This window comes from Pseudomonas sp. NFPP25, from assembly GCF_900116505.1.
GTDB classification, from domain to species: domain Bacteria; phylum Pseudomonadota; class Gammaproteobacteria; order Pseudomonadales; family Pseudomonadaceae; genus Aquipseudomonas; species Aquipseudomonas protegens.
This window is the reverse complement of sequence record NZ_FPBG01000005.1, coordinates 595477-652294: the sequence shown is the minus strand read 5'-3', so window position 1 is coordinate 652294 and position 56818 is coordinate 595477. Positions and strand designations below refer to the sequence as shown.

At 65.3% G+C, this 56818-nt stretch carries 56 protein-coding genes (2 of these 56 running past the window's edge); 41 read left to right on the top strand and 15 right to left on the bottom strand.

All coding sequences use genetic code 11. The features are described 5' to 3' along the window. The 3 genes in view from BM382_RS22865 to BM382_RS22855 are tightly spaced (at most 11 nt apart) and all read left to right on the top strand, a layout consistent with a single transcriptional unit that may run on beyond the window. Positions 1-576: the 3' portion of a type II secretion system F family protein gene (locus BM382_RS22865; protein ID WP_011059062.1), read on the top strand. Its footprint begins 309 nt before the window's first position; 576 of the gene's 885 nt are visible here — the last part of the coding sequence; its start codon lies beyond the left edge, outside the window; it ends in the stop codon at positions 574-576. A gap of 11 nt (positions 577-587) precedes the next feature. After that, entirely contained in the window at positions 588-1322 is a 735-nt protein-coding gene (locus BM382_RS22860; protein ID WP_072443993.1) for a tetratricopeptide repeat protein, read from the top strand. Then, positions 1322-1591 carry a DUF3613 domain-containing protein gene (locus BM382_RS22855; RefSeq protein ID WP_041774050.1) on the top strand — a complete coding sequence of 90 codons (270 nt, stop codon included), beginning with the start codon at positions 1322-1324 and terminating at the stop codon, positions 1589-1591. The genes BM382_RS22860 and BM382_RS22855 overlap by 1 nt, the downstream gene beginning before the upstream one ends. A gap of 43 nt (positions 1592-1634) precedes the next feature. Here BM382_RS22855 and BM382_RS22850 read toward each other — a convergent pair whose 3' ends face one another. Both BM382_RS22850 and BM382_RS22845 read right to left on the bottom strand, forming a co-directional pair. Continuing rightward, positions 1635-2426, bottom strand: coding sequence for a response regulator transcription factor (locus BM382_RS22850; protein WP_011059059.1), 792 nt, complete (start codon positions 2424-2426; stop codon positions 1635-1637). Positions 2427-2552: 126 nt separating this feature from the next. Continuing rightward, complete coding sequence (locus tag BM382_RS22845; protein WP_072443991.1) at positions 2553-3020, bottom strand: A24 family peptidase; 468 nt, start codon at positions 3018-3020, stop codon at positions 2553-2555. A 74-nt stretch (positions 3021-3094) separates the two neighbouring features. On the opposite strand from BM382_RS22845, the gene BM382_RS22840 reads away from it, so the two are divergent. Both BM382_RS22840 and BM382_RS22835 read left to right on the top strand, forming a co-directional pair. Beyond that, positions 3095-3532, top strand: coding sequence for a TadE/TadG family type IV pilus assembly protein (locus BM382_RS22840; protein ID WP_011059057.1), 438 nt, complete (start codon positions 3095-3097; stop codon positions 3530-3532). Beyond that, a complete protein-coding gene (locus tag BM382_RS22835; protein ID WP_072443989.1) occupies positions 3529-6297 on the top strand; it encodes a PAS domain-containing sensor histidine kinase in 2769 nt (922 codons plus the stop codon). Before BM382_RS22840 ends, BM382_RS22835 begins: the two co-directional genes overlap by 4 nt. Here BM382_RS22835 and BM382_RS22830 read toward each other — a convergent pair. From BM382_RS22830 to BM382_RS22810, 5 genes are all read right to left on the bottom strand, one after another. Further along, positions 6282-8276, bottom strand: coding sequence for a pilus assembly protein TadG-related protein (locus BM382_RS22830; RefSeq protein WP_072443987.1), 1995 nt, complete (start codon positions 8274-8276; stop codon positions 6282-6284). The genes BM382_RS22835 and BM382_RS22830 overlap by 16 nt on opposite strands. A gap of 159 nt (positions 8277-8435) precedes the next feature. Then, positions 8436-8993, bottom strand: a complete 558-nt coding sequence (locus tag BM382_RS22825) for a DUF4136 domain-containing protein (protein WP_011059054.1) — start codon at positions 8991-8993, stop codon at positions 8436-8438. A 38-nt stretch (positions 8994-9031) separates the two neighbouring features. After that, positions 9032-9640, bottom strand: a complete 609-nt coding sequence (locus BM382_RS22820; RefSeq protein WP_019095460.1) for a DUF4136 domain-containing protein — start codon at positions 9638-9640, stop codon at positions 9032-9034. 11 nt (positions 9641-9651) lie between these two features. Continuing rightward, a complete protein-coding gene (locus BM382_RS22815; RefSeq protein ID WP_011059052.1) occupies positions 9652-10401 on the bottom strand; it encodes a methyltransferase in 750 nt (249 codons plus the stop codon). Then, positions 10398-10703, bottom strand: coding sequence for a MazG-like family protein (locus tag BM382_RS22810; RefSeq protein ID WP_011059051.1), 306 nt, complete (start codon positions 10701-10703; stop codon positions 10398-10400). The genes BM382_RS22815 and BM382_RS22810 overlap by 4 nt, the downstream gene beginning before the upstream one ends. Positions 10704-10893: 190 nt before the next feature. On the opposite strand from BM382_RS22810, the gene BM382_RS22805 reads away from it, so the two are divergent. Continuing rightward, on the top strand, positions 10894-11187 hold the full coding sequence (locus tag BM382_RS22805; protein ID WP_011059050.1) for a hypothetical protein: 294 nt from the start codon (positions 10894-10896) through the stop codon (positions 11185-11187). Between the two features lie 67 nt (positions 11188-11254). Next, a complete protein-coding gene (locus BM382_RS22800; protein ID WP_072443985.1) occupies positions 11255-12601 on the top strand; it encodes an MATE family efflux transporter in 1347 nt (448 codons plus the stop codon). A gap of 86 nt (positions 12602-12687) precedes the next feature. Here the strand turns inward: BM382_RS22800 and speA are convergent, their stop codons facing one another. The 4 genes from speA to BM382_RS22780 all read right to left on the bottom strand — a co-directional run bounded on the left by speA (position 12688) and on the right by BM382_RS22780 (position 16987). After that, positions 12688-14601 carry an arginine decarboxylase gene (gene speA / locus BM382_RS22795; protein ID WP_011059048.1) on the bottom strand — a complete coding sequence of 638 codons (1914 nt, stop codon included), beginning with the start codon at positions 14599-14601 and terminating at the stop codon, positions 12688-12690. 222 nt (positions 14602-14823) lie between these two features. Next, positions 14824-15195, bottom strand: coding sequence for a translation initiation factor Sui1 (locus BM382_RS22790; protein ID WP_011059047.1), 372 nt, complete (start codon positions 15193-15195; stop codon positions 14824-14826). 184 nt (positions 15196-15379) lie between these two features. Next, on the bottom strand, positions 15380-15916 hold the full coding sequence (locus tag BM382_RS22785; protein ID WP_011059046.1) for an NUDIX hydrolase: 537 nt from the start codon (positions 15914-15916) through the stop codon (positions 15380-15382). A gap of 3 nt (positions 15917-15919) precedes the next feature. Beyond that, the gene (locus BM382_RS22780) at positions 15920-16987 is read right to left on the bottom strand and encodes a DUF2333 family protein (protein ID WP_011059045.1); all 1068 of its coding nucleotides are present in this window, start codon (positions 16985-16987) and stop codon (positions 15920-15922) included. A gap of 288 nt (positions 16988-17275) precedes the next feature. Here BM382_RS22780 and gcbA point away from each other — a divergent pair, with 288 nt between their 5' ends. The 18 genes from gcbA (at position 17276) to BM382_RS22690 (ending at position 37337) form a co-directional block, all read left to right on the top strand. Next, a complete protein-coding gene (gene gcbA / locus BM382_RS22775) occupies positions 17276-18943 on the top strand; it encodes a diguanylate cyclase GcbA (protein WP_015634000.1) in 1668 nt (555 codons plus the stop codon). Positions 18944-18996: 53 nt separating this feature from the next. Then, positions 18997-20958, top strand: coding sequence for a methyl-accepting chemotaxis protein (locus tag BM382_RS22770; RefSeq protein ID WP_011059043.1), 1962 nt, complete (start codon positions 18997-18999; stop codon positions 20956-20958). A 230-nt stretch (positions 20959-21188) separates the two neighbouring features. Then, a complete protein-coding gene (gene aroQ, locus BM382_RS22765) occupies positions 21189-21641 on the top strand; it encodes a type II 3-dehydroquinate dehydratase (RefSeq protein ID WP_011059042.1) in 453 nt (150 codons plus the stop codon). Between the two features lie 48 nt (positions 21642-21689). After that, positions 21690-22151: an acetyl-CoA carboxylase biotin carboxyl carrier protein gene (accB, locus tag BM382_RS22760; protein WP_015633997.1), complete on the top strand. Its 462-nt coding sequence runs from the start codon at positions 21690-21692 to the stop codon at positions 22149-22151. 17 nt (positions 22152-22168) lie between these two features. After that, the gene (gene accC, locus BM382_RS22755) at positions 22169-23530 is read left to right on the top strand and encodes an acetyl-CoA carboxylase biotin carboxylase subunit (RefSeq protein WP_015633996.1); all 1362 of its coding nucleotides are present in this window, start codon (positions 22169-22171) and stop codon (positions 23528-23530) included. 226 nt (positions 23531-23756) lie between these two features. Continuing rightward, complete coding sequence (gene prmA, locus BM382_RS22750; protein ID WP_011059039.1) at positions 23757-24635, top strand: 50S ribosomal protein L11 methyltransferase; 879 nt, start codon at positions 23757-23759, stop codon at positions 24633-24635. Positions 24636-24665: 30 nt separating this feature from the next. After that, entirely contained in the window at positions 24666-25970 is a 1305-nt protein-coding gene (locus BM382_RS22745) for a DUF3426 domain-containing protein (RefSeq protein WP_053148860.1), read from the top strand. A gap of 195 nt (positions 25971-26165) precedes the next feature. Then, entirely contained in the window at positions 26166-27179 is a 1014-nt protein-coding gene (gene dusB / locus BM382_RS22740; protein ID WP_011059037.1) for a tRNA dihydrouridine synthase DusB, read from the top strand. Next, complete coding sequence (fis, locus tag BM382_RS22735) at positions 27176-27496, top strand: DNA-binding transcriptional regulator Fis (protein WP_003186237.1); 321 nt, start codon at positions 27176-27178, stop codon at positions 27494-27496. The genes dusB and fis overlap by 4 nt, the downstream gene beginning before the upstream one ends. An 82-nt stretch (positions 27497-27578) precedes the next feature. Further along, the gene (gene purH / locus BM382_RS22730) at positions 27579-29186 is read left to right on the top strand and encodes a bifunctional phosphoribosylaminoimidazolecarboxamide formyltransferase/IMP cyclohydrolase (protein WP_011059036.1); all 1608 of its coding nucleotides are present in this window, start codon (positions 27579-27581) and stop codon (positions 29184-29186) included. A gap of 188 nt (positions 29187-29374) precedes the next feature. Further along, positions 29375-30664, top strand: coding sequence for a phosphoribosylamine--glycine ligase (gene purD, locus BM382_RS22725; RefSeq protein ID WP_011059035.1), 1290 nt, complete (start codon positions 29375-29377; stop codon positions 30662-30664). 98 nt (positions 30665-30762) lie between these two features. Continuing rightward, on the top strand, positions 30763-33549 hold the full coding sequence (locus BM382_RS22720; protein WP_072443983.1) for a hybrid sensor histidine kinase/response regulator: 2787 nt from the start codon (positions 30763-30765) through the stop codon (positions 33547-33549). 64 nt (positions 33550-33613) lie between these two features. Further along, positions 33614-34210 (top strand): MarC family protein, encoded by a 597-nt coding sequence (locus BM382_RS22715; RefSeq protein WP_011059033.1) that lies wholly within the window; start codon positions 33614-33616, stop codon positions 34208-34210. Positions 34211-34248: 38 nt separating this feature from the next. Further along, the gene (locus BM382_RS22710; RefSeq protein WP_072443981.1) at positions 34249-35157 is read left to right on the top strand and encodes a hypothetical protein; all 909 of its coding nucleotides are present in this window, start codon (positions 34249-34251) and stop codon (positions 35155-35157) included. A 3-nt stretch (positions 35158-35160) separates the two neighbouring features. Beyond that, positions 35161-35838, top strand: a complete 678-nt coding sequence (locus tag BM382_RS22705) for a hypothetical protein (RefSeq protein ID WP_011059031.1) — start codon at positions 35161-35163, stop codon at positions 35836-35838. Positions 35839-35871: 33 nt separating this feature from the next. Beyond that, the gene (locus tag BM382_RS22700; RefSeq protein WP_072443979.1) at positions 35872-36324 is read left to right on the top strand and encodes a hypothetical protein; all 453 of its coding nucleotides are present in this window, start codon (positions 35872-35874) and stop codon (positions 36322-36324) included. Between the two features lie 27 nt (positions 36325-36351). After that, on the top strand, positions 36352-36897 hold the full coding sequence (locus tag BM382_RS22695) for a CPCC family cysteine-rich protein (RefSeq protein WP_011059029.1): 546 nt from the start codon (positions 36352-36354) through the stop codon (positions 36895-36897). Next, complete coding sequence (locus tag BM382_RS22690) at positions 36894-37337, top strand: SMI1/KNR4 family protein (protein ID WP_072443977.1); 444 nt, start codon at positions 36894-36896, stop codon at positions 37335-37337. Before BM382_RS22695 ends, BM382_RS22690 begins: the two co-directional genes overlap by 4 nt. On the opposite strand, the gene cobJ is transcribed toward BM382_RS22690, so the two are convergent. Genes cobJ through cobG form a run of 4 tightly spaced genes read right to left on the bottom strand, consistent with a single transcriptional unit; the run spans position 37334 to position 41718 of the window. Continuing rightward, positions 37334-39055 (bottom strand): precorrin-3B C(17)-methyltransferase, encoded by a 1722-nt coding sequence (cobJ, locus tag BM382_RS22685; RefSeq protein ID WP_072443975.1) that lies wholly within the window; start codon positions 39053-39055, stop codon positions 37334-37336. The two genes, BM382_RS22690 and cobJ, sit on opposite strands and share 4 nt — an antisense overlap. Next, complete coding sequence (locus BM382_RS22680; protein ID WP_053156151.1) at positions 39055-39786, bottom strand: precorrin-2 C(20)-methyltransferase; 732 nt, start codon at positions 39784-39786, stop codon at positions 39055-39057. Before BM382_RS22680 ends, cobJ begins: the two co-directional genes overlap by 1 nt. Next, complete coding sequence (locus BM382_RS22675) at positions 39786-40412, bottom strand: precorrin-8X methylmutase (RefSeq protein WP_011059025.1); 627 nt, start codon at positions 40410-40412, stop codon at positions 39786-39788. Before BM382_RS22675 ends, BM382_RS22680 begins: the two co-directional genes overlap by 1 nt. Beyond that, on the bottom strand, positions 40405-41718 hold the full coding sequence (gene cobG / locus BM382_RS22670; RefSeq protein ID WP_072443973.1) for a precorrin-3B synthase: 1314 nt from the start codon (positions 41716-41718) through the stop codon (positions 40405-40407). Before cobG ends, BM382_RS22675 begins: the two co-directional genes overlap by 8 nt. Positions 41719-41856: 138 nt before the next feature. Between cobG and BM382_RS22665 the strand changes: the two genes are divergently transcribed. The 16 genes from BM382_RS22665 to urtA all read left to right on the top strand — a co-directional run. Further along, on the top strand, positions 41857-43071 hold the full coding sequence (locus BM382_RS22665) for a bifunctional cobalt-precorrin-7 (C(5))-methyltransferase/cobalt-precorrin-6B (C(15))-methyltransferase (protein ID WP_011059024.1): 1215 nt from the start codon (positions 41857-41859) through the stop codon (positions 43069-43071). Positions 43072-43164: 93 nt separating this feature from the next. Beyond that, positions 43165-44262: a cobalt-precorrin-5B (C(1))-methyltransferase gene (locus BM382_RS22660; protein ID WP_072443971.1), complete on the top strand. Its 1098-nt coding sequence runs from the start codon at positions 43165-43167 to the stop codon at positions 44260-44262. Further along, positions 44259-44987 (top strand): cobalt-precorrin-6A reductase, encoded by a 729-nt coding sequence (locus BM382_RS22655; protein ID WP_072443969.1) that lies wholly within the window; start codon positions 44259-44261, stop codon positions 44985-44987. Before BM382_RS22660 ends, BM382_RS22655 begins: the two co-directional genes overlap by 4 nt. Positions 44988-45170: 183 nt before the next feature. Continuing rightward, positions 45171-45473, top strand: coding sequence for a type II toxin-antitoxin system RelE/ParE family toxin (locus BM382_RS22650; RefSeq protein WP_072443967.1), 303 nt, complete (start codon positions 45171-45173; stop codon positions 45471-45473). Between the two features lie 3 nt (positions 45474-45476). Then, a complete protein-coding gene (locus BM382_RS22645) occupies positions 45477-45767 on the top strand; it encodes an addiction module antidote protein (protein WP_011059020.1) in 291 nt (96 codons plus the stop codon). A gap of 100 nt (positions 45768-45867) precedes the next feature. Further along, a complete protein-coding gene (locus tag BM382_RS22640) occupies positions 45868-46266 on the top strand; it encodes a DUF2946 domain-containing protein (protein ID WP_011059019.1) in 399 nt (132 codons plus the stop codon). Between the two features lie 49 nt (positions 46267-46315). Beyond that, positions 46316-46810 (top strand): copper chaperone PCu(A)C, encoded by a 495-nt coding sequence (locus tag BM382_RS22635; RefSeq protein ID WP_072443965.1) that lies wholly within the window; start codon positions 46316-46318, stop codon positions 46808-46810. Positions 46811-46865: 55 nt separating this feature from the next. After that, positions 46866-47276 carry a DUF2946 domain-containing protein gene (locus tag BM382_RS22630; protein ID WP_065364904.1) on the top strand — a complete coding sequence of 137 codons (411 nt, stop codon included), beginning with the start codon at positions 46866-46868 and terminating at the stop codon, positions 47274-47276. Between the two features lie 88 nt (positions 47277-47364). Beyond that, positions 47365-49497, top strand: coding sequence for a TonB-dependent copper receptor (locus BM382_RS22625; protein ID WP_011059016.1), 2133 nt, complete (start codon positions 47365-47367; stop codon positions 49495-49497). A gap of 99 nt (positions 49498-49596) precedes the next feature. Beyond that, positions 49597-50979, top strand: a complete 1383-nt coding sequence (locus tag BM382_RS22620) for a PepSY-associated TM helix domain-containing protein (protein ID WP_072443963.1) — start codon at positions 49597-49599, stop codon at positions 50977-50979. Between the two features lie 155 nt (positions 50980-51134). Beyond that, entirely contained in the window at positions 51135-53261 is a 2127-nt protein-coding gene (locus BM382_RS22615; protein WP_072443961.1) for a TonB-dependent receptor, read from the top strand. A gap of 41 nt (positions 53262-53302) precedes the next feature. After that, positions 53303-54091 (top strand): ABC transporter ATP-binding protein, encoded by a 789-nt coding sequence (locus BM382_RS22610; RefSeq protein ID WP_072443959.1) that lies wholly within the window; start codon positions 53303-53305, stop codon positions 54089-54091. Then, a complete protein-coding gene (locus BM382_RS22605; protein WP_072443957.1) occupies positions 54088-55047 on the top strand; it encodes an ABC transporter substrate-binding protein in 960 nt (319 codons plus the stop codon). Before BM382_RS22610 ends, BM382_RS22605 begins: the two co-directional genes overlap by 4 nt. Then, positions 55044-56054 (top strand): FecCD family ABC transporter permease, encoded by a 1011-nt coding sequence (locus tag BM382_RS22600; protein WP_011059011.1) that lies wholly within the window; start codon positions 55044-55046, stop codon positions 56052-56054. The genes BM382_RS22605 and BM382_RS22600 overlap by 4 nt, the downstream gene beginning before the upstream one ends. A 149-nt stretch (positions 56055-56203) precedes the next feature. Continuing rightward, a complete protein-coding gene (locus tag BM382_RS22595) occupies positions 56204-56503 on the top strand; it encodes a 7(1) septoil knot domain-containing protein (RefSeq protein WP_083541081.1) in 300 nt (99 codons plus the stop codon). A 225-nt stretch (positions 56504-56728) separates the two neighbouring features. Beyond that, a protein-coding gene (gene urtA, locus BM382_RS22590; RefSeq protein WP_072443953.1) for an urea ABC transporter substrate-binding protein crosses the window boundary here: on the top strand, positions 56729-56818 show its start. 1176 nt of this gene lie beyond the right edge of the window; only the first 90 of its 1266 coding nucleotides appear in the window; it begins with the start codon at positions 56729-56731; the stop codon falls past the right edge of the window.

Sequence of the window (56818 nt, the reverse complement as noted above, 5' to 3'; positions counted from 1 at the left end):
ATCCAGGAAGTGGCCTTTGCCCAGGCCCAGAGCAAGTGGCTGGTACCCATGCTGGCACTCGGTGCCGGCTACCTGCTGCCCAAGCGCGCGCTGGCCTACGCCGCCAAGCGCCGGCAGAAGCACATCGCCCTGGAGATCTCGACCTTCATTCCCCTGCTGCGCATCCTGTTCGAGTCGGGCATGGCAGTGGAACAGGCGTTACGCGTACTGAGCAGCGAAGCGCAAAAGCTGCTGCCGGAACTGACCCAGGAACTGCGCCTGATCCTGGCCCGTGTCGACTCGGGGCTGGAGCTGGGCCATGAACTCAACCAGACCGCCACCCTGCTGGCGGTGGACGAGTTCACCGACACCTGCGTGATTCTCCAGCAACTGATCCTGCAGGGCGGCGGGGCAATGAAATCGCTGCAGGCGCTCAAACAACTGCTGGACGACCGGCGCCTGACCCGCCTGCAGGAATACATCTCGAAAATGTCCGCAAAAATGTCGGTGGTGATGATGCTGTTTCTCTTCCCCGCCCTGTTGATCGTGCTGGCCGGGCCAGGCTTCACCGCCATCGCCCGGGCCTTCGCTTCCTAAGAGGGAACCTGATGAAAGCCATAATTGTCGTTGCCAGCCTGTTGCTGCTCGGAGGATGCGCCAGCAACGGCCAGACGCCCTGGGCGGCCCTGACCAACTCCAGCAGTTGCGCCAAGCTCAGCTCCGAGCAGGAACTGGCAGTGAACCTCGCCGACGAAATGGCCACCGATGGCAAGCTGCACGCCAGCCTGGCCAACCTGCAGAACCTGCCGGACAACCTCGCCGAGGTGCGCGTACGCAAGGCGCGAGTCTATCGGTTGCTGGGCCGCAGTGAGGCCGAACCCTTGTACCGCAGCCTGCTGGGCTCGTGCCTGGCGGCCGAAGGCGAGCACGGCCTGGGGCAGTTGGCGGCGGCCAGGGGCGACAACGGCCAGGCCCAGGCGCACCTGCAACGGGCCGCGCGCCTGGCGCCGACCAATGAAAAAATCCGCAATGACCTGGGGGTGGTCTACCTCAACCAGTTGCGCATCGAGGATGCGCGCTTCGAGTTCCTCACCGCCATCGAGCTCAAGCAGTCCGAGCCTCTGGCGGCCATCAACCTGGTGACCCTGTTGCTCTACCAGGACAACTGGCAGCAGGCCGCGCAAGTGGTCAGCCAGGCGAGCCTGAACCCGCAGCAGTTCGCCCAGGCCCAGGCCCGCGCCGAAGAGCTCAAGGCCCCGACCGCCCCGCGCGCCAAGGTGACCCAGGTCGCCAGTGGCGCTACCACCTTGCAGCCAGACGCCGCACCCGCCAAGGAGCGCTGATGATGAAACTGCCGATGTTCTATTGCACTGCCCTGCTGGCGCTGCCCCTGGCCGCCCAGGCTATCGAGGCCGGCCCTGCTTCGCCCCAGCAACAGGAAACCGAAGCCTGGCTACTGTTGCAGAACCGCAACCTGGCGCCCTCGCCCCAGCCTCAGACGGCCACGCCCACCGAACGCGAGCTGGCGCTGCAGCGCTGGCTGAAGAAATACAAATACGAGATCCCGGACCTGTACGACCCGGACGCCGGCGGCAAGGTGGAAACCAAGTAGGAGAAAGCCCGCAACCGGCGGCGAACGGCTCGCCGCCGCAGGCTCAGTGGGCAGTCACCCGCTGGCGCAGCCCGGAATTGCTCGGTGACAGGGCCAGGGCCAGCTGTGTGCGGTTATGCATGTGGGTCAGGCGCAGTACCTGGGAGACATACAGCTTGACGGTGTTTTCGGTGATCCCCAGCTCGCAGGCAATCTGGTAGTTGGTCTGGCCCTTGCCCACCAGTCGGGCCACATCCAGTTGCCGTGGCGACAGCTGGTTGAAGATGGCCGGGATCTCGATGGCATCCCCTTCGCCGGCGCCTTCGCCCCGGGGCTCTTCGCTGCGGCTGGTAGCCGGGCTGCGCCGGACCTTGTCCAGGTCCTGGTACAGGTCATCGATGGATTCGGAAAGAAACTGCAGCTTCTGGTTGAGGTGCCCCAGGTGCAGGTTCTTCTGCCGTTCCTGCAAGGCGACCTCCTGACGCTGCAGGCCTTCGAGGAGTTCGTCCAGGTCGATGGGCTTCTGGTAGTAGTCGGCGATGCCGGCGCGCAGGGCCTTGATCACGTCCTGCTTGTCGGACTGCCCGGTGAGCATGATGGCTTCGAACACCCGCTGCTTGCCGGCCATCCGTTGCAGTTCCTGGACCAGCTGAATGCCGTCCATATCGGGCATGTGCAGATCGCAGAGCACCAGGGAAATTTCCGGGTCCCTGTTGAAGCACTCCAGCGCCTGGCGGCTGGATTGGCAAGGGACACAACGGTAACCGCTGCTTTCGAGGAACTCGCAAAGCTCTTCGACAATCAGGGGCTGATCGTCGACCACGAGCACCTTCATCTGTGAGGTGAGCTTGTTCACGTGCTACTCCGTGCGGGCCAATCGCCGATTGGCCACTCCTGTGCTGCCACGCATGATCCGGGCAGCCACGACTTAAAACCTAGACCTACTTTCCGACTATGTACATAGCATTAATGGGTCCGGCGACTAGTGGATCACGCTCACAGTTAAGACCATTCCAGCCAGGACAAAGGGGGCAAAAGGGTATTTTTTTGACCCCCTCCCAGCGCGCCCTGCCACGGGGGTATCAAGTGCTTGTTTCTGCTGGGGCCAGAGCCTGAGCACAAGCAGCCAGAGCAGGCTGCACAGACCGGCGGCGATGAACGTCCCCAGCAGATACAGGGGGCCGGAGGCCAGCCCCAGGGCCGCCATCAACTTGACGTCGCCGGCGCCCATTCGTCCGCTGGCGTAGCCGGGCAAGGTGAACAGCAACGCCAGCAACAACGCCCAACCGCCCTGGCTCGCGCCGGCCCCCAGCCAGGTCGTGCCGCTCCACAGCAGGTAGACCGTCGCCAAGAGCGCGGCGCCAAGAGTCAAGCCATTGGCAATATGCCGCTGACGCAAATCCTGCAGCGCACAGATTGCCAACCAGACCCACAAAACCCAGAAATGCATCAGCCAGAACGGTCCCTTTTGCCGGAATGGTCCTATGCTCAATGGACATAGTGGTTGTCAGGGTAGACGCACTCATGAAACCGGGCCTCCCTAGAAAGCAGAAAGGCGCTGTGGCGATCGAATTCGCCGCGGTGTTCGTGATCTTTTTCGCGGTGTTCTACGGTCTTGTCAGCTACAGCCTGCCGCTGCTGATGATGCAGTCGTTCCACCAGGCCACTGCCGAAGCGGTGCGGCGCGCGGTGATGGTCGACCCCAATACCCCGAACTACGCCACCACGGTGCAGAACCTCGCCAACAGCGTGGTGCAGACCCAGACCCAGTGGATTCCCCCGCCCTTCAACTTCGCCGCCACCGACTACAGCGCGGTGTACAGCGCCGGGGTGCTGACGGTCTCGGTGAACTACCCCACCAGCAAGCTGAACCAGGTGCTGCCGCGGCTGGTGCTGCCGGGAATCGGCCCGGTACCCAGCCTGCCCACCACCCTGACCGCTAGCTCGAGTCTGCAATTTTGACCTCTGGCGACAAGCTGCTCGGACGTCTACTGGGCCGCCAGGCGCTTCCCGCCGCACAGCCGCACAGCCCGCTGCCGCCCCAGGCGGTGGGCCTGCAACTGGTGCTCGATCAACACGGGCGCATCCTCAGCAGCCACGGCCCGCTGCGCCACAGCCTGATCCAGCTGCCCCCCTCCCGGGAGCCACCGCACCTGCTGGACTACGTATTGCCCGGCAGCGTCCTGGCCCTTGAGGGCGGCCCTGCCGACTGGAGCGGCCAGGTGCTGGACCTGGACCTGCGCGGCGCCGGCGGCCAGCCCCTGCACCTGCGCGGCTGGGTCCAGCGCTGTGGGCAGGAATGGCACCTGCAACTGCTGGATATCGGCGACCTGGTCCAGCAGCGGCAACAGGCCCTGGGGCGCGAGCAGTGCCGGGTGTTTGCCGCCCAGGCCAGCGAACAGTTGCGCCTGTGCAACCTGACCCGCCTGCCGGACGTGCTCCACGACCAACTCACCGACCTGGCCCGCTATTGGCACATTCCCTGTCTCGGCCTGGCCCTGCTCGACGAGCAGGAGCAGGGCTGGGTGATCCACAGCTGCTACAGCGCCCATGACGCCCCGCGCCTGTGGCAGGAAGGCCAGGCCCTGGGGGCCGGCCTGGACAGCCTGAGCGGCAACACCCCGCAGCACCTGAACCAGATCCAGGGCCTCAACGAACACCCGCGACTGCAAGGCATCTTCGGCCATCGCGAAGGCTTCCTGGTGCCGTACCGGGATGATCACGGCGTCGCCGCCTGGCTCTTGTGCGGCTGCTACGCGGTCCAGCAGCATGCCCCGTACCTGCTGGATCGCGACTGGCTGATGCTCGCCGCAGCCCTCGCCGGGCCCTTGCTCAGTCGCCTGCGAGAGCATCGCCATCACCTGCACCTGGAACGCCTGGAGGCCCTCCAAGGGCTGCTGGGCGCCGGCTGGTGGGAGCTATGCCCGGACACCGCCGAAATACTGCTGGCCAGCCGCCTGGCCGCCAGCCTGCACCTGCCTGAGGATGGCGCTCGCCTGAACGTGCAAGCCTGGCTGGAACTGATTCATCCCGCCGACCGCGGTGAGCTCAGCAGCCGCCTGCAGGAACTGAAACTGGGCAAGCCGCTGCTGCTCAATGTGCGCCTGCACGAGCCCGACCCCAGCGCCCCCCAGCGCTGGTATCGCTTGCAGGGCCAGGCCCTGGGCCGAGGCGAAAGCCAACGCCTGGTGGGTTTCATGCTGGACATCAGCGACATCAAGAACCAACAGCAGCAGGCCGCCGCCGCCCATGCCCGGCTGGACAACCTGATCGCCAGTTCACCGGCGGTGATCTACGTCCAGCGTTACCAGGAAGGCGCCTTGCAGCCGAGCTTTTTCAGCGCCAGCCTGCAACCCCTGCTGGGCTGGAGCCTGGCGGACTGCACGGCGCAGCCCCTGGCGGAGTGGGTGCACCCCGACGACCGCGACCTGTATTTCCAGCGCTGCCGCCAGTTGCTGCGCGAAGGCAGTGTGCATACCCGCTATCGGCTGCGCGATCGCCACGGGGCATACCACTGGGTGCTGGACGAAGCCAAGCTGCTGCGCGACGACCTGGGGTTGCCAGTGGAAGCCGTCGGCCTGTGGCTGGACGTCACCGAGGCAACCCTGGCCGCCGAGCAGGTGCGCCAGAGCGAAGAGCGCTATCGGATCCTGGTGGAAGATTCGCCGGCGATGATCTGCCGCTATCGCCCGGACCTGACCCTGACCTTTGGCAACCGGCCGCTGGCGGCCTACCTGGAATGCGCCCCCGAGGAACTGCCGGGCAGCAACCTGGGGCAGTGGCTGTCCGCCGAACAGCGTGAAGGCTTCGAGCGCCGGCTCAAGCTGTTGAGCCCGGAATATCCCGTGAGCACCGCCGAGATCAACCTGCAATTGCCCGGGCGCGAACATGCCTGGTGGGTGTGGTCGGATCGCGGAGTGTTCGATGAACAGGGGCAACTGCTGGAAATCCAGGCCGTGGGCCGCGACAACACCGAAGTCCGGCGCGCCCAGCAGCAGCTCACGCAAAGCGCGAAAATGGCCACCCTGGGGGAAATGGCCACCGGGCTTGCCCACGAGATCAACCAGCCGCTCAACGTGATGCGCATGGCCATCGTCAACGTGCTCAAGCGCCTGGGCAATGGCGACGTGCAGATCGACTACCTCACCGACAAGCTCAAGCGCATCGACGCCCAGGTCCAGCGTGCGGCCCGGGTGGTGGACCACATGCGGGTGTTCGGCCGACGCTCGGAAGTGGAACAGCAGCCGTTCAACCCGGCCCACGCCATCGAAGGCACCCTCTCGCTGCTGGCCGAAGGCATGCGTGGCAAGGGTCTGGAGTTGCGGATCAGCGAGCTGGGGTTCGAGGTCCAGGTGCTGGGGTTTGTCGACCAGTTGGAGCAGGTATTGATCAACCTGCTGGTCAATGCCCGGGACGCCCTGCTGGGCAAACAGGAAAAGCAGCACGACTTCAAACCCTGGATCGCCGTGTACGGCCAGCGCGACGAGCAGTGGGTACGCCTGTGGGTCGAGGACAATGGTGGCGGCATCGACCCGCGCCTGCTGGAGCGGATCTTCGAGCCGTTCTTCACCACCAAGCCGGTGGGCATCGGCACCGGGCTCGGGCTGTCGGTGAGCTATGGCATCGTGCAGAACATGGGGGGCCGCCTGAGCGTCAGCAACAGCCAGGACGGCGCGCGCTTCTGCATCGAACTGCCGATCGCCGAGGCGGATCAGATCACCAGGTAGGCCTTGCCGGTCTGCCCGCAGGTGAGGTTGGCCCCCACTTCCACGTCCATCAGGTTGATCCCCAGCCCCGACAGCAGGTTATTCAGCAGAGGGTCCAGCAGCGGGCTCAGGAGCCCGGTGATCAACGGCGTGAGCAGGTTGCTGACCCCGCTGATGGCCGAAGCCAGCCCCGTGACAATGGCTCCCAGCGGGTTGTTGTTGACCGGCTTGTAGACGATCAGGTTGATGCCGGCCAGGGTGCCCGCCAGGCTGTTGACGATGTTCGTGGTCGGGGCCGCCGTCTGGTAAGTCGGGGTCTGGTTGACGTTGGGCGGTATCGGAAACGGCGACGCCGAGCTGGAGAACACCAGGTCCTGGGTATTCTGCGCCACGCTGGTGTTGACCATCACCGCGATGCCGCCGCCCGCGTAGTGCACCACCGGGTCGCAGCGCCCCGGCAGGACCAGGAACTGGTAGCAGGTGCGTATGCCCAGGTCCACCAGCGGCAACGGCTTCACCACGGGCTCGGCGGCAGACGAAAAGGCATTGGCCGGGTCGATCTGGCCGACCTTCAAGTCGGCGATGGAACTGATGGCATGGGCGGTCAGGCTCTTGGTCCCGCTGTTGTTCACCGGGCAGCTGTAGTCGGTGACATAGGCAATCGCGCCCCCCGCGTCCAGGCTCAGGTCGATCTCCGATGAGGAGGCGATGGCCGGGTATAGCTGTTCGCACCCCGCCCCCAGCAGGCATAACGCCGAACCCAGGGTCGCCACCAGGTTCAGGCTCAGCAGGCTGTTCAACACCGGGGTCAGCGGCGCCACCAGGTTGCCCACCGCGGTGCTCAACCCGGAAACCAGCGGCAGGGACAGATTGACCCGCACCATGGTCCGTACCTGCGCAGTGCGCACATAGATCCGGTTGGCGCCCATGGGATCGGCCTTGGCCAGCGCCGGATTGCCGATGGCCGACAACTGCGGCGGCTCGATGACCTTGGCCTGCACCGTGATATTGGCCAGCCCCAGCACGTTGATCGGCAAGGTCGCCGCCACCGCGCTGTTGCTGTTGGACAACTGGATCACCGCCTGCAACAGCTGGAACAGTTGCAGGTTGGCATCCAGGGCGGTGCTGGGCAGGCCGGTCTGCAACTGCAGGATATCTCCCAGCTTCAAGGGCGCGGCATTGATCGCGGCAACCTGCAGGTTGCCCAGGGCGGTCAGGATGTCGGCGGTGGCGCCATTGGCCTGGACCACGGTGATCGCCGCCTGGATCAGTTGCGTCACGCTGGTGGTGGTGTTGAGCAACTGGGTGTAATTGCCAGCGGCCACCCCCAGATTGATCGCCAGTTGGTTGAGGTAGCTCAGCAGGTTGATGTTGGTGTTGAGCAAGCCGTTCCAGCCCACCGCGCTGAGGCTCAGGCTGCCCCCCATCATCCCGCCCACCAGTGGGTTGAGAATGCTCGATTGCGCGGTACTGACGGTGCCCAGGGTGCTGCGAATGCTCAACTGCGCCACGGTAGGCGTCGGCGCCGCGGCAACGGCCGTGGCGCTGAGCTGGGTGGTGAGGTTGATCGGCCCCGGTGTGAACAGGGCCGCCACCCCCGATGCCACGCTGATGGGCACGGTATGGGTGGCGATCACCCGTATCGCCACCGCTTGTGCAGGGTTGGCAGTGAAGGTCCGCAGGCCGTTGGCCCCGGTGGTCAGGGAACCGCAGGAAGTGCTCAGGCTACTGCCGGTGGCTACGGTGAAGCCGTTGCGGGTGGCGTTCTGGCCGGCGTAGGCAGCGGCCGTCAGGCCGGCCTGGCAGGTGCCGCCACGGCTGACGGCCTCCAGCGCGGCGTTGTCCGCCACGCGCTGCAACTTGCGCTGTTCCATGTAGAGCCGGCCGCTGTCCACTACCAGCAGCATCAGCAACAACGCCAGGCCGAAGGTCACCGCCGCCATAAGGCCAATGGCCCCGCGCTGACGGGCCGGGCCGTAAAACCGCTTCAGGGGAGACATCGGGGCACTCCTTTACCGGCTCGCAGCCGAGCGCTATCTCCATCGATGAAAGCAGTGTAGTCAAAGGCCGTGGCAGACGCTGGCCGGGGCGCAGGGGCGCCGGACTGGCGGCAGCAGGCAGGGCCGCACACCCTGTGCCGCCCTGCCCGGTCGAAGGTTTCAGTGGGGCGGGTAGTTCTGCAGGATGCGCATCACCGTAGTGCGAACCGCGGCGCTGCGATCTGCCGGGTTGGGCGAGCTGCTGAGCATCTGCTCGTCGCTGCCGCGCCACACCAGCTTGCCGTCCTTGCCGTCCAGCAGGTCGATCTGGATGGTTGCCACCTTATAGGTGATGTTGCGGGTTTCGTTGTACATCGGCCCGCCCCAGTAGCCATTCCACGGGCCGCCCCAACCGCCGCCATAGTTGGTGGTGACCTGCTGCTGGCGGTCCTCGACGATCAGGTACGCCTGCACATTCAGGTCGGCCCGGGCACCGCCCTGGGCCGGACGCAGGCCGCGCTGGTCCAGTTGCTCGGCCACCGCCTGGCGGATGCGCTGTTCGGTCAAGTCGCTCTTGATCCGTGGATCATCCGGGCGGTATTGCAGGGCGGGTTCTTTCCAGTTCCAACTGCGGTAGGCACCAAAGTCCCGGCTGGCGTCGAAGTCATGATTGACCTGGTTGGCGGCGCAGGCACTGAGCAAGGCGGCACACACCAGTAGAGCGATTCGATGGAACATGCTGTTTCTCCGCTTGAAGACAAAAACCGGTGGCGATCCTAACTGGGAGGATAGGCCGCCATTGCCTTTTGCACCGCCTCACGCAAGGCATCGGCCCGCTCGCCGAGGCTGCCGCGGCTGCTGGTCTCGGCGCTGGCGCTCCAGACCGGCTGGCCGCTGGCGCCGTCATACAGGTTGACCCGCACCACCACCACTTCCACCTCGTAGGTGCGCACCACCGGCACGCTGCCGTACATGCCGTAGCCCGGGCCATAACGGTTATAGCCGCCGTAACCGCCATACCCGTAGTCGTCCTGGACCTGGCGCAGGCGCTTTTCCAGGTGCAGGTCGGCGCTGACCCACAGGTCCGCCGGCCGGTTGTCATGCACAGGGCGCAAACCCTGCTGATCCAGGGCATTGCTGACCGCCTCGGCAATCTGCGCCGAGTCGGCCCAGGCCGAACCGCTGGGCAGGCGGCCATTGAGCCAGGCCCAGTTGCGGTAGCGGCCATAGTCCCGTTGCGGCGCCGGGTAGGCGCTGCGGTCAAAGGTGTTGGCCGCTTGCGGCGGGGCCGGCGGCAGCGGGTTGGAGCTGGCGACATAGGGGTTGCTGCCCTGACAGGCGGCAAGCCCCGAACACAGGAGGATCAGACCCAGGCGGTGTTTCATTGCACACTCCGTTAGACCGGCCGGCACAGCCAATGCAGATAACGCCCAAGCCCGGCGAAACTTGGGTGTCGACGGTGAGCCAGCTCCATTTCCAGCAGATCCGTCAGCTCGGCACGGGCCTGGAACTCCACCGGCATGTAATCGTGGAAAACCCGCACTCCGCTCTGGCTTTCGACTCGCCACAGGCCCTCAAGTTGCGCCGCCAGCTCGCGAGGATCAAGGGGCTGTTGCGGGGTCAGGCTCTGTTTCTCGCCGGCCATGTCGTTCTTGCGCATCTTGCGGAAGTGGCCCTTGAGCAGGTTGCGGTAGACCAGTGCGTCGCGGTTGTAGAAGGCCAGGGACAGCCAGCCATCAGCGGCGGTCAACTGATGCAGCACCGGCAGGATCGCGTGGGGTTCGGCCAGCCATTCCAGCACCGCGTGGCACAGCACCAGGTCGTAGGGTTCGGTCAGTTGCCCCAGCAGTTCCTGCCAGGGCGCCTGGATGAAGGTTGCCTGCTGCCCGGCGTCGGCAAAGCGCTGGCGGGCGCCTTCAAGCATCGGCGCGGCAGGCTCGGCCAGGGTGACCTGGTGCCCGCGCTCGGCCAGCCACAAGGACATGTGCCCCAACCCGGCGCCGATATCCAGCACCCGCAGTGGCCGCTCGGGCAGCGCTTCCTTGAGATCGGCCTGGAGCACCGCCAGGCGGATCGCGCCTTTGGCGCCGCCATAGATCTTCTCGGCGAAACGGGTCGCCAACTGGTCGAAATGCCGGTCGCTCATGAGCAGAACCGCCGTTCGCTGTCCGCCAGCTTGCTGCGTACCACCTGGTCCATGTCCAACCCCAGCTCGCTGCACAGCAACAGCAGGTAGAGGACGATATCCCCCACTTCCTGGCCGGCATGGGCCAGCTTGTCTGCTGGCAGTTGCCGCGACTGGTCCTCGCTCAGCCACTGGAAGATTTCCACCAGCTCGGCCATTTCGACGCTGGCGGCCATGGCCAGGTTCTTCGGGCTGTGAAATTGCCGCCAATCGTTGCGGTCACGAATGGCGTGCAGGCGTTGGGTCAGTTGCTCTAGGTTCATCGGGGTCTCCTGAAGGCGTATAGCTTCCGGGGGATGGGCGTGGGACGCAAGAGCGCTTTCGCTGGCCAGCCGGCTCCTCCAGAATGCGCAACCCCCGGCAGCTTCTATGCTTAACAGGGAACTCGCCACGGGTGTTCATGGCCCAAGCTTGAGCTCGGGCACTCGGCCCATCTTTCATCAGGACGCGCACATGCAGGTAGAAAGTTTCTTCGAATGGCTCGGCCAGGCCATCGGCTCGGTGATCCGCTTTATCGTCGACCTGCTCAGCGGGTTGTTCAATACCCTGACCCACGCCGGGGGCAACTTTGTCGACGGCCTGTCCCGCGCTCTGGGCATGGACACCTCGATCGTCAGCATCATTGCCCTGATCATCGGCCTGATGTTCCTGTACTCGGCGATCCGCGCCTTCATGCGAGCCTCGATCATCCTCGGCATCATCTGGCTGGTGCTCGGCCTCTGGCTGCTGAGCTGGATCATCCACTGATCCCCCCGCACTAACCCCCGGCGCCCGCGGGCGCCGGGTACAATGCCCGCTCTCGCAAGGAGCCTGCATGCCCCCCCTGATTTCCGATTGGCGTCACCGCCCCACCCATCGCCGCGTCTGGGCCCTGGCCGCGCCGATGATCCTGTCGAACATTTCCGTGCCCCTGGTAGCGCTGGTGGACAGCATGGTGATCGGCCACCTGCCCCACGCCCACCAGCTGGGCGCCGTGGCGGTTGGTGCCAGCCTCTATACCTTCCTGGCCTGGGCCATGGGCTTCCTGCGCATGGGCGCCACCGGCTTCGCCGCCCAGGCCGCCGGGCGCGGCGACGGGGCGGCGCTGCGGCAGATCCTGCTCCAGGGCTTGATACTGGCCATGGGGCTGGCGCTGCTGCTGGGCGCCATAGGCGTGCCCCTGAGCGGCGCGGCGCTGCACCTGATGCAGCCCTCGGCGGAGCTGGACCAGATGACCCGGAGCTTTTTCCACACCCGCCTGCTGGGCCTGCCCGCGGCCCTGGCCAGCTTCGCCCTGGTGGGCTGGTTTCTCGGTACCCAGAACGCCCGGGCACCGCTGGCCATCCTGCTCAGCACCAACGTGCTGAACATCGCCCTCAACCTGTGGTTCGTCCTCGGCCTGGACTGGGGCGTGGTGGGCTCGGCCCGGGCTTCGGTGATCGCCGAATGGAGCGGCGCGCTGGTCGGCCTGGCCATGACCCGGCCGGCCCTGCGGGCCTATCCGGGGCAAATCGCCTGGGCGGCATTGCGCCGCTGGCAGAGCTGGCGCCCGCTGCTGGCGGTCAATCGTGACATCTTCATCCGCAGCCTGGCCCTGCAATCGGTGTTCTTCCTGATCACCGTGCAAGGCGCCCGCCTGGGCGATGCCACAGTGGCGGCCAATGCCCTGCTGCTCAACGGCCTGCTGCTTACCGCCCATGCCCTGGATGGCCTGGCCCACGCAGTGGAGGCCCTGTGCGGCCACGCCATCGGCGCCCATGACCGCCCGGCCCTGCGCCGCTCGCTGGTGGTAGCCGGAGGCTGGTCGCTGCTGGCCAGCCTGGGGTTCGCCGTGCTGTTCCTGCTGGGCGGTCACCTGTTCATCGAAATGCAGACCGATATTCCCGACGTGCGCCAGACCGCCTTTACCTACCTGCCCTACCTCGCCGTACTGCCGTTGATTGCGGTCTGGAGCTACCTGCTGGACGGCCTGTTCATCGGCGCCACCCGGGCCCGGGAAATGCGCAACGGCATGCTCCTGACCGTGCTCCTGCTGCTGCCCTTTGCCTGGGCGCTGCAAGGCCTGGGCAACCACGGCCTGTGGCTGACGTTCCTGCTGTTCATGTTCCTGCGCAGCCTGACCCTGGGCGCCTTCGCCTGGCACCTGCAGCGCCGCGACCGCTGGTTCGCCGAGGCTCGCTGAACCTCGTGCCCGCAGGCCGCACAGCCTGAATTGCGGGCAAAAAAAACCCACCGCAAGCGGTGGGTTTCCAGGGTTCGCCGGGGCTGTCAGGAAGACAGGTAGGACGAACGGGTCAGGCCCAGGCGCAATGCGTCAAGGAACTGGGTACGCTCGGCGGCGCTGATCTTGGCGCTGGCCACCTTGTCGCGGTAGTGGGTCATCAACTCCTCCGGCGACAGGTGCACGTAGCGCAGCATGTCTTCGATGGTGTCGTGGGTCTCGATCCCGGCGTGGTACACGCTGCCATTGGCCCGCTGGTAGATGTTCACCGAGTCGGTGTCGCCGAACAGGTTGTGCATGTCACCAAGGATTTCCTGGTAGGCGCCCACCAGGAAGATCCCCAGCAGGTAGTCCTCGCCCTCGTTGAGGCCGTGTACCGGCAGGCTGGTCTCGATGCTCTGCTCGTCGACGTACTGCTTGATCTTGCCGTCGGAGTCGCAGGTCAGGTCCTGCAGCACCGCGCGGCGCAGCGGCTCTTCGTCGAGGCGGTGCAGCGGCAGGATCGGCAGGACCTGGCCGATGGCCCAGGTGTCCGGCAGGCTCTGGAATACCGAGAAGTTGCAGATGTACTTGTCGGCCAGCTTGTCGTTGAGTTCGTCCAGCACCTGGCGGTGGGAACGCTGGCGCGCCTTGAGCGAGTTGTGCAGGCGCCGGCATACGGCGAAGTAGCACTGCTCGGCCAGGGCTTTCTCGGCCAGGGTCAGCTTGCCGTCGGCGTACTGGGCCGCCACGTCGCTCATGTAGTGAGTGGCGCGCCAGTAGGTTTCGGTGACCATTTCAATGTCAGTCGGGCCCAGCAGGTCCACCAGCCATTGCACGGTTTCCGGCAGCTCCTGCTTGTTGTCGATCTGCGGCACGTCGTCGTTGTGCTTCTCGACGTCGGTGACCTGCACCACCAGCATGGCGTGGTGGGCGGTCAGGGAGCGGCCGCTCTCGGAGAAGATGTGCGGGTGCGGCAGGCTCTGCGCATCGCAGAATTCCTTGAGCATGCCCACCACCACGCCGGCGTAGTCGTCCATGTCGTAGTTGATCGAACTGGCGTTGCGCGAGTGGGTGCCGTCGTAGTCCACACCCAGGCCGCCGCCGACGTCGATGTGGTCCACCGGCAGGCCGAGGTTGCGCAGCTCGCCGTAGTAGCGGATCGCTTCCTTGAAGCCGTGCTGGTAGTCCGCCAGGTTGGCGATCTGCGAGCCCATGTGGAAGTGCAGCAGGCGGATGCCCTGGTCCAGGCCGGCGGCGCGGAAACGCTCCACCACCGACAGCAGTTGCGCCGCCGACAGGCCGAACTTGGACTTTTCACCACCGGTGTCGGCCCACTTGCTCGAAGCCAGGGACGACAGGCGCACCCGCAGGCCCACCTGTGGCTTGACCTTGAGGGACGCCGCTTCCTCGATCACCAGGCCCACTTCGGACTCTTTCTCGATGACGATGAACACGTTGTGGCCCAGCTTCTGGCCCATCAGCGCCAGGCGGATGAACTCGCGGTCCTTGTAGCCGTTGCAGACAATGGTGCCGCCCTTGGGCGCCAGGGCCAGGACCGCCAGCAGCTCCGGCTTGGAGCCGGCTTCCAGGCCGATGGAAACATTCTGGGTGGCGATGATGTTCTCGATCACCGCTTCTTGCTGGTTGACCTTGATCGGGTACAGCGCGGTGTACTTGCTCTGGTATTCCAGGCGCCCGATGTTGGCATCGAAGGCACCGGTCAGCTGGCGCACGCGGTCCTGGAGGATGTCCGGGAAGCGCACCAGCAACGGCAGGGACAAGCCGCTCTTGCGCAGCTCCTCGACCTGCTCGAACAGATCGATGGGCAAGCTGCTCGGGCCGTTCGGACGAACTTCGACGCGACCGGCGTCATTGATCGCGAAATACCCGGCCCCCCAATGGCGAATCCCGTAGACACTGCGGCTGTCCGCAACTGTCCATTGGCTGCCATCGTCTTTACGTGTGCGTCGTACGGACATCGAAGTCCCCTATAAAGAAGTCATAGAGCGCCGCCCCACTCCAGGGCTGGCGCAGTCTAAAGAATGAAAATGACGATTAGCCTGCAAGCGCAATAGACCGCGCCCGCCGTGCCGAGTTTAGAAACCGTTCATGAACAGGCTCTGTGAAAACCATGGAGACGACGCCGGTGTCCTGAGCGAATCAAGACAGGGTCCAGTCACAGGTGGTTTTCACAGAGGCTGCTAGCCGCCGGACTTCTTCGCCTTGAAACCGTGCTTGACCAGTTCCGCCAAGAGTAGCTCGACATGGTCGCCCTGGATTTCGATGACGCCGTCTTTCAGGGCGCCGCCGGTACCACAGCGTTTCTTCAGCGTCGTGGCCAGCTCCTTGAGGGCATCTTCGGCCAGGGGCACGCCGGTGATGGTGGTCACCGTCTTGCCGCCACGGCCCTTGCTTTCGCGGCGCACGCGGGCAATGCCGTCGCCGGCCGGGATCACGGTTTGGTTGCAGATACAGGCGGCTACCGGCTGGCTACAGTCCGGGCAATGTCGACCTGCGTCGGTGGAAAATACCAGGCCACCAAGGGCGGCGAAGGATGCGGCTTTTTTGGCCACCGGCAATCCTCTTGGGAGGACAAAGACTGGTCGAAGCACATGGCGGTGCCATCGACCGCGAAGCCCCACTCAGGCAGGGGCAGCGCTACTGAACCAGGGCAGCCTGGTTCAGCTTGAAAAGTCGCGCAGTGTAACGGCAAAAAGCCCGGTTGCTAAGAGCCAATCAGCGCCAATTTATGCAACTTTAGCGACGCCGTGCCAGATAGCGCTGCAGGGCAGCCAGGGAGTCCGGGCAATAGGGCTTTTCGTGAATTTCCCGCAGCACCTGATCCAGTGGCATGAAGTGCGCTTCGAGGACTTCTTCCGGCTGCAGGCGCAGCGGGCCGTCCCACACCGCACAGAACGCCGAGCACCAGAGGCGGTTGCCGGTGTCCTCGAAGAAGAAATGATCGTGGGCGACCAGTTCCACCCCGCTCACCCCCAGTTCCTCCTCCAGTTCCCGGGCGGCCGACTCGGCGTAGCTCTCGCTGGCCAGGACCATGCCGCCGGCGGCGACGTCCCAGTAGCCCGGGTAGATGGCCTTGCTCAGGGTTCGCCGGTGCACGCACAGCTCACCGGCGGAGTTGAACAGCATGATGTAGGTGCCACGCCCGATCAGGCCGCGCTCGCGCAACTCGGAACGGACCATGGCACCCAGCAACTGGTCTTCGCCATCGACCCAGGCAATCTGTTCTGCATCGGAGGCGGCGCGGTGGGCCGCCTCTTTGTCGGTTGCGACCATGGATCAGCCTTGATTGAGCAATTGACGCAAGTCGATGACCGCCGCGTTGGCCCGGGAAATATAGTTGGCCATCACCAGCGAGTGGTTGGCCAGCACGCCGAAGCCGCTGCCATTGAGAATCATCGGGCTCCAGACCGGCTCCTGGGACGCTTCCAGTTCGCGAATGATCTGGCGCACGCTGACGGTGGCGTTCTTCTTCGCCAGCACATCGGCGAAGTCCACCTCGATGGCCCGCAGCAGGTGCGACAGCGCCCAGGCCTGGCCACGGGCTTCGTAGAACACGTTGTCGATCTGCATCCACGGGGTTTCCACCACTTCTTCATCAACCTGCGGGCCCTGGCCCGGGGCCGGCACTTCGGTCTTCAGAGCAGTATTGAGCTTGACCCGGCCGACGCTGGCCGACAGGCGCTGGGACAGCGAGCCCAGGCGCGTGCCAACGTCACCCAGCCAGTTGTTGAGATTGTCGGCGCGGGCATAGAACTGCGCGGTCTTCTGGTTCGGATCGGACAGACGCGCCTGGTAGCGGCTCAGGGAGTTGATGCCTTCCTGGTATTCCGATTCGCTGGACGGCAGGATCCAGCTCTTGTTGTCGAAGTTGAAGCGCGGCTCGGCCTTGGCCAGGTCGGCGTCTTCTGCGGACTGCGACTGGGAACGGGCGAAGTCCTTGCGCAGGGCACGGGTCAGGTCGCGGACCTGGACCAGCACGCCGTATTCCCAGCTCGGCATGTTGTCCATCCACAGCCCCGGTGGAAAACGGTCGTTGGAAATGTAGCCACCCGGCTTGTCCAGCAGGGTGCCGACCACGGTCTTCAGGGTTTCCACGGTGGTGTAGCCCACCACCATCTGTCGGCCTTCCTTCTCGGCGGCGATCTGGGCGTTCTGCTGGACCGGGAACAGCGCCGGCTCCTGGCTCCAGTACCAGCCCAGGGCACCGGTGACCAGCAGATACAGGCCCAGCAAGGTGGCCAGGGCACGACTGAACAGCAGGCCACCGAAATAGCTGCGTGTCGCCGACTTGGGTTCGGCAGCACGATCTGGCGCGCTGCCTGCGCGATTCTTCCAATCCAGCATGGCTATGTCCTTTCAATCACTTGAGTTCATCGGTTCGACCACAACCCTACTCCATCGTGCCTTGCCTTGACGGGATAAATCTTCCGGCAAATGCGCGCCGCGCAATGATTGCGAATCAGCTGGCCACTATAAATGAAGCACAGTCCGGAGCCTACGCGACCAGTCGGTCAGGAACTGAATAACGTCGCTTTGCACATTATTGACGTACGACACTCATGGGACACAAAAGTGGTGCTAGCATAGAGCCACCAGTCGATCTCAGCATGCACCCTAACTAGTAGTCAGGATATGACCGAGCCAGAAGACCCCAGCCGTGAGCGCCTCAAGCACCACTTTGCCCAGCGGGTAATTCATCAGGCACGTCAGATTCTTGAGATATGGCAGCGTCTGCAACGCAGCGAATGGTCGACCACCGACATGTCGGAGCTGTGCGAGGCCAACCTGCGCCTGTTGCGCTTCGCCGAACGTTTCGAACAACCCGAACATACCCAGCTGGCCCGCAGCATCAGCCAGTCCCTGGAAGCGGTGGACGCCAACCGTGGCCGCCTCAGCAGCAACCTGATCACCGACCTCAACCGCCTGATGCAGCGCCTGTCGCGCACCGGGCTGCGCCACGGCGACCAACTGGAACAGACCTTCCTGCCGCCCCTGCGCAAGCCGATCTACGTGATGCTGCAGGACCACGACCGGGCCGAGCGCCTGGCCAAGCAGTTGGAATTCTTCGGCCTCAGCGCCCAGTCCCTGGACAGCATTCCGGCCTTTCGTTCGTCCATGGTCGAACGCCTGCCGGCGGCCATCGTCATCGATGTGGATTTCTGCGGTGCCGGCATGGGCCTGACCCTGGCCGCCGAGGCCCAGGTCGGCCTGGAGCAGAAACTCCCGCTGCTGTTCTTCAGCCTGCATGAAACCGACACCCCGACGCGCCTGGCCGCAGTGCGCGCCGGCGGCCAGGAATTCCTCACCGGCACCCTGGAAGCCTCCAGCCTGCTGGAAAAAATCGAAGTACTGACCTGCGTCGCCCAGTACGAACCTTATAAAGTGCTGATCATCGACGACTCCCGGGCCCAGGCCCTGCACACCGAGCGCCTGCTCAACAGTGCCGGGATCGTCACCCGCACCCTGATCGAACCGATCCAAGCCATGGCCGAGCTGGCGGACTTCCAGCCGGACCTGATCATTCTCGACATGTACATGCCGGCCTGCACCGGCACCGAGCTGGCCAAGGTAATCCGCCACAACGACCGCTACGTCAGCGTGCCGATCATCTACCTGTCCGCCGAGGACGACCTGGACAAGCAGCTGGACGCCATGAGCGAAGGCGGCGACGACTTCCTCACCAAGCCGATCAAGCCCCGGCACCTGATCACCACCGTGCGCAACCGCGCGGCCCGGGCGCGCAACCTCAAGGCGCGGATGGTCCGCGACAGCCTCACCGGCCTGTACAACCACACCCATATCCTGCAACTGCTGGAAGACTGCAGTTTCCGCGCCCGTCGCGAGGGCAAGCCGCTGAGCTTCGCCATGCTGGATATCGACCACTTCAAGCGGGTCAACGACAGCCACGGCCACCCCATGGGCGACCGGGTGATCAAGAGCCTGGCGCTGTTTCTCAAACAGCGCCTGCGCAAGACCGACTTCATCGGCCGCTACGGCGGCGAAGAATTTGCCATTGTCATGCCCGACACCGACCAGGACGCCGCATGCAAGGTTCTGGACGAAATCCGCCAGCGCTTTGCCGAGATCCACTACCCGGCCCAGCCCCAGGACCTGTGGTGCACCTTCAGCGCCGGGGTGGTGGAAATGCAGGAGGATTCCGACAGCCTGATGATGGCCAGCCAGGCCGACGAAGCCCTGTACCGGGCCAAGCATGGCGGGCGCAATCGGGTCCAGGCCGCGCGATCAAGTCAAAGTGCCATCTTTTCATCCGAATCCACCGATTCGGTCATAACCTTGTAATACAAACGCAATAAATTCAGGCGCTTACCATTTAAGCCGTTGGTAGAGCCCCGATGCGCCTGAAGCTGCTGACCAATCTCAATACCCTGCTGCTCGTTGCCGTTTGCCTCGCCCTGGGGGCGACGCTGTGGTGGTCGCAACGGGCCCTGGAACGCCCCTATCTATTGATGGAGCGCTACCTGGGGCTGTCCCAGCAGTTTCAGAACCAGGTGGCGCGCAATATCGAAGACTACCTGGCCAGCGGCGATGCCCTGCGCCTGAGCAGTGCGGCCCAGGCCCTGGAAACCCTGCAGGGCGAGCTGGGCGAACTGCCGCCACCGCTGGCGCAAAGCCTGCGCCCGAGCCTGGCCAGCCTCGACGACTTCAGCAAGACCGACCTGCTGGCCGCCGGCAAGCTGGCAGGCGATCCCCAGGCCCTGCTGTTGCAGGCCGAACGCGAGCTGGGCGCGAACCTGGAGCAGCTCAGCCAATACGCCAGCGGGGCCAGGAGCGCGGAAGCGGCGAACTACCTGCCTTTATTGCTCACCGCCTCCCAGCACCTGGGCAAGCTCTCCCTGGCCCGGGACAAGCTGGTGAGCAGTGGCCGCAGCGAGCTGGCCGCCGATGTGGAACGGGAAGTGAACAGCATCCGCGCCCAGGCCGATCAGCTCGAAGCCCTGCCTTTATTGGGCGTGGCCGCCAGCAGCGAATCGGGCACCGATGATTTCGCCGCCATGATGGGCCTGGAAAACACCGAAAAAGCCGCCGCCGAAGATGCCGGCATAGGCTTCAAGCGTGAACTCAACAGCCTGCTCAGCCGCTATCCGGCAGAACTGCAACGCACCCGCGAGCAGATCCAGAAGCGCGCCGACCTGAGCGCCGCAACCCTGCTGAAGATCAACGCCGTGCGCCAGGCCATCGCCGAGCTGGAACCGGCGGTACGGGCCCAGCACGGGCAGATCCAGGGCGAAGTGCGGCTGATGCAGGGGCTGATGATCGGCCTGATCCTGTTGATCGCCCTGGTGATCGACACCTTGCAGCGCAAGCTGGCGCGGGTTCTGACCAACCTCGCCCCGGCGCTGTCGACCTGGGCCGAAGGCGACTTCAGCCGACCGATCCAGCTGGGCAAGACCAACCGCGAGCTGCATGACATCGAGGAGTCCCTGAACCGCCTGCGCGCCTACCTGGTGGACCTGGTGGGCACCATCCGCCAGAACGCCGAACAAGTGGCCGGCAGCAGCCGCGCCCTGGCCGACCTGAGCAGCGGCCTGCACAGCGGCGCCGAGCGCCAGGCCGGCGACACCGCACAGATCCGCGATGCCCTGGGCGAACTGGAAGCCACCATCCAGCAGGTCGCCGGGGACGCCAGCCAGGCCGCCGACGCCAGCCGCAGTGCTGGCCTCGCCGTGCAGCAGGGGCAGAAAGTCATAGGCCTGAGCCTCACCGGGCTGCACGCCCTTGTCGGGGAAGTCCAGGGCAACGCGCAGATGATCGAACACCTGGCGCAGGAATCCGCCACCATCGGCGGCGTGCTGACGGTGATCCGCTCCATCGCCGACCAGACCAACCTGCTGGCCCTCAACGCCGCCATAGAAGCCGCCCGCGCCGGGGAAATGGGCCGCGGTTTTGCCGTGGTCGCCGAAGAAGTGCGCTCCCTGGCCCAGCGCACCGCCGGGGCCACCGCGGAGATCCAGACCCTGATCGCCGGCCTGCAGGCCGCCGCCCAGCAATCGGTACAAGGCATGCGCGCCCAGGTCGAGCACGCCGAGGCCACCGCCGGCCAGGCCCAGGCCGCCGATGGCGCCCTGGACGAAATCGTCGGGGCGATCCAGACCATCGCCGATACCGCCGTGCGGATCGCCGATGTCACTGCCCAGCAGAGCGGCGCGGTGAGCGAAATCCGCGATCACAGCGAACGCATCCACCAGTTGGGCGGCGACAACCTGCTGCGCATCGGCGAAGGCCGGGCCCAGGGCGAAAACCTGCTGGACCTGGGCGGGCAATTGCATACGGCCGTCCAAGCGTTCCGCGTCTAGGCTCTGAAACGGGCGCGCAAACCACAACCCACCGCCATCAGCGACGAAACGGGCGACAAGAAGCACGCCCCCCTTCTTGAGGGCAAATGACCGGATTTAACCTGTCGGTCACATATTTTGCGCAAACATCGGTCATCGTGCTGGCTATTGCAGAGAACTGGACAGTCATAAAGTCTTTCCGGCATAGTCGCCGGGTTCTGACAACAGCCCCCGATAACAAGGAACAACCGATGGCCACCCTACTGGTTCTTCACGGACCCAACCTGAACCTGCTCGGCACCCGTGAACCGGGGGTCTACGGTGCAACCACCCTGGCCCAGATCAACCAGGACCTGGAGCAACGGGCCCGTGATGCCGGGCACCATCTGCAGTACCTGCAGAGCAATGCCGAGTACGAATTGATCGAGCGCATCCATGCCGCCCGCGATGAAGGCGTGGATTTCATTTTGATCAATCCAGCAGCTTTTACGCATACAAGCGTCGCATTACGTGACGCGCTGCTGGCGGTGAGCATCCCATTCATCGAAGTGCATTTGTCCAACGTGCACAAACGCGAACCTTTCCGTCATCACTCCTACTTCTCCGATGTTGCGGTGGGAGTGATCTGCGGCCTTGGCGCCAGCGGTTACCGACTGGCCCTGGAGGCCGCCCTAGAACAGCTTGAACGTCAGGCAAACGCTTGAACGACAAGCGATAAACGCCCCTGACCGACCCTTGGGAGTTGATGATTCATGGATATCCGTAAAGTTAAGAAACTGATCGAACTGCTGGAAGAGTCCGGCATCGACGAGCTGGAGATCAAGGAAGGCGAAGAGTCCGTACGCATCAGCCGCCACAGCAAGACTCCAGCCCAGCAGTACTACGCACCGGCTCCGGTTGCCGCCCCAGTGGCTGCGCCTGCCGCTGCCGCTCCTGCTGCCGCCGCCGCTCCTGCAGCACCGGCCGCACCCGCGCTGAACGGCACCGTGGCCCGTTCGCCGATGGTCGGTACTTTCTACCGCAAGTCTTCGCCTACCTCGCCAGCCTTCGTTGAAGTCGGCCAGAGCGTGAAGAAGGGCGACACCCTGTGCATCGTCGAAGCAATGAAGATGATGAACCACATCGAAGCTGAAACCAGCGGTGTGATCGAGTCCATTCTTGTCGAAGACGGCCAGCCGGTTGAGTACGACCAACCGCTGTTCACCATCGTTTGAACCGCGGAGAGTCTTTGATGTTGAAGCCTGCGAAGTTGGAAAAAGTCCTGATCGCCAACCGCGGCGAAATCGCCCTGCGGATCCTGCGTGCCTGCAAGGAAATGGGGATCAAGACCGTAGCCGTCTACTCCAAGGCCGACAAGGAGCTGATGCACCTGGGCCTGGCAGACGAATCGGTATGCATCGGCCCTGCGCAAGCCGCGCAGTCCTACCTGCACATCCCGGCCATCATCGCGGCCGCTGAAGTCACTGGCGCCACGGCGATCCACCCTGGCTACGGCTTCCTCGCGGAAAACGCCGACTTCGCCGAACAGGTGGAAAACTCCGGCTTCGCCTTCATCGGCCCGAAAGCCGAGACCATCCGCCTGATGGGCGACAAGGTTTCCGCCAAGCACGCCATGATCGCAGCCGGTGTTCCGACGGTTCCAGGTTCCGACGGCCCGCTGCCGGAAGACGAAGAAACCGCCCTGCGCATTGGCCGTGAAGTCGGCTACCCGGTGATCATCAAGGCCGCTGGCGGCGGCGGTGGTCGCGGCATGCGCGTGGTGCACAAGGAAGAAGACCTGATCGCCTCGGCGAAGCTGACCCGCTCCGAAGCCGGCGCGGCGTTTGGCAACCCGATGGTCTACCTGGAGAAGTTCCTGACCAACCCACGTCACGTGGAAGTTCAGGTGCTGTCCGACGGCCAGGGCAACGCCATCCACCTGGGCGACCGCGACTGCTCGCTGCAGCGTCGGCACCAGAAAGTCCTCGAAGAAGCGCCGGCACCGGGCATCGACGAGACCGCCCGCCAGGAAGTCTTCGCCCGCTGCGTCAAGGCGTGCATCGACATCGGCTACCGTGGCGCCGGCACGTTCGAGTTCCTCTACGAGAACGGCCGCTTCTACTTCATCGAGATGAACACTCGCGTGCAGGTAGAGCACCCGGTATCGGAAATGGTGACCGGTATCGACATCGTCAAGGAAATGCTCAGCATTGCCGCCGGCAACAAGCTGTCCTTCACCCAGGACGACGTCGTGATCCGCGGCCACGCGCTGGAATGCCGGATCAACGCCGAAGACCCGAAAACCTTCATGCCAAGCCCAGGCACGGTCAAGCATTTCCATGCCCCGGGCGGCAACGGCGTGCGCGTCGACTCGCACCTGTACAGCGGTTACGCGGTTCCACCGAACTACGATTCGTTGATCGGCAAGCTGATCACCTACGGGGCCACCCGTGACGAAGCCATGGCGCGCATGCGCAATGCGCTGGACGAAATCGTCGTCGACGGGATCAAGACCAACATCCCGCTGCACCGCGACCTGACCCGTGACGAAGGCTTCTGCAAAGGGGGCGTGAACATTCACTACCTCGAGCACAAGCTGGCCGAGCAACACTGATCAGCACCCGCCACACCGACAAGGCCGCTTTCGAGCGGCCTTGTCGTATCCGCCGCCCTGCAGGAGCGAGCCTGCTCGCGAACCGCGCAGCGGCCATTCCCTGATCAACCGTCCTTGCGACCAAGCACAGGGCATCCCCCTCGCTCCCAAGGGGCGTCTCGCGTAAACTTGCGCGCTTCTCGCGGCCCACTAGGCTGCACATCACATATTTTCAAAGGTGCCCGCCATGCCTTGGCTGCAAGTCCGTCTCGCCATCAGCCCAGAACAAGCCGAAACCTACGAAGACGCTTTTCTTGAAGTCGGTGCCGTCTCGGTCACCTTCATGGACGCCGAGGATCAGCCGATCTTCGAACCTGAACTGAACACCACCCCGCTCTGGTCCCACACCCATCTGCTGGCCCTGTTCGAGGGCGGCACCGAAGCCGCCAGCGTACTCGCCCACATGGAGCTGCTGACCGGCGGCCCGCTGCCCGAGCATCACAGCGAAGTCATCGAAGACCAGGATTGGGAGCGCAGCTGGATGGACAACTTCCAGCCCATGCGTTTCGGCCAGCGCCTGTGGATCGTTCCCAGCTGGCACGCCGCGCCGGAGCCCGAGGCCGTGAACCTGCTGCTGGACCCGGGCCTGGCCTTCGGCACCGGCACCCACCCGACCACCGCCCTGTGCCTGGAATGGCTGGACGGCCAGGACCTGAAGGACTGCAACGTGCTGGACTTCGGCTGCGGCTCGGGGATCCTGGCCATTGCCGCCCTGTTGCTGGGCGCCAAACAGGCGGTGGGCACCGATATCGACGTGCAAGCCCTGGAAGCCTCCCGTGACAACGCCGGGCGCAACGGCATTGCCGACGAGCTGTTCCCGCTCTACCTGCCCGAGCAACTGCCCCAGGTGCAGGCCGATGTACTGGTGGCCAACATCCTGGCCGGGCCACTGGTGGCCCTGGCGCCGCAGCTTTCGGGGCTGGTCAAGTCCGGCGGGCGCCTGGCGCTTTCCGGCATCCTTGCCGAACAGGGCGAGGAAGTCGCCGCAGCTTATGCCCAGGACTTCGATCTGGACCCGATCGCCACCCTTGATGGCTGGGTGCGCATCACCGGCCGTCGGCGCTAGAATGGCCGCCTGCATAATCCGGATGGCCGCATGACCGACAGTTTCGTCACCCAGTGCCCGCATTGCCAAACCCGCTTCCGCGTCAGCCACGCCCAGTTGAGCGTGGCCCGTGGAGTGGTTCGCTGTGGCTCCTGCCTGCAGGTGTTCAACGCCGCACGGCAGTTGCTCGAGCAGCGCGCGGCCAAGGAAGCTGCCACCTCGAAAGCCGCTGCCAAACCCGTAGCGCCACCGGCTGCTCCCGCAGCGACCGTGGCGCCGGCACCGGCGGCACCCGAGCCGGATCTGCCCCCCCCCGCGGCCCCTGCCGCTCCTCAGCGCGCCATCAGCCAGAAGCAATGGTCGGCCGCCGAGATGGACCTGGATCACCTGGACCTCGATGAGGAACTGGCCAAGCTCGAACAGCGTGAAATCCAGCCAGCCAAGGCCTTTGGCCAGGAACGCGAGCACAAGGAAGGCAGCCTCAGCGCCCGGCGCGACACCCAGGACGCCGACGAGGCGCACTGGCCGGACGGACTGTTCGGCAGCGCCGCCGAACGGGACGACAGCGAGCCTTCGCCCCCCAAGGTGCAACCGGACGACGCCGAACCCAGCGCCGAACCACCCAAGCCCAGCCGCACCGAACCGTCGCTGTCGTTCAACCTCGCGGACCTGGACGACGAACCCCAGGCGCCCAGGTTGCGCCTGGACGATGACCTGGAACCTCACTCGCCTGCCAACCCGGACGACCAGGACGACGAGCCCGCCGTCTCCGGCAAGAAGCGCCGCGAGCGCAACGAGCCCGGGGTCAAGGAAGAGGTGCTGCTGGACCTGGTGGACGACCCGCTCCACCTCGACTGGCAGAAGCGCCGCTCGCCCTGGGGCAAGCGCCTGCTCTGGCTGCTGCTGATCCTGCTGGCCGCCGGCGGCCTGGTGGGACAATACGTCGCCTATCACTTTGATGAGCTGGCCCGCCAGGACCAGTACCGCCCCTGGTTCCAGCAACTGTGCCCGGAATTCGGCTGCACGGTACCTTCCCGGGTCGACATCGCCCGGATCAAGAGCAGCAACCTGGTGGTACGCAGCCATCCGGAATTCAGCGGCGCCCTGGTGGTGGACGCCATCATCTATAACCGCGCGCCCTTCTCCCAACCCTTCCCGCTGCTTGAGCTGCGCTTCGCCGACCTCAACGGCCACCTGATCGCCAGCCGCAGCTTCAAGCCCGGGGAATACCTGGGCGGTGACTTGCAGGATGCGGCGGAAATGCCGCCGCAGACCCCGATTCACATCGCCCTGGATATTCTTGACCCCGGTCCGAAAGCGGTGAACTACAGTCTGAGTTTCCACTCGCCTGAGTGAATCGGCTGCACAAGTTCACGGACGACTCTGGATTAACGACAGTTTTATGACTGTTTCGCCTGGATTGCTCCCAGGACGTTACAGAAGAACTGTTCAGATTTTATCCAATTCAGCCTTTATCCGGTCATCGAGAGCGGGTATCATGCCAACCCTTTTTCGAACTCTCATGATCCGGCCCCACAACAGGGAAGTCCTATGTCGGCGGTACGCATCGGCCCATATACAGTGCACAACGGTTTGATTCTCGCCCCGATGGCGGGGGTTACAGACCAGCCCTTTCGTCAGCTTTGCAAGCAATTGGGCGCGGGCCTTGTAGTCTCGGAAATGGTCACCAGCGACATGAGCTTGTGGAACAGCCGCAAATCGCGGTTGCGCATGATCCACGAAGGCGATCCCGAGCCCCGCTCGGTGCAGATTGCCGGGGGTGATGCACAGATGCTGGCAGACGCCGCCCGCGCCAACGTCGAGTTGGGCGCACAGATTATTGATATCAACATGGGTTGCCCGGCCAAGAAGGTCTGCAACAAGGCCGCCGGCTCCGCGTTGCTGAAGGACGAAGCCCTGGTCAACGAGATTCTCCAGGCAGTAGTGGCCGCTGTGGATGTACCGGTCACCCTGAAGATCCGCACCGGCTGGGACCGGGAGAACAAGAACGGCCTGACGGTGGCGAAGATCGCCGAGCAGGCCGGCATCACGGCACTGGCGGTCCATGGTCGGACCCGGGCCGACCTGTACACCGGTGAAGCCGAGTACGACACCATTGCCGCGATCAAGCAGGCGGTGTCGATCCCGGTCTTTGCCAATGGCGATATCGACTCGCCGGAAAAGGCCCGGCGGGTGTTGCACGCCACCGGCGCCGACGGGCTGTTGATCGGCCGGGCCGCCCAGGGGCGGCCATGGATTTTTCGTGAGATCGAACACTTCCTCAGTACCGGTGAAACCCTCCCGGCACCGGAGCTGTTCGAGGTGGAACGTATTCTGCTAGAGCACCTGGCCGCGCTGCATGCCTTCTATGGAGATGTCATGGGCGTACGCATTGCGCGCAAGCATGTGGGCTGGTATCTCGCAACCCTGCCGGGCGCCAGGGAGTTTCGCGCCCACTTCAATCGTTTGGAAGATACGGAAGCACAATGCGCCAACGTTCGTGAGTTCTTTGCCGGACGTTACAAGAGCCTGGAAACAGGGGACGGAGAGGGGGTGGCCGCATGACGATGATGACCGAGACTTTAGTGAGTGGAACAACACCCGTGAGCGACAACGTGAATTTGAAACAGCACCTCAATACACCCAGCGAAGAAGGCCAGACCCTTCGCGGGAGTGTCGAGAAGGCGCTGCACAATTATTTCGCCCACCTTGAGGGCGCTGCCGTCACGGACGTGTACAACCTGGTGCTCTCCGAAGTCGAGGCTCCGTTGCTCGAAAGCGTGATGAACTACGTCAAGGGCAACCAGACCAAGGCCAGCGAACTCCTGGGTCTGAACCGCGGTACCCTGCGCAAGAAACTCAAGCAGTACGATTTGCTGTAAGCATTCAATCAAACCAGAAAGGCGCCCGCGTAAAAAACGGTCGCCTTTTTTGCTGACTCCTTTGCTTTTGATGGAAATTGAGATGACCGACCAGACTACCCGCCTGCCGATCCGCCGCGCCTTGATCAGTGTTTCCGACAAGACCGGGATCCTCGAATTCGCCAAGGAGCTGGAAGCCCTTGGTGTGGAGATCCTCTCCACCGGCGGGACCTTCAAACTGCTGCAGGACAACGGCGTGTCCGCAGTGGAAGTCGCGGATTACACCGGTTTCGCGGAAATGATGGATGGCCGGGTGAAGACCCTGCACCCGAAAATCCACGGCGGTATCCTCGGCCGTCGCGGCATTGACGACGCCATCATGAACGAGCACGGGATCAAGCCGATCGACCTGGTCGCGGTCAACCTCTACCCGTTCGAAGCCACCATCAACAAGCCAGGCTGCGACCTGCCGACCGCCATCGAGAACATCGACATCGGCGGCCCGACCATGGTCCGCTCGGCGGCCAAGAACCATAAGGACGTGGCCATCGTGGTCAATGCCAGCGACTACGCCGGCGTCCTGGAAAGCCTCAAGGCCGGTGGCCTGACTTACGCCCAGCGCTTCGACCTGATGCTCAAGGCCTTCGAACACACCGCTGCGTACGACGGCATGATCGCCAACTACATGGGCACCGTGAACCAGGCCGCCGAAACCCTCTCGACATCCGGCCGCAGCGAATTCCCGCGCACCTTCAACAGCCAGTTCATCAAGGCCCAGGAAATGCGCTACGGCGAGAACCCGCACCAGAGCGCGGCGTTCTACGTTGAGGCCAAGCCTGCTGAAGTCGGCATCGCCACCGCGACCCAACTGCAAGGCAAAGAGCTGTCCTACAACAACGTGGCCGACACCGACGCCGCGCTGGAATGCGTGAAGAGCTTCGTCAAGCCGGCCTGCGTCATCGTCAAGCACGCCAACCCGTGCGGCGTGGCGGTCAGCCCGGACGCTGAAGGCGGTATCCGCCAGGCGTACGAACTGGCCTACGCCACCGACACCGAATCGGCCTTCGGCGGCATCATCGCCTTCAACCGCGAGCTGGATGCAGCCACCGCCAAGGCCATCGTCGAGCGTCAGTTCGTCGAAGTGATCATTGCCCCGAGCGTCAGCGAAGAAGCCCGCGCCATTGTCGCTGCCAAGGCCAACGTGCGCCTGCTGGCCTGCGGCCAGTGGTCGGCTGAGCGCGCTGCGGCCTGGGATTACAAGCGCGTCAACGGCGGCCTGCTGGTGCAGAGCCGCGACATCGGCATGATCAGTGCCGATGACCTGAAAGTCGTGACCAAGCGCGCCCCGACCGAGCAAGAGATCAACGACCTGATCTTCGCCTGGAAAGTCGCCAAGTACGTCAAGTCCAACGCCATCGTCTACGCCAAGAACCGCCAGACCATCGGTGTCGGCGCCGGCCAGATGAGCCGCGTGAACTCCGCGCGAATCGCCGCCATCAAGGCCGAGCACGCCGGCTTGCAAGTCGCCGGTTCGGTCATGGCCTCCGATGCGTTCTTCCCGTTCCGCGACGGCCTGGACAACGCCGCCAAGGTCGGCATCACCGCAGTGATCCAGCCCGGCGGCTCGATGCGTGACAACGAAGTGATTGCCGCGGCCGACGAAGCGGGCATTGCCATGGTGTTCACCGGCATGCGCCACTTCCGTCACTGATACGACAACGGTCGCACTGACACCGGCATCTGCTGCGTTGGAGCCCACCTCGATGATGCTCATTGCCAACAGGCACTGCGCTCATCGAGGTGGGCTCCGCCTTGCATCTACCACTGTCATTGCAACCTCCTGAGGCGTCCAGCTCTTCAGGTTCCAAAACAGAATTAGCGTCATCCGAGGTTTTTGAAATGAATGTACTGATCATTGGTAGCGGCGGTCGTGAACACGCTCTGGCCTGGAAAGTCGCTCAGGACCCACGGGTTCAGAAAGTGTTCGTCGCCCCAGGCAACGCCGGCACCGCCATCGAGGCCAAGTGCGAGAACGTCGCCATCGACGTACTGGCCCTGGAGCAGCTTGCAGACTTTGCTCAGAAGAATGTGTCCCTGACCATCGTCGGCCCGGAAGTGCCGCTGGTGGCTGGCGTGGTCGACCTGTTCCGCTCCCGTGGCCTGGACTGTTTCGGCCCGACGGCCGGTGCTGCGCAGCTGGAAGGTTCGAAAGCCTTCACCAAGGATTTCCTCGCCCGCCACAAGATCCCTACTGCCGACTATCAGAACTTCACCGAGATCGAGCCGGCCCTGGCTTACCTGCGTGAAAAAGGCGCCCCGATCGTGATCAAGGCCGACGGCCTGGCCGCCGGCAAAGGCGTGATCGTGGCCATGACCCTGGCCGAAGCCGAGGAAGCGGTGCGCGACATGCTCGCCGGCAATGCCTTCGGCGACGCCGGTTCCCGCGTGGTGATCGAGGAGTTCCTCGACGGCGAGGAAGCCAGCTTCATCGTCATGGTCGACGGCAAGAACGTGCTGCCCATGGCCACCAGCCAGGACCACAAGCGCGTCGGCGACGGCGACACTGGCCCCAATACCGGTGGCATGGGCGCCTACTCCCCGGCACCGGTGGTCACTTCAGAAGTGCACCAGCGGGTGATGGATCTGGTGATCTGGCCCACCGTGCGCGGCATGGCCGAGGAAGGCAACGTCTACACCGGCTTCCTCTATGCCGGGCTGATGATCGACAAGGCCGGCAACCCGAAAGTCATCGAGTTCAACTGCCGCTTCGGCGACCCGGAAACCCAACCGGTGATGCTGCGCCTGCAATCGAGCCTGGTGCTGCTGGTGGAAGCCGCCCTGGCCCAGGCCCTGGACAAGGTCGAAGCGCAGTGGGACCCACGCCCGAGCCTGGGTATCGTTCTGGCGGCAGGCGGCTATCCTGGTGACTATGCCAAGGGCGCGGCCATCACTGGCCTGGACGCCGCGGCAGCACTGGAAGGCAAGGTGTTCCACGCCGGTACCGCACTCAAGGATGGCCAGGTCGTGACCTCCGGCGGCCGGGTACTGTGCGCTACCGCCATGGGTGACAGTGTCGACGCGGCTCAGCAACAGGCCTACCGCCTGGCGGCCGAGATCGACTGGCAGGGCTGCTTCTACCGTAAGGACATCGGCTACCGCGCCATTGCCCGCGAGCGCGGCCAGGAGTAAGGCTGTCGTTGACCCCGGCAAGGGCACACGCCCTTGCCGTGCGGTCATTACGCCGCGCATAGTTATAATCAGGCATCAACCAACGAAGGGATTTCGCCGTGCGCTGGCTCAGGATTGCCCTAGGCTTCACCGTCACCTTGCTGACCCTGCTCTGCTTGAACCCGGCCCTGGCCGCTCAAGGCAGTGGCTGGGCGGTTTTGCTCGACGAACAGGCCGACCTGCAGCTCAGTGACATCCGCTCCCCGCGCTACACCAACCAGTTCAGCCCGATCGAGCTGGACAAGCTCACCGCCGCCGAGCCCGATGGCGCCCTGTGGCTACGCTTCAAGCTGCAACCGGGAACCCATGAGCAGATCCTGCGGATCTTCGCCCCCGACCTGTCCCACCTGAACCTCTACGTGCTCGAAGGCGACAAGCTGATCGAGCAAGTGAACACCGGCTCCGGCCCGTCGCAGGCGCAAAAGCCCCTGCCCAGCAGCGACTTCATGCTGCCGCTGCCGCAAAGCGCCAAGCCACTGGACGTCTATGTACGCCTGGTGTCCGAACACGAACTGCGCCCCTTCATCACCCTGCAATCGGCGGTGATGGGCGCGGCCGACCAGAGCCAGACGCTGATCTACGGCCTGCTGTTCGGCTGCCTGGCGATGCTGATCCTGCACAACCTCACCCGCTTCGCCTACACCCGTTCGCGCAGCAGCCTGTGGCTGGCAGCCTGCGAAGGGCTGCTGACCCTCAGCCTGCTGATGCTGCTGAACCTGTTCGGGCCCTGGCTCCCGGCCTGGGAAGCCCTGCAGACGCCGGGGGCCTATATCGCCCTGCTGCTGACCGCGCCCTGCGGGATGATGTTCGCCTACCGCTTTTTCGCCCCCCTGGGCGCGCATCCGCTGAACCGCCTGCTGCTGGGCAACATCCTGCTGATCAGCCTGTTCGGCCTGTTGCTGCTGTTCGTCGATACCCTGCCGCTGAACATCATCACCTACGGCCTGGTGGCCCTGGCCGGCCTGAGCATGCTGTTCGTCGGTGGCTATCACTGGCACAAGGGTTATCGCCCGGCGCGCCTGTTCGTCGCCGCCATGGTGATCTTCAACCTCGGCACCCTGGTGATCCTGCCGGCCCTGCTGGGGCTGACCCTGGTGGCCCCGCAAGGCCTGATCGTCACCCTCTTGAGCGTGGTGTGCATCGCCGGGCTGCTGATGAGCATTGCCCTGGGCGAGCGCCAGCGCAACATCACCGAGAACCGCTTCAGCGTCAGCCGCGACCTGGCCGCCAGCACCGCCGAGGTCAATGCCAAGGCCGAGTTCCTGGCCAAGATAAGCCACGAGATCCGCACCCCGATGAACGGCGTGCTGGGCATGACCGAGCTGCTGCTGGGCACCCCGCTGTCGGTCAAGCAGCGCGATTACGTGCAGACCATCCACAGTGCCGGCAACGAGCTGCTGACCCTGATCAACGAGATCCTCGACATCTCCAAGCTGGAGTCCGGGCAGATCGAACTGGACGATGTGCAGTTCGACCTCAACGCCCTGATCGAAGACTGCCTGAGCATCTTCCGGGCCAAGGCCGAACAGCAGAACGTCGAGCTGATCAGTTTCATCCAGCCCCAGGTGCCACGGGTCATCAGCGGTGACCCGACACGCCTGCGCCAGGCCCTGCTGAGCCTGTTGGAAAATGCCCTGAAGAAGACCGATGAAGGCGAAGTGCTGATCGTCGTCGCCCTCGACGAGCGCAGCAGCAAACCGCGCCTGCGCATCGCCGTGCAGGACAGCGGCCAGCCGATGGAGGCCGAAGAGCGCGAAGCCCTGCTGCACACCGAGCTGCACAGCAAGAACTTCCTCGCCACCACCCGCCTGGGGGGCAACCTGGGGCTGGTGATCGCCCGTCAACTGATCCTGCTGATGCATGGCGAGTTCGGCATCAAGAGCGGCACCAACCAGGGCAGCACCCTGTGGCTGACCCTGCCCCTGGATGCCGAGCGCCTGGAACACCCGACCGCCGACCTCGACGGCCCCCTGCAGGGCGCGCGGGTACTGGTGGTGGACGACAACGACACCTGCCGCAAGGTGCTGGTACAGCAGTGCAGTGCCTGGGGCCTGAACGTCAGCGCCGTGCCATCGGGCAAGGAAGCCCTGGCCCTGCTACGCACCAAGGCGCACCTGCGGGACTACTTCGACGTGGTATTGCTGGACCAGAACATGCCCGGCATGACCGGCATGCAACTGGCGGCGAAGATCAAGGAAGACCCGAGCCTGAACCACGACATCCTGCTGATCATGCTCACCGGCATCAGCAATGCGCCGAGCAAGGTGATTGCACGCAATGCCGGGATCAAGCGCATCCTCGCCAAGCCAGTGGCCGGCTACACCCTCAAGACCACCCTGGCGGACGAACTCAATCAGCGCGACAAGGCCCCCGCCGCCCCCTACAACCAGCCGGCGCAAGCTGCCCAGGCCCCGGCGCCAGTCACCGTGCCCAGCGACTTCCGCATCCTGGTGGCCGAGGACAACAGCATTTCCACCAAGGTCATCCGCGGCATGCTCGGCAAGCTCAACCTGCAGCCTGATACCGCCAGCAACGGCGAGGAAGCCTTGCAGGCAATGAAAGCCAACCGCTACGACCTGGTACTGATGGACTGCGAAATGCCGGTGCTCGACGGCTTCTCCGCCACCCAGCAACTGCGCGCCTGGGAAGTCGGCAACCAGCGGGTGCGTACCCCGGTGGTGGCGCTCACCGCGCACATCCTCGCCGAGCACAAAGAGCGCGCGCGCCAGGCCGGCATGGATGGGCACATGGCAAAGCCCGTGGAGCTCTCGCAACTGCGGGAACTGGTGGAACACTGGGTGACCCAGCGCGACCTGCGCGAGCGCAGCACCGCGCACACCAGTTGAGCCGACAGGCTCTGCGGCGCCTGTTAAACTCTCGCTCGCCCTCCTTTAGTCGTGAGCTCCCACCATGCTCCACGTGCTGTTCAGCGTTTACCTGAAGATGCTGGTGCTCTACAGCCCCTTCTTCGTGCTCTCGTGCTTCATCAGCCTGACCCGCGGCTATTCGCTCAAGGAGCGCCGGCGCCTGGCCTGGAAAGTGGCCCTGGCGACCCTGGTCTCCAGCATCCTGCTGTACCTGTTCGGCCGGGTGATCTTCGGCGTGTTCGGCATCACCGTGGACGCCTTCCGCATCGGCGCCGGCAGTGTGCTGTTCATCTCTGCCCTGGGCATGGCCCAGGGCAAATCGGCGGTGCAGACCGACAACGTGCAGCAGGATGTGACCATAGTCCCGCTGACCATTCCCCTGACCGTGGGCCCGGGCACCATCGGCGCCCTGCTGGTGATGGGCGTCAGCCAGCCGCACTGGGACGACAAGCTCACCGCCATCCTCAGCATCGCCCTGGCCAGCCTCACCGTGGGGGTGGTGCTGTACCTGTCCAACCGCATCGAACGCATCCTCGGCGACCAGGGCTTGCAGATCGTCAGCCGGTTGATGGGGCTGTTCGTCTGCGCCCTGGCGGCGCAGATCATCTTCACCGGGGTCAGGGGCTACCTGGTCCCTTAGGGCCCCGGCCACCCTCCCATCAAGCGACAGGCAACGGAATGCAGACTCTTCAACGACCCACTGGCACGGGCCCCGTCGCCGCGCGCGCCCTGTGCCTTGCGCAGATCGGGCGCGGCCTGGCCTGCCTGCTGGCCGGGCTCCTGCTCATGCCCCTCCCGGCACTGGCTGGCGAATCGCCCCAGGCCAAGCTCGAGGCCTGGCTGAACAAGACCAGTGAATCCATTGAGCGCTTTGGCGACTTCAAGGTGTACCACCGTCGGGACGGCAGCAGCCCCCGGGAAATCACCTACAAGGGCCAGCTCTATCGGCCGCTGAACGCCTGGCAGATCACCGATGTAAAACCCACCGGGGCGACCCGGGGCGGGCAACCGGTACTGCTGGCCACCACCATCGAATGGATGGGCGTCGGCACGGTGCTGATCGCCGTGCAGAACGACACGCCCCTGGCCCGCATCCTCAGCCCGGTCAAGAGCAAGAGCGAACCCGACTGGGGCCAGCCGCAACCCGGACGCAGCGACCTGCTGCTGTTTCCCGAGGGCGCGCGGGCCCTGGTGCCCTCCACCGGGCAAGTGCTGTGGTTCGACGAGCGGCTGCCCGGCTGGGGGTTCTCCCACTACGCCATGCTGGTGTCGGTGTCGCCGGACAACAGCAGTGCTGCGTTCCTCGGCAAGGAAGGGCTGCTGCTCAGTTCGGCGGAACAGGGCGTGTATGCCCAGTTGCCGATCAGCAAGGAGCTGAACCTGAGCCAGCTCTGGCCCCTGTTCAACCAAGCCGGCGACCGCGCGCGAAAGGCCCTGGACGAAGGCCGGCGCATTGACCAGAGCCGCCTGCATCACGCCTTGCAGGTGGACTGGGTCGGCCGCCAGTTCAGCTGGCAGCAGGTGCAGGGAAGCTGGCAGCTCAAGGGGCTGGGCCTGAACTCCAGCCCGCTGAAGAAGGAGCATTGAGTGATGACCGTTCTACGTCCATGGCCCGCCCGACAGCTGCTGCAACTGACTACGGCCATGGTGCTGGCCGGTTGCGCCAGCCATGGCAGCGAGCAACCCAGCGATATACGCACCGAGCACGCCAAGGCCTCAGACGCGGTGCTGGAGCTTGAAGTCAGCTTCGCCAAAGCGCCGGACTACAAGCCTGAAACCCGCGGCCCCTATGCATCCAGCCAGTACGTGAAGATCGAGGGCGCACCGGCCCTGGAGATACCCTTCTACCAAAAAGGTATCGGCTTCGAACTGGGCGTGGTGGGTGACCCGCGGGCGCTGCTGGCCCTGCCCTACCCTTCGCCCAAGGCCGACTCATCGAGCAAGAACCTGCGGGTCATCGGCCAACGCCTGGACAGCACCCGCTACCGTTTTGTAGTGCTGCCGCTGTCGGGCTGGAACAGCCTCGACAGCTTCGAGGTGGCCTTCGCCCACAACGGCCGGCGCGAGGCCATGACCTTCACCTACAGCACGCAAGTGGCCTGCAACAGCAGCTTTGCGGTGACCACGCCGACCTACGGTTTCGCTATGTCGGTGGAGGCGCGCTTTCCCAAGGGCGTCCAGGGTTGCCTCAAGGCCTGTGATGCACGCCCCGAGTACGCCGGGCAATGCGCCTACAACTCCGGTTTTCGCCAGGTCTCGAACCTGTAGCCCCCCCCTTCCAGCAGGAGCAGGAACCACCCAATGCCCTACAGCGCCGATGCCGCTTTCATTCAGGAACAATGGCAGGCCGGGTGTTTCCCCCGGGAAAACACCCTGGTCCTCGGCAGCGGGTTCTACTGCCTGTTCGACCTGCCCTATGAACATCCCCGGCTGATCAACAACGTCTGGTTGCCGGCCCTGGACTATCCCCAACAGGATGAGCCTGACTTCGTCACCACCCTGGGCTTGTGCACCGACGGTCCACAGTCGTTCTATGCCCGGGGTGGGGAGACGGCAGGCTACGGCGGCGATGGCTTCCTGGCCTTGCAGGAAAAAGGCTCGGATGCACTGATCTGGCTGATTGCCCTGCGGGACACCAACCCCTTCAACCGAGTAGAGATCCAGGACCAGTACCTCCATGGCGAATCGACCTCCGGGGTCAGGGTACGAATACCCATTCAGCGCCCTGACCAATTGACCCTGACCTGGCCCTGAACCGCCCCCTCGAAAAGCCGAGCCCCCATGGAAAAACTCACCGCCAACGCAGCCATCGACCTTCTGAGCCGCCAGAGGTTGCCCGGCCTCGACGCCGCCGCGCGCTTCTCCCACCTCCTGAACTGGTGGGGAATAGACAGCGACGACCTTGAATTCGCGGCACTTGCACCCAGCCTGCAACAACAGATCCTGACCCAACCGGAGCCCCCGCAAGAGGTGCAAGACCCACGCTACGACGCGCTGCTGCTGATCGCCCTGCGCGCCGAATATCGCGGCGTGACCCACCTGTACCTGAGGCGCTGCCTGCGTGAAGCCGGGCTGGGTGACTACACCGTCAGCGCGAACATCGAGTGCCTGGAGGCCTGCCCCTGCTGCGGCTACCTGACCCTGGGCGCACGAGGCGAATACGAGATCTGCGACCTGTGCCACTGGGAAGACGACGGCAGCGAAGCGCTGGATGTGCCGAGCGGGCCGAACCATAAAACCCTGGGCCAGGCCCGGGAACAATTCACCCGCGACATGAACCATCTGCCGCTGGACAAATGGCCACGCGCCACCGAGTACCCTGCATGATTCCAGCGCCACTGATTGCCCTGATCGAAGCCCAGCCCCGCTACCGCCCGCTTCCTGAAAGCGCCGAGGTCACCCTGGCGCTGGAAGCCCTGGGCATTGCCCCGGACAGCGAGTTCGCACAGATCTACCTGGCCTGCCACCCCGCCGATTTCAGCAGCCGCGCCAGCGACGAAGTGCTCCTCGACATTGCCGGGCCCGGCGAGGAAGTTCGCATGGGCACCGAGTTCATCCATGAGGTCTGGGAGCTGCCAGAGAACTTTGTGGCCTTCACCTCATTGCAAGGCGAAGGCGGCTACTTGCTGGACAAGGACAGCGGCGGCGTCTGGGATTTCGACCTGGGCGACCGGGAAGCTTTCGTCGCCGGCCGCATCCCCGCCAGATGGGCCGGCTTCTTCGAATTCATCACCTGGCTGCTGACCGCCGAACCCAGCGACTCCTAGAGGGGTTTATTGCCGTACCAGCGCGGGGTGTACACCCAGTCGCCGCCCCCGGCCCGGGGGAAGACGCAGGTGGTGGAGGAACCCACCAGCACCATGGTGCGCATGTCCACCTGCTCCGGGGTCAGCTCGCCCAGGGTGATGACCCGCAGGGTCTGGCCCGGGCGGCCAATGTCGCGCCCCAATACCACAGGGGTTTGCGGCGTACGGTGCTGGCGCACGATCTCCAGGGCCCGGCCCAGTTGCCAGGGCCGCGAGCGGGAAATCGGGTTGTAGAAGGCCAGGGCCAGATCCGCCTGGGAGGCGAGGTCCAGGCGCTTCTCGATGATGTCCCAGGGTTTGAGATTGTCCGACAGCGACAGCACGCAGAAGTCATGGCCCAGAGGCGCACCGGCCTGTGCCGCGGTAGCCAGGGAGGCGGAGACGCCCGGGAGGATCTCCAGATCGACGCTGTGCCAGGCCGGGTCGCTGGATTCGTGCAGGGCTTCGAGCACCGCCGCGGCCATGGCGAACACTCCCGGGTCGCCGGACGACACCACCACCACCGAACGGCCCTGGGCCGCCAGCTCGAAGGCGTGACGGGCGCGCTGCATCTCTTCGCGGTTATCGGTGCAGTGCATCACCTGGTCGGCGCGAAACGGACCGGCCATGCGCACATAGGTCTCATAACCCAGAATGTCATTGGCCCGGGCCAGTTCGGCTTTCACCACGGGCACCATGAGCTCGGCAGCGCCCGGACCGAGGCCGATCACGGCCAGACGCCCACGGGGACGGCCGATCTGCTCGGGGTACAGGGGCTGGTTGGCCACGGCAATGGCGATGTCCTCGCCCACCTTCAGCGGCGGCAGCAATTGCGGCACCGCCTGTTGCGCCAGCTCGACGACGCTGTCGGCGGCCGGCAGGAAGCGCAGCGGTACGCCCAGTTGCGCTGCTGCCTGGTGCAGGGCACGGTCGGCCATGTCGCGGTCGGCGGCCAGCAGGCACGCCACTGACTGCACGGCGATGCGCGCCTGATGCAGGGCCTGGCGGATGTGCGTGGCCAGGTCGCTATCAGCTTCGCCGGCCAGTCGCTGCCCACGGCAGGCAACCAGCACGCTGCGGGGGTAGATCAGCAGCTCATTGGCCACGGGCTCGCGCTCGGCGGAACCGACCCGGATGGTCAGGCGGGCCTGGTCGTCCTCGGGCAGCTTCGCTGCGGCCAGCCAGGGTGCTGCGCCTTCGATGCGCACGCTTTCGCCACCCAGCAGGTCGGAGACGAACCGCTTGCCCAGCTCCAGGTCACCCAGGGCATAGCCACTGGGCGGGTTGAGCAGGCAGGTGCCGAAGCGCAGTTCACCGCTAGTGGTAATGGCCGCGGCCACTCCAAGGCCCGCAGCGATTTCCCGGGCCATGACGTTGACGCCGCCAAGACCGCCCAGCAGCGGCACCACGGCGCTGCCGTCTTCGGCCACCGCCAGCACCGGCGGCTCGGCGCCCTTTTCCAGCAGCAGCGGCGCCAGGGTGCGGATCACGATGCCGGCCGCACACAGGGCGATGATGGGCGTGTCCTGCTGATAGAGCTGGCGCAGGGTCGCGCCGAATTCGTGGTAGACCCGGTCGGCGCCTTCGACCCGTTCCGCCAGACCGTGGATCAACGAGTCGGGATACAGCCGCTGGATCTGCCGTGCGGTGTCGAGGCTGCCTTGGCCAAGGATGACGATGGCCGGAGTTGAACGGGCCATCAGCCTTGCCACCTTTCGCCGGGAACGATGATCAGCGAGAAGTACGGCGAGGACATCGGCTCCACGTCATCCAGCGGCACGATCTTCTGGTTGGCCATGGTGGCGCGCTCGACGTACAGCGCACGCCGCGCCAGCCCCAGTTCTTCCAGGACCTGGCGCACCTTGGGGAAGTTGCGCCCCAGCTTCATCACCACCGCCGCATCGGCGTCCGCCAGGCGACGCTTGAGTTCCTCATGGGGCAGCACCCCGGAAAGCACCGACAGGCTCTGGTTGCGATACACCAACGGCGCGCCCAGCACCGAAGCGCCGCCCAGCATCGAGCACACCCCCGGCACCACTTCGGCCTGGTAACGCTCGGCCAGCCGGTCGTGCAGGTACATGTAGGAGCCGTAGAAGAACGGGTCGCCTTCGCAGATCACCGCCACGTCGCGGCCGGCGTCCAGGTGCTGCGCCAGCTCCTGGCTGGCGCTGTCGTAGAAGTCGCTGATCACTTGTTCGTAGGACAGCGGCGCCGGCAGCACCTCGGTGGTGACCGGGTACACCAGGGGCAGCAGGGTCTGGGCCTGTTGCAGATGCCCTTCGATGATGCCGAAGGCATTGCCCTTCTTGCCCTTGGCCACGAAGTAGGCCACCACCGGTGATTCGCGCAGCAGGCGCAGGGCCTTCAGGGTAATCAGTTCCGGGTCACCGGGGCCCACGCCAAGGCCGATCAAACGTCCGGGCTGCTGCATCATTCGACCTCCGTGGCCAGGGCATTGACCGCAGCCGCCGCCATGGCGCTGCCGCCCAGGCGGCCCTGCATGATCACGAAGGGCACCCCGCGGCTGTCGGCGGCGAGCATCGCCTTGGATTCGGCGGCGCCGACGAAGCCCACCGGGAAGCCGAGGATCAGCGCCGGTTTCGGCGCGCCCGCATCGAGCATTTCCAGCAGGTAGAACAAGGCGGTGGGCGCGTTGCCGATCACCACCACGCTGCCTTCCAGGTGCGGGCGCCACAGCTCCAGGGCCGCAGCGGAACGGGTGTTGCCCAGCTCCCGGGCCAGCGCTGGCACGCTGTCGTCGCGCAGGGTGCAGATCACCTGGTTGTTGGCCGGCAAGCGGGCCCGGGTAATACCCTCGGAAACCATGCGCGCATCGCAGAGAATCGGTGCACCGGCCGCCAGGGCATCGCGCCCGGCCTTGCCGGCGCCCTCGGAAAACTGCAGGCCATCGACGGCCTCGACCATGCCGCAGGCATGGATCACCCGCACGGCGAGTTTCTCCAGGTCGGCGGGAATGCGCTCCAGCCGGGCTTCTTCGCGAATGATCGCGAAGGAGTTGCGATAGATCTCCTGACCGTCGCGGATGTAATCAAGCATCAAGGTTGCTCCGTGGGCGGGCATCGAGCAATGCCTCTGCCGCTTCAATAGAAAGGTTGCGTGCGTGCAGCGTGCCGAAACCCGGCAGCGCTGCATCGCGCAAATACAAGTCATAGCGCCCTGGGGCCACCGCCAGCAGGGTGGCCGGCGCCACATGAGCGGCGGCGCAGGAACGCGGGCAGGCGGACAGGTGCACATCCAGTTGGCGGCCATGGCGCTGGAGCAGTCCTGCCAGTTGCAGGGCGTCGCTTTTGGTGTCGGCCAGGGCCTTGCCGCAACCACTGGAACCGGTGCAGGCGATCAAGTGAGCCAAGGCCTGTTGCGGGCTGCACAGCAGGCCCAGTTGTTCCAGGGCGGCAGTGGCCGCCGGCGCATCCGCCGCGGCGATCGAGGGCAGCAGCAGGCTCTGCCAGGGGGTCAGGCGCAGGCTGGCGTCGCCGTACTCTCGGGCCAATTGCGCCGCGCCCTTGAGCATGGCCGGATCGAGCCGCCCCAGGGGCGTGCCCGCGCCAACATAGACCTGCCCGGGCGCAGCCTGTGGATAAGTACCGATGTGCAGCCCGGCGTCACTGGCCTGGCGCCGCCAACCACCGATATTCAACAGCGGCCGGCTCAGGCGGGGCTCCAGTTGAGCGAGGAAATCCTCCCGCGACATGTCCATCAGCAGGTGACGCATGCGCGTCTGTTCCGGCCGCGCCAGGTCGAGAAACAGCTCCAGCACGGCCACCAGCAGCTCGTGGCCCTGGTCCTGCGCCACCGCCGCCAGGGGTTCATCCACCGGGCAGCCAGCCAGGCCGAACGCCAGCAGCCCCTGGCCGTCGCGTTCAAGGGCCGACAGCCACAGGTCATGGTGATGTTCGAGCATGGCCAGGGCTTCGCCACCGTCGAGCTGTACGGCGAACTTGGCCGACAGTTGGTGAAAGCGCGGATGGCCCTGCAAGGTGTCGAGAATCTGTGCGGCCAGGGGCCGGGTATCCATCAAGCACTGCCGATCGATCCCGGCGCAGGGGCTGAGCATCAGGTTGCGCACATCGTCACCGGCGGCAGTAGTCGGCCCAAGCCCGGCAGCCAGCAGTGCGGCGATCAGTGCCTGATGCTCCGGGCCGATGCCGCGAATCTGCAGGTTGGCGCGGTTGGTGGCCTCGATCACGCCACCGGCGTAAGCCTGCGCCGCCTCGGCCACTGCCACGGCCTGCTCCGCGCTGATGACGCCGCCAGCCAGCTTGATCCGGCAGATGCTACCGTCCAGCGCCGGGACGATGCGCAGCAACCCCGGGCAGGCCGAGGGGCGGATGGCAGTGGACATCGAGCGTTCGTTCAAGGGGGTGACCGGCCGTGTGGGAAAAGCGCTTCGTCAGCGAAGGCGCGGTATTATGCCTGCTTTGTCCGAAGGCATGAAAAGCCTGCCTGTCGGAACAACAGGTTTTGCGTTCGAGGAATAGAGATGTCGCCCTGGCTGACAGTAGTGGGAATCGGTGAAGACGGCTTCAAGGGCCTGGGCAGAAATGCCCGGCATGCCCTGCTGGGCGCATCAAAGATCGTCGGCGCCCAACGCCAGCTGGACCTGCTGCCACCCTGCATCCGTGGCCAGCGCCAGCTGTGGCCCAGCCCGTTTTCCCTGGAGCCGGTGCTGAGCCAGCGTGGTGCTGCAGTCTGCGTCCTGGCCAGCGGTGACCCCATGCTGTTCGGCGTCGGCGCCAGCCTGGCGCGGCAGCTGCCCGCAGAGGAAATCCAGGTACTGTCTTTTCCTTCGTCCTATTCCCTGGCGGCTGCGCGCCTGGGCTGGCCTTTGCAGGAGGTGATCACGCTCTCTGTGGTCGCGCGGCCGATCAGCGCACTCAGCGCCCAACTGTCCGGCGGGGTACGCCTGCTGGTGCTGAGCAATGACGGCCACAGCCCGGCCGCCATCGCCGGCCTGCTGCGCGAGCGCGGTTTCGGCCCGAGCCGGATCAGCGTGCTGGAACACCTGGGCGGCCCCCTGGAGCGGCGCATCGACGGCACCGCCAATGACTGGGCCGACCCGGCAATCGCCGACCTCAACCTGCTGGCCATCGAATGCCTCGCCGAAGCCAGCACCCCGCGCCTGTCGCGGCTCGCCGGCCTGCCGGACTCGGCCTTTCGCCACGACGGCCAGTTGACCAAGCGCGACGTGCGGGCCATGACCCTGGCGCGCCTGGCACCGGTGCCCGGCGAGCTGCTCTGGGACGTGGGTGCCGGCAGCGGCTCCATCGGCATCGAGTGGATGCGTACCCACCCCAGCTGCCGCGCCCTGGCCATCGAGGCCGACGACGGCCGCCAGCAATTGATCGAACACAACCGCGAGGTACTCGGCGTGCCCGGGCTGCAACTGATACGCGGCCGCGCGCCCCAGGCACTGGCCGGGCTGGAACGCCCGGATGCGATCTTCATCGGTGGCGGCGTGACCCGCGAAGGCGTGCTGCAGGCCTGCTGGGAACAACTCAAGCCCGGCGGGCGCCTGGTGGCCAATGCCGTGACCCTGCAAAGCGAAATGACCCTGATGGACTGGCGAGAACGCCACGGCGGCGAGCTGACCCGCATTCACATCGCCCAGGCCCAGCCACTGGGAGAGTTCGACACCTGGCGCCAGGCCCTGCCGATCACCCTGCTGGACCTGCACAAGCCCCGGGACCTGCCATGAACCTTGCAGGTGCGGGCTTGCTCGCGAATACGTCCGCCCAAGAGACCGAAGTACGCCCTTGGCGAGCAAGCTCGCCCCTTCGAGGGCTGGGGCATGCGTGAAGAAACAGCGGAACAGCCCGCGCCCCTGCGCAGCGGCCTGACCACCGGCAGTTGCGCCACCGCCACCAGCCTGGCCGCCGCGCGCCTGCTGCTCGAGGGCAGCAATGCCGACGCGGTGCAGATCATCCTGCCCAAGGGCAAGCAGGTGCAGATGCGCCTGGAATTCTGCCGCCACACCGCCGACGGCGCCGAAGCCGGCACTATCAAGGACGCCGGCGACGATCCGGACGTGACCCACGGCGCCCTGCTGTACTCCCGGGTGCGCCTGACCCCTGAACCGGGCATTCGCTTCGTCGCCGGCCAGGGTGTCGGCACCGTGACCCGCCCCGGCCTGGTGCTGGCGGTGGGCGAGCCGGCGATCAATCCCATACCGCGCCGGATGATCGGCGAGCACCTGCAACGGCTCGCCGAAGAACGGGCCTACCCCGGCGGTTTCGAGGTCACGGTGAACGTCGAGGGCGGAGCGGAACTGGCCCTGAAAACCATGAACCCGCGCCTGGGGATTCTTGGCGGGCTGTCGATCCTGGGCACCAGCGGCATCGTCCGGCCCTTCTCCTGCGCGGCCTACATCGCTTCGATCCATCAAGGCATCGACGTGGCCAAAACCAATGGCTACCTGCACATCGCCGCCTGCACCGGCAACGCCAGCGAAGACACCATGCGCCGGGTCTACGAGCTGCCGGAAATCGCCCTGATCGAAATGGGCGACTTCGTGGGTGCGGTGCTCAAGCACTTGCGCAAAGTACCGGTGGATAAACTCAGCCTGTGCGGCGGCTTCGGCAAGATCAGCAAGCTGGCCGCCGGGCACATGGACTTGCACAGCCGCCACTCCAGTATCGACCTGCCGCAACTGGCGCAATGGGCCGCCGATGCGGGGGCCGACCCGGCCCTGCAACAGGCGATCCGCCAAGCCAATACCAGCCAGCAGGCACTGGCCATGGCCAGCGCCGCCGGAATCGCGCTGGGCGATGCGGTATGCCGGCACGCCCTGGATTTCGCCCGCAGCGTGGTGCCGCCCCAGGTCCAGGTAGAGGTCTTTGCCATCGACCGCCAGGGCGGCATCGTCGGCCACGCCGGAGGTTTCCAATGACCCGTATCCTGCTGCTGGGCGGGGTCACCGAGGCCCTGGCCATCGCCCGCACCCTGGGCCCGGAACATATCTACAGCCTGGCCGGGGTCGGCCGGGTGCCCGGTGACCTGCGGTGCCAGGTACGGGTCGGCGGCTACGGCGGCGCCGAGGGCCTGGCGCGCTTTATCCGCGAGCAGCGGATCGGCCTGCTGCTGGATGCCACCCACCCCTACGCAGCACAGATCAGCGCCAATGCCGTGGCCGCCGCGAAGAGCGCTGGCGTGCCCTGCTGGGCCTTGCGGCGCCCGGCCTGGCAGCCGCAACCGGGTGACGACTGGCGCGAGATCGACGGCTGGGCGCAACTGGTGGAGGCCCTGCGCCCCTTCAAGCGGCCACTGTTCACCCTGGGCCGCGAGCCCTTGCAGCACCTGGATGAAATTCCCCCCGGGCAATTCTGGACCCTGCGCGCCCTGGAGACCTGCCCGGGCAACGAGCACTGCGAAGTCATAGGTGCCCGCGGGCCGTTCCTGATCGAAGACGAGCGGCAGTTGTTCGCCCGCCGGCAGATCGACGTGCTGATCAGCAAGAACAGTGGCAGCAGCGCCACCGAACCCAAGCTGGAAGTGGCCCGCGAGCGCGGGCTGCCGGTGCTGGTACTCAAGCGTCCGGACCTGCCCGAAACGGATCGCAATTTCAGCAGCACTGCCCAGTTGCTGCTGGCCCTGGGCTTGCCGGATAAAGCCTGACAGACAAAACCATCGCGCCCCACAGCAACATGGGAAACCCCTGGCAGCGCGCGCCAATTCCTTGCTTTAGCCTTCCTTGAACAGCCTCAGTGACGCCGGCGCCGGGCAGGACCGCCTGTCGCTTCACTGGGTTTTTCGCGGGCAAATGGGTTGCCGCGACGTATCCCAAGGAATACATTTTCCATGTTCGTTTTCGAGCAGACTCCTGAGTTCAGCCGCTGGCTGCTGAACCTGAAGGACCCGCAAGGGAAAACCCGTGTACTGGCCAGGATCCGCGCCGCACAGCTGGGCCGTTTTGGCGACTGCGAACCTGTGGGCGAAGGCGTCCACGAGATACGCATCCACCGCGGCCCGGGTTACCTGGTGTACTTCTCGCACCGCGGCAAAGTGATCTACCTGCTGTTGATCGGCGGCGACAAGGCCACCCAGAAACGCGATATCCAACGGGCCAGGCAACTGGCCTGCGACCTCAAGAGCGAGGGCTGAAACATGCGCACCCCAGTGACCCGCTTCGACGCGGCGGAGTACCTCAAGACCCCTGAAGACATGGTCGCCTACCTCGACGCCTGCTTCGAGGAAGACACCGGCGACGGCGTGCTGATCCGCGCCGCACTCAACGACATCGCCCGTGCCCGCGGCATGACCCAGGTCGCCCGTGACACCGGCCTGGGCCGCGAAAGCCTGTACAAGGCCCTCGGCAGCCAGGGCAACCCGGAGTTCGCGACTATCATCAAGGTGATGAAGGCCCTGGGGCTGAAGATCAACGTCAGCAACGCCTGAACCGCTCCTGCGACACCACACCGCACACGGTGTTTTTTTACTTATCCACAGCGATCAGGCTAAATACCCGCCTGATCGCTCAACCGACGGATCGCCCACCATGTCCCGACAACGGCTCGCATTTGCCTGGATCGCCTGCTTCGCAGTGCTGTTCAACATGCTTGCCATGCCGCTTTCCGGGGCCATGCAGCGCAGCGATTCGGGGCTGGACGAGCAACTGCTGTGGGGCAGCTTCTGCTCCTCCACCGGCACCAAGCTGGTGGCCATTTCCCTGGGCAAGCTCGACCAGCAAGCGCCGCAGAACGACGACCATTCCACCATGCAGCACTGCTGGTGCTGCTCCGGCTCGCCGCCGCTGGTGGCCTTGCCCGGGCACGTTCCCCAGCTGTCTTTCACCCGCTTCGCAGTCCAGCCGGGCGCACCGCAACCGCAGGTAGAACGGCTCACCCTGCGCCAGCAATGGCCCAGCCTGAACCCCGGTGCCCCGCCTCTGGCATGATTCCCTTTCGCAAGTGATCTGCGTCTTTGAATCGTTCTGGAGAACTCACATGTCCAAACCATCCCTGGTCAAGCAATCCCTGCTGCTGGCCGCACTGCTGCTGCCTGCCTGTTTCGCCACCGCCCACGACTACGAGGCCGGTGACCTGCAGATCGCCCATCCCTGGTCTCAGGAACTGCCGCCGAACGCGCCCACCGTGGCCGCGTACTTCGTGGTGCACAACCCGGGCAAGAACGCCGACACCCTGCTCAGCGTCGACTCGCCGATCGCCGGCAAGGCCGAGCTGCACGAGCACGTCAAGCAAGGCGACATGATGAAGATGCAACAAGTGGCCAAGGTGGCGGTGCCCGCCGGTGGCGAGGCGACCTTCGCCCCCATGGGCTACCACGTGATGTTGCTGGAGCTCAAGGACCGCAGCCTGCTCACCGACGGCAAGCGTTTCCCGCTGACCCTGCACTTTGAAAAAGCCGGTGACGTCACGGTCGAAGTGGCGGTGCAGAAGCAGGCGCCGGACGCCATGCAAGGGCATATGCACGCCCAGTAAGCACTGACCGGCCCTCACCGTGAACGCCCCGCACGCGCCTGGCCGCAGGCGGTCCGTGCCGCGCCGCGACTCGTCTGGAGTCCGCCGCGGCAGCTGGATCAGCCTGTTCGCCATGCTGATGATCTTTATCGGCCCGCTGATTTCCCAGTCGATGCCGATGGATCACGCGATGCCGATGAACATGTCCGTTTCCATGGACATGGGCGACGCTGCGCCCGGCTGCCACGGTGAAAGCCCGCACCACGCACAGAAGGGCAGATCCCAGGGCGAAGAGCATGTGCTCTGGGAAAAGTGCGGTTATTGCAGCCTGCTGTTCAATTGCCCGGCACTGCCTTCGGCGCTGTCGTTCGCCGCTCTGTTCACGCCACCCACACCGTATTTCCTGATCCCCGCCACGCGCCTGGGCCACGCCCGGCAGACCGTGTTCCCCGGCGCCCTGACCCGCGCCCCACCGTTCCTCGCCTGAGTCTTCAGCTCATCTCACACGGCCGGCTGTCAGCGCGACAGACGCGTACCCGCGGCCGTGTCATTCAAGACCGAACGATGGAACATCTATGTTTTCTGCCGACTCTCGCCTGGGCGTTGCCCAGCCACTCAAGACCTTCGCCCTGAACCCTGCGCGCCAGCACTTCAACCGCGCCCTCGCGGTCCTCTGCGGCGCTCTGCTGACGCCCCTGGCGCTGGCCGACGATGCCGCAACGGACCACTCCCGGCACAGCACCGAACTGAGCCCGACGGTGATCACCGCCATCGCCCCCAGCTCGCCCCTGACCGTGGTCACCAACCCCAAGGACCCGCGCCAGCCGGTGCCGGCCAGTGACGGCGGCGACTACCTCAAGACCATTCCCGGCTTTGCCCTGGTGCGCAACGGCGGCACCAACGGCGACCCGGTGCTGCGGGGCATGTTCGGCTCGCGGCTGAACATCCTCACCAACGGCGGCATGATGCTCGGCGCCTGCCCGGGCCGCATGGACGCGCCGACCTCTTATATCTCTCCGGAAACCTACGACCGGCTGACCGTGATCAAGGGCCCGCAGACCGTGCTCTGGGGCCCGGGCGCCTCGGCCGGCACGGTGCTTTTCGAGCGCGAACCGGAACATTTCGGCGAACTCGGCACCCGGGTCAATGCCAGCCTGCTGGCCGGCTCCAACGGGCGCTTCGACAAGACCCTGGATGCCGCTGCCGGTGGCCCCCTGGGTTATGTGCGGGTGATCGGCAACACCGCCCACGCCGACGACTACCGCGACGGCAACAATGACACCGTGGCCTCGCGCTACGACAAGTGGAACGGTGACGTGGCCCTGGGCTGGACCCCGGACGCCGACACCCTGCTGGAACTCACCGCCGGCAAGGGCGATGGCGAAGCCCGCTACGCCGGGCGCGGCATGGACGGCTCGCAATTCAAGCGCGAAAGCCTGGGCCTGCGTTTCGAGAAGTCCAACCTTGGCGAGGTGCTGGACAAGGTCGAGGCCCAGGTCTACTACAACTACGCCGACCACGTGATGGACAACTACAGCCTGCGCACCCCATCCGGCACCGGAATGATGGCCGGCCCCATGGCCTCCAACGTCGACCGTCGCACCCTCGGGGCGCGGATCAAGGCCACCTGGCGCTGGGCCGACCTGCAACTGATCGGCGGCCTGGACGCCCAGACCAACGAACACCGCAACCGCGCCAGCAGCGGCATCGACACCTACAAGGAGCTGCCTCGCACCAAGGACGCCGACTTCCACAACTACGGAGCCTTCGGCGAGCTGACCTGGTACGCCGCCGAGCGTGACCGCATGATCACCGGCGCGCGCCTGGACCGCGCCTCGGCCAAGGACTACCGGCAAAGCATCGGCTCGGGAATGATGACCCGCCCCAACCCCACCGCCGGCGACACCCGGGCCGATACCCTGCCCAGCGGCTTCGTGCGCTACGAGCATGACCTGGCCGACAGCCCGACCACGCTCTACGTCGGCCTTGGCCACACCCAGCGCTTCCCCGACTACTGGGAGCTGTTCTCGCCGAAAATGGGCCCGGCCGGCTCGGTGAACGCCTTCGATTCGATCAAGCCGGAAAAGACCACCCAGCTCGACTTCGGCCTGCAATACCAGGGTGAAGACCTGGAAGCCTGGGCCTCGGGCTACATCGGCCAGGTGCGCGACTACATCCTCTTCGACTACAACTCGAAAATGATGGGCATGAGCACCTCTCGGGCCGAGAACATCGACGCCCGGATCATGGGCGGCGAACTGGGCGCGGCCTACAAGCTGACCTCCAACTGGAAAGCCGACGCGACCCTGGCCTACGCCTGGGGCAAGAACAGCAGCGACGGCAAGGCCCTGCCACAGATGCCGCCGCTGGACGCGCGCCTGGGCCTGACCTACAGCGAGGACGACTGGAGCGCCGGGGCCTTGTGGCGCGTGGTCGCCGCGCAGAACCGGGTGGACCTGAACAAGGGCAACGTGGTCGGCAAGGACTTCGGCAAGAGCGGCGGCTTCGGCGTGTTCTCCCTCAACGGCGCCTACCGGGTGACCAAGAACCTCAAGCTCAGCACCGGGGTCGACAACCTGTTCGGCAAGGCCTACGCCGAGCACCTGAACCTGGCGGGCAATGCCGGCTTCGGCTATCCGGCGACGGACCCGCAAGCCATCAAGGAACCGGGGCGCACGCTCTGGACCAAGGTTGACCTGAGTTTCTGATGCCCCTTCGCCGGCACGCCGTCTCCTCGTCGCAGGAGCCGGCTTGCCGGCGAACAGCCCCCATAAGAAAAGATCCACAGCCCTGCGGAGCCTTCCCCGATGAACCGACCCAAAGTGTCTTTCTACAACCTGGCCTGGCGCTGGCATTTCTACGCCGGGCTGTTCGTCGCCCCCTTCATGGTGATGCTGGCCCTGACCGGCATCGTCTACCTGTTCAAACCGCAGCTGGACCCGCTGATGTACCCCAGCCTGCTCAAGGTGCCTGCCGCCCACCACAGCCTCAGCGCCGATGAGCTGTTGCAACGGGTTCAGGCCGCCTACCCCCAGGGCCATATCAAGCAGTACCTGCCCCCTGTGGATGCCGAGCGCAGCGCGCAGTTCGTGGTGCAGCACAAAGGCCAGGAACTCAATGTATTCATCGACCCCTACCACGGCGACGTGCTCGGCGAGCAGGATGCCAAGGGCAACCTGCAGGCCATGGCCCGGGCCATTCATGGCGAGCTGATGATCGGCACCCCGGGTGACCGGCTGGTGGAACTGGCCGCGAGCTGGGGCATTGTCCTGGTGGTCTCGGGCCTGTACCTGTGGTGGCCGCGGGGCAAGTCTTCGGCCGGGGTACTCTGGCCACGCTGGAGTGCCCGCGGCCGCCTGTTCTGGCGTGACCTGCACGGTGTGCTGGGTTTTTGGGGCTCGGCCTTCCTGCTGCTGATGCTGCTCAGCGGCATGACCTGGACCGGCTTCTGGGGCAAGCAGTACGCCGACCTGTGGAACCGCTTTCCGGCGGCCATGTGGAACGACGTGCCGACCTCCGACCAGCAGGCCGGAGAGCTCAACAGCGCCAGCCGCCAGACCGTGCCCTGGGCCCTGGAAAACACCCCCATGCCGATGTCCGGCGACCACGCCGAGCACATGGCCCACAACGCCGGCAATACCGCTGCGGCCGCCCCCGCCATCAGCCTGCAGGCGGTGCAGGACATCGCCCGTCAGCGCCAGGTCGAAGCGGGCTACAGCATCACCCTGCCGAGCACGGCGACAGGGGTATTCACCATCGCCGTATTCGCCGACGACCCGCGCCACGACGCCACCCTGCACGTCGACCAGTACAGCGGCCAGGTGCTCGCCGATGTGCGCTGGAAGGACTACAGCAACGTGGCCCGGGCCACCGAGCTGGGAGTGATGCTGCACGAAGGCAAGATGTTCGGGCGCTTCAACCAGATCCTGGTGCTGGTGGTGTGCCTAATGATCCTGCTCGGCGCCGTGAGTGGTCTCATCATGTGGTGGCAACGACGGCCCCAGGGCCGGCTCGGCGTACCACCACTGCGCCACGACCTGCCACGCTGGAAGACCGCAATGCTGGTCATCGGCCTGCTGGCCCTAGCCTTCCCGCTGGTGGGGGCTTCGCTGGTCGTGGTCTGGCTGCTGGACCGCCTGCTGCTATCGCGCTGGAACCGTGATCCTGAATCAGCCTCATCTTCAACATGAATCAGCCGAGATGCGCATTCCAGAGGGCTCTGTACACTCCGCGCGCTTCAGTCGCGCACAGTTATAATGTTACTTTATAACGCTTGGTGTAAGATCCCCGCCCGCAGCCTCATCCGCTGCGGGCAACCCTCTGGAAGAAGTGATTCACCGTCCCGATGAACAAGTACCTGCTGCCCAGCCTCTGCCTGATGGCCCTGACTTCCCCAGCCCAGGCCGACGGCTCCGCCCTGACCCTGCCCACCGGCACCATCTCCGCCGCCAGCGAAGCCGACGACAGCATCCGCCTGGCCACCCCCACCAGCGCCGGTTCGCGCCTGGGCCTGAGCGCCCTGGAAACCCCGGCCAGCACCGACAGCCTGAGCGGCGATCGAATCCGCGCCCGGGGCGATCGGAGCATCCAGGACGCGGTATCGCGCAGCGCCGGCATCAGCCGCACCGGCACCCCGGGCGACGGCGGCACCTCGCTGTCGGCACGGGGCTTTACCGGGCAGAGCTCGGTGATGCAGTTGTATGACGGCAACCGCATGTACACCGGCATGGGCACCGTGACCTTCCCGGTGGACGCCTGGGCGGTGGAGCGGGTCGACGTGCTGCGCGGCCCGGCCTCGGTGCTGTACGGCGAAGGCGCCACCGGTGCGGTGATCAACACCGTTGCGAAAAAGCCGTTCAGCGGCGAAATCGAAAACCACCTGCGCCTGGGCTACGGCTCCTTCGATCGCCAGCAGCAGGCCCTGGACAGCGGCGGCTCCCTGAGCGACACCCTGAGCTACCGGCTCAACCTCAACCGCGAGCGCAGCAACGGCTGGATCGACCGGGGCGACTCCTCCGGCGACTTCGTCAGCGCTGCCCTGCGCTGGCAGGCCCGTGACGACCTGGCCTTTACCCTGGCCCACGACTACGGCGACCAGAACCCGATGAACTACTTCGGCACGCCGCTGATCGACGGGCGTTTGCACAAGAGCCTGCGGGACAAGAACTACAACGTCGGCAATGACAAGCAGCACTACAACGACCAGTGGACCCGCCTGACCAGCCAATGGCAGATTTCCGACAACCTCAGCGCCAGCAACGAGCTGTACTACCTCAAGGCCCAGCGCCGCTGGCAGAACGCCGAGAACTACAACTACGATCCGGCCAACCGGCAACTGACCCGCAGCGGCAACTTCGGCATCGGTCACCAGCAGGAACAGGTCGGCGACCGCCAGACCTTCACCTTCAAGCACTCGCTGCTGGGCCTCGACAGCCAGACCCTGACCGGGGTCGACTACAACCGCATCCGCTTCCACATGAAGAGCAACTCGCCCTTCACCGACAGCTTCACCCACGGTCAGCCGGTGGACCTGTACCACCCGGCCCCGGGCGATTTCGCCAGCGACAGCCCCTACCGCGACCAGTTCAAGACCACCACCAGGCAGATGTCGGTGTTCGCCGAAAACCGCCTGCAGCTCAGCGAGCGCTGGTCCCTGGTGAGCGGTGTGCGCCGCGACTACGTGCATATTGATCGCGATGACTTGAAGGACGACAGCCGAAGCGACAAGACCCTGACCGGTAACAACTGGAAGGCCGGGCTGGTGTTTGCGGTGACCCCGGACACCTCCCTCTATGGCCAGTACTCCACCAGCACCGACGGTGTCGGCGGGCTGATTTCCCTGAGCAAGAACCAGCAGCAATTCGACCTCTCCAGCGCCAGGCAGACCGAGATCGGCCTCAAGCAGATGTTCTGGGACCAGCGCGGCGAATGGACCCTGGCGGCCTACCACATCGTCAAGAAGAAGCTGCTGACCGATGTCCCGGGCGACCCGGACCTGAAACAGCAGGTGGGCCAGCAATCCTCCAACGGCCTGGAAGCCAGCCTGGACCTGCAACTGCCCCGCGCCTGGCAACTGCAGGCCAACGCCGCCATCGTTCGCGCCCGGTACGACGACTTCCAGCAGGACGTCGACGGCGTGCAGGTCTCCCGCGACGGCAAGCGCCCGGTGGACGTGCCACGGCGCACCGCCAACCTGTGGCTGAGCAAGGCCCTCGACGATGACCTGCGGGCCGGCGCCGGAGTGCGCTACGTAGACGCACGCTACGCCGACATGGCCAACCGGAATCAGTTGCCCAGCTACACCGTGGTGGATGCCGCGCTGTCATGGAAAGCCTTGCCCAGCACCACCCTGGGCCTGCAATTGAACAACCTGTTTGACCGCCACTACGCGCAAAGCCAATACAATGACGGCCAGCAATGGATACTCGGCGAGCCGCGCTCGTTCTTCGTCACCGCTGACTACACCTTTTAACCTCACCTGCGGCCACCGCGCGGGGACCACACGGATACGGCATGACCTCCCTGAACCTCACCAACCTGGCCTGGACACCCCTGGGCCAGGGCCACTGCCACCACCAGTTCCAACTGCGTGAGGCCAGCCTGCAGGTGGCGGCCGGCGAGTTCGTCGGCCTGATCGGGCCCAACGGCAGCGGCAAGACCAGCCTGCTGCGCTGCGCCTATCGCTTCAGCAAGCCGCAGCAGGGCGAGGTGCAGCTTGAGCATCAGAATGTGTGGAAGCAGTCGCCGCGCTGGTGCGCGCAACGCATCGCCGTGGTCCTCCAGGAGTTTCCCGACGCCTTCGGCCTGATTGTGGAAGAGGTGGTCGCCATGGGCCGCACCCCGCACAAGGGCCTGTTCGACGGCGACACCCAGGACGACCGGCGCATCGCCCGCGAGGCCCTGGAATCGGTGGGCCTGCTGGGCTTCGAGGACCACGCCTTCGCCACCCTGTCCGGCGGTGAGAAACAGCGGGTGATCCTGGCCCGCGCCCTGGCCCAGCAACCCCAGTTGCTGATCCTCGACGAGCCCACCAACCACCTCGACCCGCGCTACCAGCTAGAGTTGCTGCAGCGGGTCAAGCGCCTGGGCATCGGTACCCTGGCGAGCATCCACGACCTGAACCTGGCCGCAGCCTTCTGCGACCGTCTGTATGTCCTCGACCACGGGCGCATCGTCGCCAGCGGCACGCCCGGCGAGGTGCTCACCGTCGAGTTGCTGCGCAACGTCTTCGGCGTCGAGGCGCTGATCGACGCCCATCCCCTGTCCGGCTACCCACGAATCACCTGGATCACCCAACCATGACCTTGCGCTCCCTGCTTCGCTCCAGCCTGCTCCTGGCCCTGTCTCTGGGGGCCGCCCAGGCCTTCGCCGAGGCCACCCATTACCCGCTGACCATCACCAGCTGCAACCGCGAAGTGACCTTCAAGCAAGCACCGCAACACGCCCTCAGCCATGACATCAACATGACCCAGATGATGCTCGCCCTGGGGCTCAAGCCACGCATGGTGGGCTACAGCGGGATCAGCGGCTGGAAGGCCGTGACCCCGCAGATGAGCGCCCTGCTCGACGGCCTGCCGGAACTGGCGGCCAAGTACCCGTCGGTGGAAACCCTGCTCAATGCCAACGTCGACTTCTTTTTCGCCGGCTGGGACTACGGCATGCGCGTGGGCGGCGACCTCACGCCCCAGACCCTGGCGCCGCTGGGGATCAACGTCTACGAGCTGACCGAGTCCTGCGCCTTCGTGATGAAGCGCCCGGCCGCCAGCCTCGAGGACACCTACACCGACCTGCGTAACCTCGGGCGGATCTTCGACGTGCAGGATCGCGCCAACGCCCTGATCGCCCGGATGCAGGAGCAGGTGGCCCAGGTACAGAAGGACCTGCCCAGGGACAAGCCGCGGGTATTCCTCTATGACAGCGGCGAAGACCGGGCCATGACCTCGGGCCGCCTGGGCATGCCCCAGGCCCTGATCGACGCGGCCGGCGGGCGCAATATCCTCGATGACGTCGACGCCAGCTGGACCCGGGTCAACTGGGAAACCGTGGTCGAGCGCAACCCGCAGGTGATCGTGATCGTCGACTACAGCGAAGTCAGCGCCGAGCAGAAGCAGCAGTTCCTGCTGAACAACAAGGCCCTGCAAGGAGTCGATGCGATCAAGAACCAGCGCTTCATCGTCATCCCCTATGTGCAGGCCACGCCGGGCATCGACAACGTGCTGGCGGTGGAAACCCTGGCCAAGGGTTTCCACGGCGAATGACCAGTCCCCGCTATGCCGCACTGTTGATGGCCCTGGGCGCCCTGCTGCTGGCGTCCTGCGTGGTGTCCCTAGGCTTTGGCCCGGCGCGGGTGCCGGTGGAGGTGGTGGGGCGCATTCTGTTGCACAAGGCCCTGGGCCTGGGCGTTGTGGACTGGAGCCCGGGCCAGGAGCACATCGTCTGGCTGATCCGCGTGCCGCGCATGCTCCTGGGGGCCCTGGTGGGTGCCGGGCTGGCACTGATCGGCGCGGTGCTGCAGGCGGTGACCCGCAACCCGCTGGCCGACCCGCACCTGCTGGGGGTGACCTCCGGCGCCACCCTCGGCGCGGTGATCGTGGTGCTGCACCTGGGCCAGGTCATCGGGCTTTTGACCCTGCCCCTGGCGGCCTTTGTCGGCGCCCTGCTGAGCATGGCGCTGGTGCTGGGGATCGCCGCCCGCAACGGCCGCCTCGACAGCGACCGGCTGTTGCTGTGCGGGGTGGCGGTGTCGTTCGTGATGATGGCCGCGGCCAACCTGCTGCTGTTCATGGGCGACCACCGCGCCAGCTCCGCAGTGATGTTCTGGATGCTCGGCGGCCTGGGCCTGGCGCGCTGGGAACTGCTGGCGATCCCCGCCGCCAGCGTGCTGCTGGGGCTGGTGTTGCTGCTGGGCATGGCGCGCCCGCTGAACGCCCTGATGGCCGGCGAGCAGACCGCCGTGACCCTGGGCCTGAACGCGCGCAATGTGCGCCTGAAGGTGTTCCTGATTGCCTCGCTGATGACCGGAGTGCTGGTGTCCATCAGCGGCTCCATCGGTTTTGTCGGGCTGATGGTGCCGCACATTGCCCGGCGCCTGGTGGGCGCCGAACACCGCCGGCTGCTGCCGGTGTGCGTACTGCTGGGCAGCGTGTTCCTGGTCTGGGTGGATGTGGCTGCGCGCACCCTGATCGCCCCCGAGGACCTGCCCATCGGCGTGGCCACCGCGGCCATCGGCGGGGTGTTCTTCATCGGCCTGATGCGCCGCCGCTGACTGTGCCCGCCTCTGTAGGAGCCGGCTTGCCTGCGAAGGCGCCCGTAGGCCTTGTGCCTGGTTCGAAGGCCTCTTCGCTGGCAAGCCAGCTCCTACAATCGTCGCCCTTGCTTTAAGATCGCGCGCTTGGATCTCTCAGGATGAGTCTCATGTTCAGAACCGCGCTCCTGACCTTGCTGCTCGGCACCTCCCTTGGCGCCGTGGCCGACACCTCTGTCGATGTCTCGAAAATCTACGGCAACATCCAGATCGTCAACAGCTTCCCCGACTACAAGGTCAAGGTGGTGAACTCCTTCCCCGACCTGAAGGTGAAGCAGGTCAACTCCTTTGCCGACGCGCCGGGCAAGTGGAAAATCGTCAACAGTTTTCCCGACTACAAGATCCAGATCGTCGACTCCTTTCCCGACTTCACCATCAAATATGTCGATTCCTTCCCGGGCGTGAACTGAAGCCACCCCCAGGCCACGGCTGCCGCCCAGCGGCAGCACCACAATGACGCATCCTCGCGCACCACGCCCTTGCCCAGGCCTCGTCTTGGGGCATCACCTCCCCCGCCCGCGCCGTTAAAGCGACGTTTTCATGCCTTGCGCCGACTCGGCACACCCCTTGCAAAACAGCCCTTCAGCAGTCCGCATCTACCACCTGAAAAATCAAGAGTTCATGGAGATCGCACAATGAAGCGTCGTAGTTTGCTCAAGGCTTTCACTCTCACGGCAAGCATTGCCGCGATGGGCATGACCTGGACCGTCCAGGCCGCCGAAACC

Bases quoted from the DNA above. Each gene is read 5' to 3' on its own strand.
- BM382_RS22810 (WP_011059051.1), bottom strand. From the start codon at position 10,703: ATGAACCTAGAGCAACTGACCCAACGCCTGCACGCCATTCGTGACCGC.
- BM382_RS22620 (WP_072443963.1), top strand. From the start codon at position 49,597: ATGAACCGACCCAAAGTGTCTTTCTACAACCTGGCCTGGCGCTGGCAT.
- BM382_RS22845 (WP_072443991.1), bottom strand. From the start codon at position 3,020: ATGCATTTCTGGGTTTTGTGGGTCTGGTTGGCAATCTGTGCGCTGCAG.
- BM382_RS22785 (WP_011059046.1), bottom strand. From the start codon at position 15,916: ATGGTCGCAACCGACAAAGAGGCGGCCCACCGCGCCGCCTCCGATGCA.
- BM382_RS22655 (WP_072443969.1), top strand. From the start codon at position 44,259: ATGACCCGTATCCTGCTGCTGGGCGGGGTCACCGAGGCCCTGGCCATC.
- BM382_RS22615 (WP_072443961.1), top strand. From the start codon at position 51,135: ATGAACAAGTACCTGCTGCCCAGCCTCTGCCTGATGGCCCTGACTTCC.
- BM382_RS22805 (WP_011059050.1), top strand. From the start codon at position 10,894: ATGCAGGTAGAAAGTTTCTTCGAATGGCTCGGCCAGGCCATCGGCTCG.
- BM382_RS22660 (WP_072443971.1), top strand. From the start codon at position 43,165: ATGCGTGAAGAAACAGCGGAACAGCCCGCGCCCCTGCGCAGCGGCCTG.
- BM382_RS22715 (WP_011059033.1), top strand. From the start codon at position 33,614: ATGCTCCACGTGCTGTTCAGCGTTTACCTGAAGATGCTGGTGCTCTAC.
- BM382_RS22635 (WP_072443965.1), top strand. From the start codon at position 46,316: ATGTCCAAACCATCCCTGGTCAAGCAATCCCTGCTGCTGGCCGCACTG.
- accB (WP_015633997.1), top strand. From the start codon at position 21,690: ATGGATATCCGTAAAGTTAAGAAACTGATCGAACTGCTGGAAGAGTCC.
- BM382_RS22840 (WP_011059057.1), top strand. From the start codon at position 3,095: ATGAAACCGGGCCTCCCTAGAAAGCAGAAAGGCGCTGTGGCGATCGAA.
- BM382_RS22625 (WP_011059016.1), top strand. From the start codon at position 47,365: ATGTTTTCTGCCGACTCTCGCCTGGGCGTTGCCCAGCCACTCAAGACC.
- BM382_RS22705 (WP_011059031.1), top strand. From the start codon at position 35,161: ATGACCGTTCTACGTCCATGGCCCGCCCGACAGCTGCTGCAACTGACT.
- BM382_RS22690 (WP_072443977.1), top strand. From the start codon at position 36,894: ATGATTCCAGCGCCACTGATTGCCCTGATCGAAGCCCAGCCCCGCTAC.
- BM382_RS22700 (WP_072443979.1), top strand. From the start codon at position 35,872: ATGCCCTACAGCGCCGATGCCGCTTTCATTCAGGAACAATGGCAGGCC.
- BM382_RS22650 (WP_072443967.1), top strand. From the start codon at position 45,171: ATGTTCGTTTTCGAGCAGACTCCTGAGTTCAGCCGCTGGCTGCTGAAC.
- BM382_RS22595 (WP_083541081.1), top strand. From the start codon at position 56,204: ATGTTCAGAACCGCGCTCCTGACCTTGCTGCTCGGCACCTCCCTTGGC.
- BM382_RS22645 (WP_011059020.1), top strand. From the start codon at position 45,477: ATGCGCACCCCAGTGACCCGCTTCGACGCGGCGGAGTACCTCAAGACC.
- accC (WP_015633996.1), top strand. From the start codon at position 22,169: ATGTTGAAGCCTGCGAAGTTGGAAAAAGTCCTGATCGCCAACCGCGGC.
- BM382_RS22610 (WP_072443959.1), top strand. From the start codon at position 53,303: ATGACCTCCCTGAACCTCACCAACCTGGCCTGGACACCCCTGGGCCAG.
- BM382_RS22600 (WP_011059011.1), top strand. From the start codon at position 55,044: ATGACCAGTCCCCGCTATGCCGCACTGTTGATGGCCCTGGGCGCCCTG.
- BM382_RS22665 (WP_011059024.1), top strand. From the start codon at position 41,857: ATGTCGCCCTGGCTGACAGTAGTGGGAATCGGTGAAGACGGCTTCAAG.
- BM382_RS22745 (WP_053148860.1), top strand. From the start codon at position 24,666: ATGACCGACAGTTTCGTCACCCAGTGCCCGCATTGCCAAACCCGCTTC.
- BM382_RS22825 (WP_011059054.1), bottom strand. From the start codon at position 8,993: ATGTTCCATCGAATCGCTCTACTGGTGTGTGCCGCCTTGCTCAGTGCC.
- BM382_RS22675 (WP_011059025.1), bottom strand. From the start codon at position 40,412: ATGCTTGATTACATCCGCGACGGTCAGGAGATCTATCGCAACTCCTTC.
- BM382_RS22800 (WP_072443985.1), top strand. From the start codon at position 11,255: ATGCCCCCCCTGATTTCCGATTGGCGTCACCGCCCCACCCATCGCCGC.
- BM382_RS22815 (WP_011059052.1), bottom strand. From the start codon at position 10,401: ATGAGCGACCGGCATTTCGACCAGTTGGCGACCCGTTTCGCCGAGAAG.
- BM382_RS22780 (WP_011059045.1), bottom strand. From the start codon at position 16,987: ATGCTGGATTGGAAGAATCGCGCAGGCAGCGCGCCAGATCGTGCTGCC.
- cobG (WP_072443973.1), bottom strand. From the start codon at position 41,718: ATGTCCACTGCCATCCGCCCCTCGGCCTGCCCGGGGTTGCTGCGCATC.
- BM382_RS22830 (WP_072443987.1), bottom strand. From the start codon at position 8,276: ATGTCTCCCCTGAAGCGGTTTTACGGCCCGGCCCGTCAGCGCGGGGCC.
- BM382_RS22855 (WP_041774050.1), top strand. From the start codon at position 1,322: ATGATGAAACTGCCGATGTTCTATTGCACTGCCCTGCTGGCGCTGCCC.
- gcbA (WP_015634000.1), top strand. From the start codon at position 17,276: ATGACCGAGCCAGAAGACCCCAGCCGTGAGCGCCTCAAGCACCACTTT.
- BM382_RS22695 (WP_011059029.1), top strand. From the start codon at position 36,352: ATGGAAAAACTCACCGCCAACGCAGCCATCGACCTTCTGAGCCGCCAG.
- purH (WP_011059036.1), top strand. From the start codon at position 27,579: ATGACCGACCAGACTACCCGCCTGCCGATCCGCCGCGCCTTGATCAGT.
- BM382_RS22860 (WP_072443993.1), top strand. From the start codon at position 588: ATGAAAGCCATAATTGTCGTTGCCAGCCTGTTGCTGCTCGGAGGATGC.
- prmA (WP_011059039.1), top strand. From the start codon at position 23,757: ATGCCTTGGCTGCAAGTCCGTCTCGCCATCAGCCCAGAACAAGCCGAA.
- aroQ (WP_011059042.1), top strand. From the start codon at position 21,189: ATGGCCACCCTACTGGTTCTTCACGGACCCAACCTGAACCTGCTCGGC.
- BM382_RS22605 (WP_072443957.1), top strand. From the start codon at position 54,088: ATGACCTTGCGCTCCCTGCTTCGCTCCAGCCTGCTCCTGGCCCTGTCT.
- BM382_RS22710 (WP_072443981.1), top strand. From the start codon at position 34,249: ATGCAGACTCTTCAACGACCCACTGGCACGGGCCCCGTCGCCGCGCGC.
- BM382_RS22640 (WP_011059019.1), top strand. From the start codon at position 45,868: ATGTCCCGACAACGGCTCGCATTTGCCTGGATCGCCTGCTTCGCAGTG.
- purD (WP_011059035.1), top strand. From the start codon at position 29,375: ATGAATGTACTGATCATTGGTAGCGGCGGTCGTGAACACGCTCTGGCC.
- fis (WP_003186237.1), top strand. From the start codon at position 27,176: ATGACGATGATGACCGAGACTTTAGTGAGTGGAACAACACCCGTGAGC.
- speA (WP_011059048.1), bottom strand. From the start codon at position 14,601: ATGTCCGTACGACGCACACGTAAAGACGATGGCAGCCAATGGACAGTT.
- BM382_RS22770 (WP_011059043.1), top strand. From the start codon at position 18,997: ATGCGCCTGAAGCTGCTGACCAATCTCAATACCCTGCTGCTCGTTGCC.
- BM382_RS22680 (WP_053156151.1), bottom strand. From the start codon at position 39,786: ATGCAGCAGCCCGGACGTTTGATCGGCCTTGGCGTGGGCCCCGGTGAC.
- cobJ (WP_072443975.1), bottom strand. From the start codon at position 39,055: ATGGCCCGTTCAACTCCGGCCATCGTCATCCTTGGCCAAGGCAGCCTC.
- dusB (WP_011059037.1), top strand. From the start codon at position 26,166: ATGTCGGCGGTACGCATCGGCCCATATACAGTGCACAACGGTTTGATT.
- BM382_RS22820 (WP_019095460.1), bottom strand. From the start codon at position 9,640: ATGAAACACCGCCTGGGTCTGATCCTCCTGTGTTCGGGGCTTGCCGCC.